Below are 57,671 nucleotides of genomic sequence, written 5' to 3'. Positions count from 1 at the left end.
CTGTACGTAGCCGCTTGGTTGAAAAGGAAAGTGGTAAGCGAATCTTACCTGTAATTCAAAGTGATGATTATGTTATTTTGATGCCTAAAGAGGTAAAGACTATCCTTTTTGAGTTTGAGGATTCGAGGCAGTATAATCACACTACTGTACAGGCCAGAGTAAAGCAATTTGGTTATAAAGAAGAAGTAGTAGAATAGGAAAATAAAAAGCATATTGATATGGAAAAAATATTAAGAAATATGATTAAAAGTATAGGATTGGCACTTGTTGCTATGTCAATAATTTGTTGCGGTGAGCATGAATTCGGACAGTTTACTTCTGTAGTTGATGAAACGAATGAAAACTTTCCGGGGACAATTGTTTGTCATTATAAGAAATCGTCCAGAATTTATCCAAGCTCACCTAGTATTTGTATCTTGCCAAATGGGGATTATTTGATCTCGTGTGAAGAGGGCGGTCCAAATTGTCCGGTTCCAAAAGTTACTCATATATTTAAATCAACTGATAAGGGAGATACATGGGACAAGATAACATCTATAACTAATGGACAAGCTTGGTCGAACCTGTTTCTTTATGAAGGTGCAGTATATATCATGGGAGTTGATGCGCCATCAGGAAATGTGGTTATAAGAAAATCAGCAGATAATGGAACAACGTGGACAAGTAGTGTCTCATCGGATAATGGGCTAATCTTTACGGGTAAGTACCATACAGCTCCGGTTCCTGTAGTTGTACATAATAATAGGGTTTGGAGGGCAATGGAATGTTATAGTTCTGTTATATCAGGATGGCCGAAAGAGTTTTGCGCCATGATAATGTCTGCTCCGGTTGGTTCTGATTTAATGAAAGCAGCTAGTTGGAAGCAATCTAACTCATTGTCTTATAATTCGACTTATTTAAATGGATATTTTGGTGGATGGCTTGAAGGAAATGCAGTGGTCGGACCTGATGGAAAGATGAAATTAATTATGCGTGTGGAAGTTCCCGCAAGTGTGAAAGAAGAGGTTGCCATTGTTGATGTAAGTGATGATGGTACACAAATTAGTTTTAATCCAGAAACGGGATTTGTCCAAATGCCTGGTGGGGCGAAGAAGTTTACTATCAGATATGATGAAGCTACGGAAAGATATTGGACTTTGTCTAATAATGTCAGAGATGAATTCTTTACTACGGTTCCTGGCAATGTTCGTAATTCACTGGTCCTGTGCAGTTCTAAAAATCTAAGGGAGTGGGAAATACATGAAGAAGTACTATTCCATGAAGATGTAAAATATCATGCGTTCCAGTATATTGACTGGCATGTGGACGAAAATGATATTGTCTTTGTTTCCAGAACTTCTTACGATGATAGATATGGAGGGGCGGATTCATATCATAATGCTAATTATTGTACATTTCATAGAGTAGAGAATTTCAGGAAATACATTTCTCAATAATAGATTGAATAATCCAGTTCTTTTCTATTAGTCTTAAATAGCTAGTGCGTATGAAAATGAAGTATATTTATTTATTGCTCATCTTGACGTTTTCCATAAATGCTTTGAGGGCACAACCGGTTGATTCTCCCCCCGGGGTTGTTATCAACCATATTCCGGCTAATTTAGACCGTTTTATAGGTTCACCGAGTATCTGTATTTTACCCGATGGTAATTATATAGTTTCTCATGATGAGTTTGGTCCTACTTCTACAGAATTTAAGTCGGCTATTACTAGAATATATGTATCTGTAGATAAAGGTAAGTCATGGAAAAGAATTTCACAAATTGATGGCCAATTTTGGTCTAGTTTATTTTACTTGAATGGAGCATTATATATCATAGGTACAAATAAACATCATGGCAATTTAGTGTTACGTAGGTCGGATGATTATGGGAAAACATGGACGATTCCTTATGATGGAAAGAATGGACTTTTATTAGAAGGGGAGTATCATACGGCTCCTACTCCTGTTCTTTTTCATAAAGGACGTATTTGGCGTGCTGTAGAGTATGCTACGGCGCAAACTACGAAATGGGGAGAACGTTATAGTGCGATGGTTGTTTCTGCTCCTTTGAATTCAGACTTGATGAATGCTGGAAACTGGACGAGAACTAATCATTTGTATTATAACCCAGATTATTTGAATGGTAGTTTTCAGGCTTGGCTTGAAGGGAATGTGGTTGTAACCCCTTCGGGGGAAGTTGTTGACGTATTACGTGTGCAAGTACCCAAAGGACATAAAGAAGTTATGGCATTGGTTAAGGTGGGTTTATCTGGTGATTCTGTCTCGTTTAATGCTTCTGATTTTTATGATATGCCTGGGGCTGCAAAGAAGTTCACGATTCGCTATGATACTGTTACTCAACGTTATTGGAGTTTGGTTAATGAAGTCCCGGATTCCTTGCAGAAGATGCCTCCTAATTCTGTTCGTAATATGATTACATTAGTTTCATCTTTAGACCTTAAAAAATGGAAAAGGCATAAAGCGGTATTGTTTCATCCGGATCATTTACGACATGGATTCCAATATGTTGATTGGTTGTTTGAAAAGAATGATATTATATTTGTATCTCGTACAGCTTATGATGATAATACAGGAGGAGCTAAAAATAACCATGATGCGAATTTTATCACTTTTCATAGAATTGAAAATTTTCGTATGTTGAATATTGATTGATTCTTACATTATATTATTCACATTTATGTGTTAGCATGATGTGTGTAATAATTTGTGGTTTAACCAATGGGGAACTTTATCGGTTTCATCTATCACTGCATAGAATTATTCGATTGGACATTTTTTGCAAGGCGGGACTTCTGCTTTTATCTTTGCATCAGAAACAAGAAACAAAACGAGGTTTCTGATGTTATAAGTCAAATCAATTAATAATAATAAAAAGCAAAAAGATTATGGAACCAATCTTAAATTCTCAACTTCCTGAATTCAGCGTTCAGGCTTTTCACAACGGAGCTTTCAAGACTGTAACCAACAATGACCTGAAAGGTAAATGGGCGATTCTTTTCTTCTATCCTGCTGACTTTACTTTCGTATGTCCTACTGAATTGGTGGATATGGCTGAAAAGTACGATCAGTTCAAGGCGATGGGTGTAGAAATCTATTCGGTAAGTACTGACTCTCATTTCGTGCACAAAGCTTGGCATGATGCTTCTGAAAGCATTCGCAAGATTCAATACCCGATGTTGGCAGACCCGACTGGCACTTTGAGCCGTGCATTGGGGGTATATATCGAAGAAGAGGGTATGGCTTATCGCGGTACATTCGTTGTCAATCCGGAAGGAAAGATTAAAGTGGTGGAACTGAATGATAACAATATTGGCCGTGATGCAAGTGAATTGCTTCGTAAAGTGGAAGCTGCACAGTTTGTAGCCAGCCATGACGGAGAAGTTTGCCCGGCTAAATGGAAGAAGGGTGAGTCTACCCTGAAACCAAGCATCGACCTGGTAGGTAAGATTTAGCCCCCAAAAGATATGTTAGAATCTGCATTAAAAGAACAATTAAAGGGTATTTTTGCTGGGCTGGAGGCAAACTTTACTTTTGATATATCCGTATCATCCAGCCACGAAAACAAAACAGAATTATTGGAGCTGCTAGGAGATGTAGCGGATTGTTCCGATCATATCACTTGTGTAGTGAATGAGGGAGAAGCATTGAAGTTTACTTTACTGAAGAATGGCGACCGCACCGGAATTACATTCCGGGGTATTCCTAACGGACATGAGTTCACTTCACTGTTACTGGCTATCCTGAACTTGGATGGTAAAGGAAAGAATTTTCCCGATGAGGCCGTTTGCAACCGTGTGAAAGCACTGAAAGGTCCGATACATCTGACCACTTATGTTTCGTTGACTTGTACGAACTGCCCTGACGTAGTGCAGGCTCTGAATGCAATGACTACTTTGAATCCGGCTATTACGCATGAAATGGTAGACGGTGCGCTTTATCAGGATGAAGTAGATGCACTGAAGATACAAGGAGTACCCTCTGTCTTTGCAGACGGAAAATTACTTCATGTAGGCCGTGGTGAATTTGGCGAATTGCTTGCCAAGTTGGAAGAACAATATGGTATTGACGAAACCAAAGCGAATGCAGAGGTGAAAGAATATGATGTGATTGTAGCTGGTGGCGGACCTGCAGGAGTATCGGCGGCTATTTATTCTGCCCGTAAAGGACTCCGTGTAGCTATCGTGGCCGAGCGTATTGGCGGACAGGTGAAAGAAACGGTGGGTATTGAGAATTTAATCTCTGTTCCGGAAACGACAGGAAATGAACTTGCCGATAATCTGAAAACACATCTCTTACGCTATCCGGTGGATTTACTGGAGCATCGTAAAGTAGAAAAAGTAGAAGTGGTTGGAAAACAGAAGCAGATCACTACCTCTGTTGGTGAGAAATTCCTGGCTCCGGCACTGATTATTGCAACTGGTGCAAGCTGGCGTAAACTGAATGTTTCGGGAGAAGCCGAATATATAGGTCGTGGTGTCGCTTTCTGTCCTCATTGCGATGGTCCGTTTTATAAAGGAAAGCATGTAGCAGTAGTAGGTGGAGGAAATTCAGGTATTGAGGCAGCCATTGACTTGGCCGGTATCTGCTCCAAAGTGACTGTTTTTGAATTTATGGATGAGTTGAAAGCAGACAGTGTACTTCAAGAGCGACTTAAATCATTGCCGAATGTGGAAGTGTTTGTAAGTTCACAGACTACGGAAGTGATAGGGAATGGTGATAAGCTGACTGCCCTGCGCATCAAAGACCGCAAAACGGAAGAAGAACGTTTGGTGGAATTGGATGGTGTATTTGTACAGATCGGGCTTTCTGCGAATAGCAGTGTATTCCGCGACATAGTGGAAACCAACTGTCCGGGCGAAATCATGATTGATGCACATTGCCGTACGAATGTGACGGGTATCTATGCAGCCGGAGATGTTTCTACGGTTCCTTATAAGCAAATTATTATCTCTATGGGCGAAGGGGCGAAAGCTGCGCTTTCTGCATTTGACGATAGAGTGAGAGGGATTATCTGAAGCGCTTGATATAGGTTCTACAAACGCTTGTAAATGGAAGCTACAAAGGTATCAACGCATATCTTTGTGGCTTTTTGTTTTTTTACTACCTTTGGAGGCACTTAACATTAACCCCCAAAAATGAGAAACATGAAAAAGATTTTTCTACTGCTTTCGGCTCTTTGGCTTATTTCTCCGGTACAGGCACAGCATATGTTGCGGCTGATGACTTACAACATTAAAAATGCGAACGGCATGGATGATATTTGTAATTTCCAACGTGTAGCGAATGTGATAAATAATGTTTCTCCTGATGTTGTTGCTATACAAGAGGTGGATAGTATGACGAACCGGAGCAGGCAGAAGTATGTGCTAGGAGAAATTGCAGAACGTACACAAATGTATGCTTATTTTGCACCTGCCATTGATTTTGACGGTGGAAAATACGGAATCGGACTGTTGGCAAAACAAATCCCTGTGCGGGTACAAACAATAGCTTTACCGGGAAGAGAAGAAACGCGCACTTTAATTTTAGCTGAATTTGAGGATTATATTTATTGTTGTACTCATCTGTCATTAACGGAAGAAGATCGCATGAAGTCCCTGGAAATAGTGAAGTCATTTACTGCTTCCTATAAAAAGCCTCTTTTTCTGGCTGGGGACATGAATGCTGAACCGGAATCCGACTTTATAAAGGAGTTACAGAAAAACTTTCAGATACTCTCCAATCCTAAACAATCTACTTATCCGGCTCCTGATCCCAAAGAAACTATAGATTATATTACCGCATTGAAGTCAAATGCTAATGGTTTTGCTCTTATATCTTCCCAAGTGTTGAATGAACCGATGGCATCTGATCATCGTCCTATACTTGTAGAGCTGTGTACAGCAGAAATGGCAGATAAAAAATTTCGTACCAAACCTTATGACTGAATCCCATAGGCAATGGGGGTACAGTGATGTGGAAAATAAAACTTACGATTCTTTCAATTGGAGAGATACTCGTATCGTTATGCTTGATTGTGGAGAGGATAAACCAGGTTCCCATTGGGCTATTACGATTTGAATGATTTTACCTAGCTGCGAAATGAACAAGTGGACTTCTTGAAAAGGAACTTTCCGCCAAAGAATTTAGGAAAGCGAAGAAACGCGTTCTTATTCATCATATTCCGATTTATGGTAATGAAGGAGTAAATTTTTGTGCAGATGGAGAAGAAGATGAATTGAGGATTAAGGTGCAGAATGTGAGAGGAGAGGCTTTGTTGGATATAACAGTCTAAATAGAGCTGTATCAGAAAAATTAAATTTGAAGCCATAGGAATAGCAAATTTCCTATGGCTTTAATGTTGATTATTAAAGAATTATTGCCAATAATGTTTTATTTTACAAAAGAGTGAAAGTAACCTTGTACTTTATTCCAACTTCCACGAGTGAAGTCGGGTACTTCGACGGGTGCAGAATTATTCTCAATAGAAAGACGGGTGAGCTCGGCCATACAGCACCATTCTGCCAAATCATAGACATCCATATCTAATGGTAAGCCATTTTGTAAGCAGTATACTAAGCGATAGTCCATAATATAGTCCATGCCACCATGTCCACCTACCTTTCTCGCTGTTTCCTCCAATTCCCTTTGGATAGGATGTTTATATTTATCCATTAATGCTAGTTTTACATCTGTCGGCAGGGAACCGTGGGCGTTTAGATCTTCATGATTGGGCACCTTTTGAGAATCGATCTGTGAAGGACGTAGACAATACTCCTCAATAGGGTATTTACTGGCATATCCATCTGTACCTACAAGTTGATACATGCGACTGTATGGGCGGGGTGTCATTACATTATGCTGAATCAATATTGTTTTTTGGTTTTCTGTACGAATTAATGTGGAAGTTTGATCACCGTTTTGAAAATCTTTAACTTCCTTCCCCATTTGTCTTTTGATGTATGCAGGTCCGTTTACAGCCTTTGTGTCCATAGCTACCAATGTTTTCAGACGATCACCTCGATGAATATTGAGCAATTGGCAAGCTGGTCCTATACCGTGGGTAGCATATATGTCACCACGATGTTTTTGATTATAATCCATTCTCCAGTTATTCCAATATTCTCCCCAAAAATCTTCAAGATTATGGATGTATGCTCCTTCTACATGAAGTATTTCACCAAAAACTCCTTGTTGGGCCATATTTAATGTTGTGAGCTCAAAGAAATCATATACGCAGTTCTCAAGTTGGATGCAGTGTTTGCGAGTTTTCTCAGAAGTATTGACTAATTGCCATATTTCTTCCAAAGTCATGGCAGATGGAACCTCGATAGCTACATGTTTGCCTTGTTCCATGGCATAAACTCCCATTTTTGCATGATGTTTCCAATCAGTTGCAATATAAACTATATCTATATCGTCTCTTTCACAAAGTTTCTTCCAAGCGTCTTCTTCTCCGCTATAAGGCTCAGCTTTTGGCAAACCTGCTTTTTTTAATATTTCTTGTGCTTTTTCAACCCGCTCAGGAAGTAGGTCGCATAGTGCTATGATTTTTGTTCCTGGAATATGTGTCCAACGTTCTACTGCACCAGGACCACGCATTCCAAGTCCGATAAAACCTACGCGTACGGTATCTATTGGAGGGGCAGTTAATAGAATGACGTCTTCCTGCCCGGTGGAACGGACAGGTATTTCTGTTTGTATGGACGTAGTGTTATTGTTTTTTTGTGATGTACAGGCAGTCTGACAAACTAGTAAAATAAGTCCAATGACTGTAATGGTAAGTAGTTTTTTCATATTAATATTTGATTTTAATAGAAATGATAGTTTGAATTTATTCTATATTGATAATACCTATATATCCACCGCCACGACTCATACGAATTGAAAGTTTCTCAGAATCGCTGATCGTATATTGTTTGATCTGCACATCTTTGGCTTGTAGCTCTGCATTCATTCCATCATAGTGGGCTTTGATTGTTTTTCTACTTTTTCCTATAAATGACAAATCAATTTCTATTGTTCGTGGAGTTACTCCATTCAAAACTCCTATATACCATGTCTTTTGATAACGTCGTGCAATAGCGATATATTCACCGACTTCTCCTTTTAGAGGAATTGTTTCATCCCAAACAGTGGGAATTTGTTTAATAAACTCGAAACTTTGTAGATTTTCATCATATTTGGTAGGGCTGTCTGAGATCATTTGTAGAGGACTTTCATACACTACATACATTGCTAATTGATGACTTCGGGTCCCTTGACTCATCGGTTCATGCTGATTTTCATAAAATGTTTCCGGATGTGCATTAAGCATAGCTCCGGGGGTATAATCCATTGGTCCTGCCCACATACGGAGATAAGGGATAATTACATCGTGCGTGACAGTAGCTCGTTTACTCCATTTATTATATTCCAATCCAATTACACCTTCACGGGTCATAAGGTTCGGATATTTGCGTCGCATTCCTTCGTTCGGATATGAACCGTGAAAATCTATTAGAAGTTTGTGCTGGGTTGCTTTGATGGCAACTTGCTCATAGAAGTTGACCATTTTTGCATCATTGCGATCCATAAAGTCTATTTTGACACCTTTGACTCCCCATTTACTAAATTGCTCAAAAGCTGCATCCATTTGCCTCATAACGTTTACCCATTTAGCCCATAATTGGATACCTACATTTTTTTCCCTTGCATATTTACAAATATAAGGTATATCGACATTGGGGTTAAGAGTTAGTAAGTCATTCCGAGCTGACCAACCTTCATCAATTAATACATATTCTATATGATGTTTAGCGGCATAATCTATCAGATAAAGATAAGTGTCGGTATTGATTCCACTTTTAAAATTTACCTTATAGATATTGCGGTCATTCCACCAGTCCCATAAAACTTTTCCGGGCTTAATCCAAGAATAATCGGCATCTTTGGCTTTCTCCTCAGATAGAAGGTAGATCAGTTCGCTGTTCAGGATAGAAGGTGCATCATCAAAGATTCCTATCACACGCCATGGAAAAGCACGTTTACCACAATGTGGGATGATATAATCTTTTCGGGTGGAAGCATAAATCTTATTATCTCCATCGGCGGGTACTTCCTGATCGGGATATAATGCAAATATTCCTTGAAAAGCATGTCCGATTGGTTGTAGATACATACCTGCATAATTATATAGATTGGCTTCGGCTAGTAGTACTTTATACTTGCCTACTTCTACCATGACCGGTGCAACAGAAAAACTGTCACGTGGCAGTTTACTAATAGGACTTATTGTATAATTCTGCTCAAACCAATTTTGTAGCTGGTTTGTCAGCAAGGTATAACTGTTATAATCTTGGTTAAAGTAAAAGGATACGACTTCACTCTGTACAGGCTCTTTATGGTGGGATGTGCTTATAAAGCGGTAAGCTACTCCTTCATTATAGACTCTGAATTCTATTTTGTATCCTTTATAAGTTAACTGAATTTGATTGTACTCATTGGATACCTGTTTATATTTACGGGGAACAGTGAAGTTTACTCTTTCGGAAACACTATGGCTCGTAATTTTCAGGCATTTTCTGTCTGTTCCCCAAATGTTGTTGCCTACAGTTAGTGATATAGGACTGGTGTTCAATATCATTGTCCCATGACGGAAGACAGAATATGCAACTTGATTCTCTGTTTCAATAACTATCCGGGTACTACCGTCAGGCGATGTTCCCTCAATGTTTTTGCTTGATGCAGGAGATGGACAGAAAAGAAAGATAGTCAATAAAGCAATGATTGATTTTATATTCATAATTAATTTCCTCCTGATAAGACGATAAATGATAGCCCGGTGATAAATAGAATAAACATTATTCCTAATAATCTATTTGTAGCTTTAGAACTTCCTGTAAATTCTTTCCATATAAAGACTCCCCATAAGGCAGCAATCATAGGCGCACCTTGCCCAAGTGCATACGAAATAGCTGCTCCTGCTTTGCCGGCAGCAATATAGCTTAATGCAGTACCCAGTCCCCAAATACATCCGCCAAGAATACCTACCATGTGAGTCATCGATTTTCCTGCAAAATATTCTTTATAACTGACAGGTAGACCAACAAACGGGTGTTTCATAACAATCGTGTTGAATACAAAATTACTTAAGAAGATACCAACAGCGAAGATAAAGAAAGCAGTATAAGGAGTCGCCATTCCTGGAGTTGGAGATTCAAAATTGTTCAGATCCATAGCGGCAGCTACAAAGCGGTAGAAAAAAGACATTAAGATACCGGCAATTGCTGCCAAAATTATTCCTTTTCTACTGCTGTTACTTCCTGATTTTTGATTTTTACCAGCCGCCATCCCATTGCATATAATGGCAATTACAATCAGTACTACACCCGTAAATAACCAAACTGGATCTCCTTTCGGACTACTAAAATAATTGATAAATACCCCTAATACCAAGGCAAGACCTACACCCAACGGAAAAGCGACGGCCATGCCTGCTATGGATACAGAGGCTGAAAGCAGAATATTAGAAGCATTGAAGATTATTCCTCCTATCAATGCGCTGACAACATTCTCACTATTGACTTGTTGTATGTCTTCGATAAACCCTCTTCCGGCATTTCCAAAGCTCCCTAGTGTAAACACAAGAAGAAGTGCGAAAAGCAGGATTCCAATAGTGTAATCCCAATAATAGAGTTCATACCGCCAATTTTTGCTTGCCAGTTTTTGGGTATTCCCCCAGGAACCCCAGCAAATCATTGTAATTAAACAAAAAATGATTGCTAATGTATAACTATTGACTATAAACATATTTATTCTTTTTTCAGGTTATATATTTACTTATCTTTTCCAGTGACTTGACGGACAATTGCCCCTAGTGTAGTTTGAATATTCTTTTCACCTTGAATAGTCAGATATCTGTGTTTTCCATTTTCGGAAGGAGTAAAGAGGCTGTGCCCGATGCTATCAAGAGTAATTGTTCCTTGCGGAGAAAGTCCGAAATGATTAGCCATCGGTTCAATGGCATACAATACAGATGTGAGATCCCAAGTTTGCCTGTTATAAGGCATTTTATCATAAATCTTGTAGGAGACACAAAGTGGATGCTTATAACTTTCCGGAAAGTCGTTCAATATGCTTTGATGCGGATAGAGCAGTTTGTTTCCCAATTCCCATCCACTGGCTACTACTGTAGTCGGCCATTCCTTAAATACTGTTTGGGCAGCATCCAAATCTTGTATCAGATTCCATTCCGGGAAATCGAACTCATTTCCATAAAGTCCTCCCATGACAGAGAGCATTTTTACTTTTTGGGCTACTAAAGATTTTCCGTCTAATTCACTATACTCGTCAGCTTCAGATTTTAGTAAGCGTGCCAAATTGGTTTCAGGCCCTACGGCTATGAATATAACCGAGCTATCTTGCTGTGAAGCGAGCAACTTACGTAATAGTTTATATCCTTCAGGCAAGTTACTTTTGATATTTCTTTGCGGATGCAGTATTTTATTGCCTTCAATGATGGTGTCTAATGTTTGACGAAGATAACCGCCATCTTCGGGAGTGGCTCCGTTGTAAGCATAACCTAACGGTATGTTGCCTTTGCCGTTGAGACGGCAGTATCCGTCGATGTATTCAATAGAATAAGGATTTGACTTGCTGATAGTAATACCCAGCAAATCAATTTCTCCGGCTTTTTCATAATTGAATAGCATTTGCATGGCTAGCACATCATCAATATCATTACCCACATCTGTATCAAATATAACAGGTATAGGAACTTTTGTATCTTTAGGCCCTGTGTAGAGTTGTTTAATTTGATATTTTAAAGATTTATCGCTTTGGATGTCAAAGAATGAATTTGGATCCAATCGAGTGTCATCAATAGGTTCATTGATACCGATATATCCCATCGGATGATATCCACCTTCGAAATAATTTTCATTTGCAAACCGGAGTGACGGTTGCATTCCGGCGGGGTCGAGCACTGTTAGTGCCAGGATATATTTTCCTTTAGCTATTGATGCGTCTATAGGAATATTCTCCTGGACGTGATAGATCTCGGGTGCGGTCTGATATTTATTTTCATTTACTGACCAGTTATCTCCAGGCATCCATTCGGATATATTCACATCTTCCAATACCTTTCCCCAGACTTTTTGATGGTTCACCGGATCTAACAGAGCTATTTCTACAGGCCAATTATAATAGAATGGAGATGAGCCGGTATTTACAACACTGAAAGATATTGAAAGACTCTCTTGTTCTTTTATTTCTTTCGGATATGTAAACTCGTTTATGACAAACCGATATCCCATTGCCTTTTGCAATATCTCTGCGTTCTTTTGGAAGTTAGGATCGTTGAAATCAGCCCAGGTAATGCCGCCTAAATGGTTACAATGTAAATTGCGAATCTGCTCCATTACATATTCTCTGGTATCTTTATCGGCTACCACCTCTTCAAAAGACTTGAAGCGTGCCAAGTCCCCCCAATTCCAGGTTATTTCGCCTCCTATTGGTTGGGTTTTCCAACGATCACCCAGCTTTTTCATTTCTTCATATCCTCTGACGACTTCCTGCGGTTGCGACCAGGAATCCCAGTAAATTCCAAATTCGTAGTCTTTAAACTCATAGGCATAGCGTACCATTACTTTCTTGTTTTTAAAAGCTTTGGCGAAGGCGTCACCCAGGATTTTCTCCATGCCTGGAATCCAGGTGCGGTTTACTACATGGTCAGGTTCGTCATGAGGTGCCCAGTAAGTGGACAAGTCCGGGTCATGATGTTCACCCCATTCACCAATGATTCCCATCTCTACATAAGCTACTCTTGGATCATTGTCCCATGCTTGCCCGAGTTTTTCGACTAGCTTCTCCACACGTTCGGGAAATGAAGGGTCAAAGTATCCCCCAATGATGGGGGTATTTTTGTCTTTCTCTTCCACGTAGGCTGCTACTGAGTTCGGCCTTTGTTTGTATGGACTTTTCTCTTGTGTTATCCCTTTAGGCCAGTGCCACCCGACTAAATCATCAGGATTATTTGGATTTTTAGGCTTTCCACCATGCCAAGGTTCTAGCCACACAAGAAAGACTCGGGGGATTACTTTGACATTGATATCTTCTACTCCTTTCCAGCGATGGTTGCTGTAAGCGATGATTTTATCCACTCCATCGTTGGGATCATCTTCTATCATATTCCATTGCATGTATTCTTTGGTCATAGAACCATAAGGATAAGGGTATTCTTCTCTCACACGGTCAATGCCGGGAGCAAAGAATTCTCTGAATCCTTTCATTGGATTTCTGAATGCATTTGGATACTCTTGATAGGAAACGGTCACGTTTTTTTCGCCACAAGCAGTAATACTTCCGAATAACAATAAGAACGATATGTTTCTGATGATTGATTTCATTAGAATGATCTATTATTGAAGTTTGTATTTTAAAGTTTTATCTTGTCTCATATCACTGAAATTGCTGACAGGAATCTCGAAGTATATAGGCTCGGTGTTAATTCCAACATGTCCCATCGGATGACGCCCGCCTTCGAAATAGTTCTGAATGGCAAACCTTAATGAAGGCAGCATACCGGCAGGGTCTAACACTGCAATAGAAATGATATAGTCACCTGTATCTATTTTCTTATCTAAAGTCAGTTCTTCCTCAATATGGTTAATGGCGGCTGGCTGGGTATATACTTTCTGAGAGTTATCCCAATTGTCTCCCGGCATCCATTGTGAGGTCTTGGGGGTTTGCAGTGTTTTACTCCATACTACTTCTTGAGTCTGGGCATTCAGTAATGCTATTTCGACAGGCCAGTCATAGTAAAATGGTGAAGAGCCGGTGTTGACTACATCAAATGAGATTTTGAACGGTTCATTTTGTTTGATATTTGTTGGATAGCTGAAGTTTGACAGAACAAACCGATATCCCATCGTTTTTTGTAATAATTCTGCGTTAGGTTCAAAAGTCGGATCATTAAAATCTGCCCATGTGATGCCGCCCAAATGATTACAATGTAGATCACGGATTTGTTGGACAACTAAATCCCGGGTCTTTTCATCGGCCACTACTTCTTCGAAAGAATCGAATTTATAGAGACTTCCCCAGTTCCAGGTAATTTCTCCTCCTATCGGTTGGGTCTTCCAACGGTCACCTAGTTTCTTCATTTCTTCGTATCCTCGTACCTTTTCTTCATCAATAGCCCATGAGTCCCAATAGATACCAAACTCGTAGTCCTTGAATTCATAAGCATAGCGAACCATTACTTTTTTATTCTTGAAAGCAGATGTAAAGGCATCTCCTAATACTTTTTCGATTCCTGGTAACCAAGTACGATTCTCTACATGGTTGGGTTGATCGTGGGGGGCCCATACGGTAGTGATATCCGGATCATGATGCTCTCCGAATTCACCGATAATTCCCATTTCTACATAAGCTACACGTGGATCGTTGTCCCATGCCAGTCCAGCCTTTTCTACAAGTTTCTTTACTCTTTCCTGAAAAGTCGGATGGCAATATCCCCCTATTATAGGGGCATTGAGATCATCCTCATCATAGGTTTCTCCCGGAATGTCGCTGGGCCAATGCCATCCATTGAGGTCATCCGGATTATTTGTATAAGTGTTCTTGGCATATCCACCGTGCCAAGGTTCCATCCATACAATGTAAATACGCGGGATCACCTTGACGTTAATGTCTTCCACTCCTTTCCATCTATGGTTACTATAGGCTATTATCTTATCAATCCCATCATTCGCATTATCTTCGAGCATATTCCATTGCATATACTCTTTGATAATAGAACCGTAAGGGTAAGGATATTCGTCTCTTACTTTATCATATCCCGGACCGAAAAATTCTCGAAGCCCTTTCATGGGGTTACGCAGAGCATATAAACATTCCGCTGGATTTACCGTAACCCTACCGTCCTTAACTTCTATAGTGCCTCCTCCTTCAATAGGAGGAAGTATGCCATGATCTTCTTCTTTGCATGAGTACAGGAAAACACTAATTATGAGTCCTGCGATAAAGATAAATGTTTTCATATAATTAATGATTTATGTTAATATCCTTCGTTGTTTTCGGTAATTGCATCGTTTGCATCAATAGCAGCTTGTGGAATTGGATACAATACATGATAAGGTTGGATAGTGACTCCAGCGTGGTTTTTCATGTATTCTGCAAGTTTGCCGAATCGAATTAAATCCCAACGACGCATATGTTCACAACAAAATTCATGAAGTCTTTCTTCTAATAAAACATCGGCAAACTGTTCTTTACTTAAGTTATCGGCTGCAGTAATAGAGGTAAGTCCGGCTCTGGAACGAACAGCTTTCAATGCTTCATATTTTTCGTTACTAGTGTCGTTAATCTCGTTTAATGCTTCTGCCTTCATTAGAAGTACATCCGCATAACGAATGAGAATAAAATTCAGGTTGTCGTCTTCGATTACATTGCCTGTTTCCGGATCCCAAAATTTACCGCAAGAAGGTGGATCTTGTGTTACACCTGCATATTCTGTAATAAAAAAAGCTTTTTTACGTTTATCTGCATTGTCATAAGAATCATATAAATATTGAGTCGGTCCGAATCCGCCCCATCCTCCAAAGTTTGTAGGTCCACCTACATTACGAGGGCCCCAGTAGGAGTGTTGTATACTTCCTTCCAATCCCCAAGAACCGGAATGCTTGAATTGAATCTCAAAAATATTCTCATATTCTTGATTTTTATTGGCTGGGTTAAAAATGTCTTTGAGATTATCATATAACTGGAATTTACCTTCTAGCATACGACAGTATTTTAAAGCTTCGGTAGGTTTGCCCCATTGTAGATAGATGCGTGCTAACAATGCTTGTGCTGCATAAGACGTAGCACGGCCTTTATCTTTGGCATCTGGCCAAGTAGACGGCAGACCGAGAGCTGCTTCCATGTCTTGAGTAATAAGAGTATATACTTCATCTACTGATGCGCGAGGTTTCATAATTTCGCTTCTGTCGATGGAAGATTTAGTCCATAGAGGTACTCCACCATACATCTTTACTAAATCAAAATAGTAGATAGCTCTTAAAAAACGTGCTTGCATAATCATAGAAGTATAAAGGTCGGAACTTACTGCATCTGATGGCATATCAATAACGGCGTTACAGCGTTTGATTCCTTCATAACATAGTCTGTAATGATTGTCTAAGAACTCATGAGAAGCGGAGAAGGTATAATAATGCAATTGTGAATAAGCTGCCCATCCCATGTCGAATGGAATCACTTCATCCGTTCCAAATTCACCAAGAGTAATGGTATATTTGCCGACGAATACCTCTTGAAGAGAACCATAAGCGGCATATAATGTTTGTTGCCAATCATCAGGTTTGGTATATGCATTGTCGGGGGTTAGAACACTTTGAGGAGCTAAATCCAGAAAGTTCTCGCAGCTGCATAGTGTAAAGCAGCTGAATATTAATATGGAAATGTATTTTTTCATCATCGTATTGTTTTAAAAGTTTAGAGAAATTCCACCGATAAAACTGCGTGCGTTGGGGTATGGATTTGTGTTATCGCTTGATTCTACATCAAATCCAGTAAACTCGGTTGCAGTAAATAGATTCTGTACAGAGAAATAAACTCTGAGGTTTGAGGCTTTGATACTCTTGATGATCTTTTTGGGAAGATTATAACCCAATTCAAGATTACGCAACCGGAGATAATCTCCTTTCTGAAGATTAGCATCGGTGCCGTCGCCGTTAGCATATGCGCTACCTACACGGGGAGCAGGATATTTATTATTAGGTTTGTCCTGTCTCCAATAGTATTTGTAGTAGTTTTCACTCATATTGCCCCAAACATTAAATGAGTTGAGGTAACGGTTCAATGTATTGTTGATTTTATGTCCACCGGCAAAGGTGAAAAATGCTGTGAGGTCAAATCCTTTGTAAGAGAAAGTATTAGTGAAGCTTCCGTAATATTTGGGAGTCGATACTCCGCAGAATACGCGGTCTTCTCCATTAATAACATAATCTTTTTTTTCGTCTCTAATTTTACGGTCACCTGGTTGGGCATTATATTTGGCAGCTTCAGCAGCTTCATTTATTTGCCAGATGCCTTCGGATTTCAGGAGGTAATATTGGCTGATGGGACGGTCGACGAATAATGATTTGTTCACATCTTGTTTTCCGTCATAAAGCTCTTTTATTTTATTGTCATTATAAGAAATCATAAAAGAAGTAGTCCATAAGAAATCTTTAGTACTGATATTAACGGTGTTTAATGTAAACTCAATACCTTTATTGTCAATTTTGCCAATGTTGGTTAAAGAGCTTCCAAAACCGGATTCCAATGGAAGGGGAACTTGCCATAGAAGATCTGTTGTACGTTTATAGTAAGTTTCAATGGTACCCGCAATTCTATTGTTGAAAAGTCCGAAATCAATACCTAAATCTATTTGGTTAGCTTTTTCCCAAGTTAATTCAGGGTTGGATATGGATGTTTGTACAGAACCACTTACCAAATTATTTCCTAATACATAATTAGCGGAAGCTCCCCCTAAAGCTATGATGGAAGAATAGGCAAAGTCTCCGATATTTTGATTGCCAAGTTTACCTGCGCTAAGCCTTAGTTTAAGATTACTGATGGCGGGTGCATTTTCTTTAATAAAACTTTCCTCTGAAGCTCTCCATGCCAAAGCAAGTGACGGGAAAAATCCCCATCTATGGCCAGGTGCAAAACGTGAAGAGCCATCTCCTCGCATTGTTAATGTTGCTAAATAACGATTATTGAAATTATAGTTGAACCGCCCGTAAAAAGAAACTAAAGAAGAAGGAACCGCATATGAAGAGTTTGGTCCGTGTTCTTCAGCTCCTTGCAAATTATAATATTTGAGGATAGATGAAAGTTTCTTAGAGTCTGCAGTAACTTCTTCATAATCTGTTCGTGATGCAGAAAAACCTGCCATTGCTGAGAATTGATGTATTTTATTAATATCAAATGAATAAGTTGCTGTATTTTCAGTTTGCCAATATCTCTTTTTATTTGACATAACATTAGCATGACCACCAGCAGTGTAGTGTTGTCCCATGCGTTCGTCTTCGTATGTGTTCACTTTAAAGAATACGAGTTCTCCACCATTATCAGAACGTAACTTTAGATTTTTTATAGGTTCTATCTCAATATAAGCCGAACCGACAAATCTGGATTTAAGTGTTGCTTTGTCAAGTAAGTCTACAATTGCTACCGGATTTGCTCTCGTATTAAGAAATCCGTCGAAATATTCTCCATCCTCTGTGTAGATAGGAGCTGTAGGTTGCGAACTAATAGCACTGAACATAGTTCCATAGCCGGAATCGGCCTCTTCGTTGATATTCATGAGTTTAGACTCAATGACGTTGAAACGCACACCATACCGTAGCCATTTGTTTAGTTTGGCATCCATATTATACCGTACAGTCAATTTGTTAAAAGATGAGTTCTTTATAGTACCTTTCTGGTCATACCAGTCTACACCCAGAAAATGTTGCATATCGTTCTTTCCACCTGAAATAGAAAAATTATAGTTTTGGTATTGCCCATTTTGGGTAACTGCATCTTGCCAGTCAGTAGATTCTCCACGACTTAATAAGCGTAATTCTTCTGATGTCCATTTATAATTCGGCTGTGCAATGGAGACCAATTCATAATATTGCTGGGCATTCATCAGGTCTTGTTTATTGAGCATTTTTTGTGTTCCAAAAGATGCGTTTAAAGAGATTTTAGCTTTACCGCTTGTCCCTTTTTTGGTAGTGACGAGTACTACACCATTAGAACCTCTTGAGCCATAGATAGAAGCTGACGAAGCATCTTTTAAAATTTCAATAGACTCAATATCACCAGAAGATAGATCTTGTAAACCTCCCTGAACAGGAATGCCATCAACGATATATAATGGTTCACTACCTGCGCGAAGTGAACCGACTCCTCGGATGACAACTGAAGCATCGCCGCCAGGCTTAACAGAACCGGTTGTGACCTGTACACCGGCAGCGAGTCCTTGTAGGGCGGTGGTTACTGTTCCTACTTTGGAATTAGTAAGGTGCTCTGACTTAATAGAAGCGACAGCTCCTGTCAAATCACTTTTCTTGGCAATACCATATCCGATAGCTACCACTTCATCCAGATTGATGGCGTCTGCCGCCATTTGTATATTGATGACATTTTGTTTCCCTATTGTGACGGATTGTTTCACCATACCGACAAATGAGAATTCCAGAATATTACCTTTTTGTACTTTGATGGTATAGTTTCCATTTATATCACTTACTGTTCCTGTTTGTGTCCCTTTTATAGTTATGGATACACCAGGTAGTGTTTCATTATTGGTATCAGTAATAGTCCCTTTAATGCTGATTACTTGTGCATGCAATATGCTTGCAAAGAAAACGACTATAAATAATATAATGTGTTTTTTCATAACGTTTATTTTATTGAGTTATTATTTAATAGGCGCGGATAGGAAGAACGCCAATTGTCCATCCGCTTTTAGAGCATAGCTCAGAAATTATATTGGTCTCTTCGTAGAAATTTACATAATAGGCAGCCCAGCCTGTATTTCCATCAGCTTCGCTTGAAGTCCAATAATTATTAGCCGGAATATTGACCCCCTTTTCAGCTAGCATACTTTTTACTTTGAATACTTCTATAAGTTCTTCTCTAGAAGGAAGAAACCAATCCGTATATGCAAAATCTCCGTCGTTCACTCTGTTATCCAGACAAAGTTGGGCTGCTATCTTGACTCCCTGCCATTCGGGCCAATTGTTTGCACTTTGTAACGTATTGAACTTTTTGACAATGTTCTGAGTGTTTGCATATCCACTTCCTATACTTTGGCTTGTACCTGCTGCATCTGAAGGATCCACTTCCGGCCCGAACTTCTCTGTAGGTGTACCTACATTGCTCATATTTACGATATATCCGTGTGCTTTTGCGGCATCTACCCAAAATACGACACCGCCGCCTAACTTATCTCCTACGTTTGTTTCAATGGTGATTGTTCCGATGTTACTTTTTCGCTCTCCTCTGATTATCATGATAGAATTGACGCCATACAATCCTTCAGGCAGTATAAATTCTGCTCCTTCATCATTTAAGGCTAACGGAATGTTATATTCAACACCTTCCGGATAAAAAGAGGCATATAATGTAGCGATGTCTCCATCCTCAAATCCTTTTCCTCGAATTTCAACTTTCCCTTTTGCCGGTATATTATTCGAGGGAAGTACTACATCGATGATTGGTACTACAAAGGGTACTTTAAAAGTTCCATTTAAAATTGTTTGTTTCCCAGCTCGTTCAATTATTACGCTGTAATTACCTCCGGCTTCTAATGGAACTATAAACTTGAGATAGCTGTCTGTGACTTCTGTCACTTCTACTTTTTCTTTTTTGTTTGTTTCGTCATTTAAATAGAGTACATCTTCTTTAGCAAACCCGAGTCCATTGATTTGTGCAACTTGTCCGGGAGTAATGTCATTTTCAGATGGAAACTTAATTTCCTTTAGGATAGGGGCTATGGGGATAGCGGTATGTTCATTATCACTATCACAACTGTAGAAATTACATGCTATCAATCCCGATAATAGTGGAATGAATAGTTTTTTTAGAGAAGTTTTCATAATTCATCAAATTTAAGAGTTGAATGATAAGACTGATTCTTTTTCAAGTATGAAGCATTTCACTTCGTCGAGAGTCGGAATAGAAGGTTGGGCACCGGAGCGTGTTACTGCGATTGCTGCCGCTGCATTTGCAAAACCGAGCGCTTCTTGATCTATTTCTCTTTGAGCACAGCTGACAGCTAGTGCTCCACAGAATGTATCACCGGCAGCAATTGTGTCAATTGCATTCACTTTGTAGCCAGGGAGATAAACTGTCTTCTGATTATTTTTCATGTATACTCCTTGACTTCCTAATGTAATAACAACATTTTGTGCACCTGCCTCTATTAATGCTTGAGCGATTTTTTCATGATTATTTCCTGTGTAGTCAATGCCGGAAATAAATGCGGCTTCTACCTCGTTGACAACCAAAATGTCAATCGCTTTCATCAGCTCCTCATCGAGCAGACAAGCAGGTGCAGGATTAAACAGTACTTTTTTACCTTTTTGTTTTGCTAGCAAAGCTATTTTCTTGTTTGTTTCATAGGGAATCTCAGCTTGCATGATAATAATGTCTGCTACATCAATTACTTCAGAAAAGCGTGAGATGGAGCCGGGTAATAAAGAATAGTTAGCTCCGGGAGCTACTGCAATACAGTTTTCACCACTGTTGGCCACAAAAATGAGTGCAGTTCCTGTGGGGTGATTGATATCATCAATGATATAATCAGTAGTGATACCTTCTTTCTTAAAGTGTTTTTTTAGAATATCTGCATACATGTCATTCCCTAAAGAAGTGACAAATGTGACTGAACCTCCGAGCCTGGCTGCCGCTACGGCTTGGTTTGCTCCTTTGCCACCGAGAGACTGTATGAAATTGGCATCTCCGACTGTTTCGCCGGGAGCCGGAAGATGATTGACTTGTGCAACCATGTCGATGTTTGAGCTTCCAATAACTACTATTTTCATGTGAATCGGATTTATGTGATTAACCTAGGTTTCTCTTTAATTTTATAGAACTATTTCTCTTTTGTATGGAATAGCACTTTGTGCACCAATACGGGTAACGGCAAGAGCGGCTGCTGCATTGGCAAATGTGACAGACTCTGCCAATGAATGTCCTTCGGACAAATAAACACTGAATGCCCCACAAAATACGTCTCCGGCACCAGTCGTGTCGATTGTCTCTACTTCTTTTGCAGGGATTATGGTGTATTGGTCTTTTTCTTTCACGTATGCTCCATCTTTTCCTAATGTGATGACAACATTCTCTATACCTTTCTCTCCAATAGCTTCTGCTGCACGGTGGGCACTATCAATGTCCATCACCTTAATGCCTGACAGCATTTCTGCTTCAATCCGGTTAGGAAGTATAGTATGTACGTTATTTAAAAAAGAATTGTTTAGCGTAGAGGCAGGTGCAGGATTGAGTATCACTTTTTTTCCATATTTATTGGCCATACTAGCTGCATATTCTACCGTTTCTATCGGAACTTCAAGCTGCATTAAGATAATATCAGCTTTCTTGATTTTTTCTTCGGCTTTATTGATATCTTCTATTGAAAGAGAGCGGCTTGCGCCAGGTGCAACAATAATACTGTTCTCCCCGAAAGAATCTACAGAGATAAGGGCTACTCCTGACGGATTTTTTTGATCGGTGAAAATGAAATCAGTATTAATCCTTTCTGACTTATATATTTCTAGTGCTTGTAATCCGAATAGGTCGTATCCAATTTTAGAAATAAAGGTTACCTCAGCTCCTAATCGAGATGCTGCAATAGCTTGATTGGCTCCTTTACCTCCTGGGTTCATATAGAAAGTTCCTCCTAATATGGTCTCGCCGGGTACTGGTAGTCTGTTGGCTTTTACTACCATGTCTGTATTGCAACTTCCAATGACTACAATTCTGGGTTTATGAATAGATGTAATTTCCATAGTATTTTAAATTATGATGATACAAATGTAGAAAATAGTAATGTTTGATTATTGACATTAATATTTAATTTATATAATCTCAAAATGATATAATAAGATAAAAGAACCTTTAATAATAAGGAATGATAATGTCATTATATACTATTCATTTATATAATTACAAAGGAAAAATGTGGGTTTAAAAAAAGTCTCTTTTTATTGTAGTAAGAGTTCCGGATGGCTATTTCTCTTAGCCTTTTTTAGCATTTGTGCGTCTTTCCAATACTTCGGATAGCTTTTCTTTCCGGATTTTCGATTCCATCCATGCTGTGAAGTCAAAAATGCGAAGAAGTTGGTTTTCATATTTATCATTGTACAATTCTTGTATTTCCGAAGATAGTTTTTTCCAAAAGGTTTCCCGGTCTTTATGTAGGATGGGGAGATTTCTTTTATTCAGAAACCATAGGATTATTCGTTCTGTTTTAAATGTATGTTCTTTCGGTGAAGAGAGACCTCGAATGATGGAACGTGACTCATACCGAATCAGGTCGTACTCTTGTGTTTCGTAATAGGCAATGAGGCGAACCAAGCGAATGGTTCTCATCAATGGGAGGTACTTGATATTGTGGTCAATGATAGCGTTACTTATATATTTCTTAGCTGTTTTATAGTTTTGATTACCGATATGTACAAGGGTTGTATAAAGCAATAGTTCACTTTTACGTATAGGGCTTAGCCATGCTTCTTTGTTATATAGTGATTCTTGATAACAGTCAATGAGCTTGGTACAATTAAAAAACTCTCCTTTATCTAAGTGGGGGAATAATTCGTATTGAAAGAGCAGGCAGATGGCATTTACTTTAAACTCAAGTGACGAATCTTCAGCTATCAGTCTTTTTAGTTTTTCTAGAAAGTATGGCATTTCATCGTAGTTACCTACTGTACGTAGACTTCCGAGTACTCCTTCAAGCACAGATAAATAGTAAATGGGTGGATTCGACCAGAACTGTTGATTTTGTTCAAATAACAAATTAAGCTCTTTGTATGAATTTAGGGCAGCTTTATAATCTCCTGCCCCCATCAAGTAGTTGGCCTGAAAAAGTTTGTGGTTGCGTGTCAATTCAAAGTTTCCTTCTGCATCTGAAGAAGCGGCTATATAAAGTTCATTGACCATTAGATCGTTCATATCCTGTTTTTGTTTTGAAGTTCGTATGGCTCCGATATGGGATAGACGATATTTTAGTAAATTATGGAGAGAGGATTGTTCTGTTATTTTTCGAATTTTTTTTAAAGATTCATTTTGAATAAAATGTTTATGAAAAAGTTCTTGCTCTGTCATGTTGGGAAAATTCAGCCGTAACAGATATTCCAGTTCCAGTTTCAGTGCAATCGTCAAAATTTCATTGTTTTCGTAAAATTGCGCTTGTTCTATTGTATTGGATAAGATCTCAAAGCATTCTTCAAATAAGGAACGTTCATAAAGCATACGAGCTTTGCACAGATCGTTCAATAGGTCATAATAGATGTCTTTTCTCTTTCTTAGCGTGAGTAGCGTGTCTACCAGTTTTTCATATAGATATTGGATGGATACTTCAAAAGAACCGTTAGGTCTCCGTTGATAGAACTCTTCTTTAACAGTATTTCCATTAGGCTGTTTGCTTTTCGTGATGATATCATAAATCACTAGATAGTCTTTTTCTTCTTTGTCCTTGACGACTTGCGAGGAAAAGTGCTTTTTTTCTGATTTCGAGAGTGAGTATATCAGGGAAATAACAGAATCGACTCTTTTCATGAATCCTTTTCGATTAATATTAGAGTGCAATATTCGGGAATTTCTGTGGAAAAAGCAAATCTTAGAGATATTTAAAAGATCTGGTTTGAATGATGTCAGACTGGATTCATTTAGATATCAAGGGATAAGAGACCGGAGTTTTTGTCTCGAATCTTTGCTATTGTTGTGTCAAATTACTTATGTAATTGTCATATCTTGCTTTTGTTTACAGATGATTTAACCGGCATGATAATCGTTCCACTCTAGTGAACGGTTTTGTGTACTTCAGTGAACAGTACTGTGCACTAGAGTAGACGGATCTGTTCACTATAGTGGAACGGTTGTGATGGCTTATTGAAAATGTGATGTTTATAGTTAATAAACAGATAGTTAATAGGTACTCTGTGCATAAAACGTAGTAGTTTGGTCTGTAAAATACGGTTGGTTGTTTTTTTAAATGCAAATTGCTATGAGAGATATATTGAGGAAAGTATGAGAGATGATGGGAAAAGTATGAGAGATACAGGCTGGTAGGAGCATTTCTCATTTGCTATTCTATTGATAGTGTATGTGTTAACTGTAATTTATGAGAGATATGAGAGATGAAAATAAAAAAACGTTCTAGCTATGCCGGGATTTTTGTTTTCTTACTATGAATGTTTAAAGTTTGCTACTCTTATGAAAATAGCAATTCCTTTCAATGGTTTTTCGTGAGAAAAGCTATACCTTCGAGGCACTTTTAATATAGATATTGGAATGTTAGATTTAAAGCAACTTACAGCAGATGTGTGCCGTATTGCAACTGAAGCTGGACATTTTTTGAAAGAAGAGCGTAAGAATTTCCGTCGTGAACGTGTTGAAGAGAAACATGCGCATGATTATGTCTCTTATGTAGATAAGGAGTCGGAAGTACGTGTAGTGAAAGCTCTTTCCGCTTTATTACCCGAAGCTGGATTTATAACGGAAGAAGGGTCGGTCACTTATCAGGATGAACCTTATTTTTGGGTGATTGACCCGTTGGACGGCACTACGAATTATATCCATGATGAGGCTCCTTATTGTGTATGTATCGCTTTGCGCAATCGTACCGAGCTTTTATTGGGGGTCGTTTATGAAGTTTGTCGGGATGAATGTTTTTATGCGTGGAAAGGTGGAAAGGCCTTTATGAATGGTAAGGAAATCCATGTATCGGATATTCGGGATGTAAAAGATGCGTTCGTCATTACCGAGTTGCCTTATAACCATCTGCAATATAAACAAACGGCTCTCCATTTGATAGATCGGCTTTATGGGGTAGTAGGTGGTATTCGAATGAATGGTTCGGCCGCCGCAGCCATTTGTTATGTGGCTATGGGGCGTTTTGATGCTTGGGCGGAAGCTTTTATTGGAAAGTGGGATTATTCGGCGGCAGCTTTGATTGTGCAGGAAGCAGGAGGAAAAGTTACTAATTTCTATGGTGAGGACCACTTTATAGAAGGACATCATATCATTGCAACGAACGGATACCTTCATCCTCTATTTCAGAAACTATTGGCGGAGGTCCCTCCGTTAGATATGTAGGAGAAACGGCCTGCTTATTAAATCCTTGCTACTATTATGAAACACACATTTTTTATAAAAGACTGGCTCAATTCATTCTTATCTTTATTGTTTCCCCATTGTTGCGTAGTTTGCGGCAGACCGCTGGCAAAAGGTGAAGAATGTCTTTGTACCATGTGCAATATCAATCTCCCGCGTACGAACTATCATCTCCGGAAGGATAATCCGGTAGAGCGACTTTTCTGGGGACAAATTCCTCTAGAACGAGCCACTTCTTTTTTCTTCTACCGAAAAGGGAGCGATTTCCGACAGATTCTTCATCAGTTGAAGTATGGGGGAAAGAAAGAGGTTGGAATAATCATGGGAAGATATATGGCTGCCGAGCTATTGGACTCGGGTTTCTTCGAAGGAGTTGACGTGATAATTCCCATACCGTTGCATAAAAAGAAGCAACAGATTCGTGGCTATAATCAAAGCGAATGTATAGCACGGGGTATTGCGGCCGTGACGGGTATTGCCGTATGTGTAGAATCGGTGGTTCGCCGAAAGAATACGGAGACACAGACACGCAAATCCGTATTCGAACGTTGGGAGAATGTAGATGGAATTTTTGAACTGAATCATGCGGATTCTCTGACCGGAAAGCATATTTTGATTGTGGACGATGTATTGACTACAGGGGCCACGACTATCGCGTGTGCTTCACAGCTGGCGGAGGTCGAAGGAATACGGATTAGTGTGTTGACCTTGGCGATGGCGGATTGATTACTCCTGATCGGGAAAAATACTTAAATTCCACCTGTCTTTCCACTCGATACTTATGTCTTTATTATGAAACTTAATGGGTAGCCATATATAAAGTCCTTCAATTGGCATTTCCGGTTTCCATATATCAAACATGGCAATATAGGAATCTTTCTTTCCTTGTACAGGAATAATGAAAGATGATTGTCCCCCAAAAGTTTTTTCAGGACCAAGTCCATTATATGAATTGACGCCATGACAGGGATTTGATTTTTTCGTATAGTCACCCGTTATTGATTTTGATGTGAATAGGCGCGCGGCATTGGGCTTCCAACCGCTGGAGCCTGATCCCAGCAAATAGTAGGTACCTTTATGTTTGAAGATGGCAGGTGCTTCTGTTTCGTTGGTGATTCCCGTGACTACCTTGTACTTTCCCTGTGGGTAAGTATATTCCTTATTTAATTCACCTGCCACAAAAGCTTTATCAGGCTTACGTACTGTGAAATGATATACTTTGTCATCATCATCTTTGTAGATACAAAAATCTCCTGAACCGTATGGAGAATCTGCTCCTAAGAACTTGTGACTGTATGTAAAAGGGCCTGTAGGAGAAATTGCCGTAGCGACTCCGAGATAACCGTATTTATAATCCTGTCCTTTGGGATAGAGTTTGAAATACATCATATATTTAGAAGTTGCCTCGTTGTATATTACTTTAGGGCGCTCGAGAATACAGCCGTCAGCAATATCACTTTTTTCATTCTTGTAGTCGACGGATAATACTACTCCTTTGTCTTCCCAATGATACAAATCAGTGGACGAATAACAATGTACACCACCATCTGCTTTTTCTTTCTCAGATTTATTGGGAAGTTTGTGCTCACCATACCAATAATAGATGCCATCTACATATATAATGCCACCACCGTGTGCATTAATAGGACTTCCATTGTTATCGGTCCACACAGTTCCGGGTTTGAAGCTTTTCTTGTTCTGTGCCTGTATAGTATTGGATATGATGCAAATACTTATCAGTGTGATAAGAATATAGTTACTTTTCATAATTTTCAATCTTTAGATATTATTGGTTTGGGCTTTCTTGTCATTAGTAATCCGAGCAGAGCAAAAACAACGCCAGTTGTGATGATAAGTTTTTGTCCGTTATCTGCCATACCACCCAATATCGCAATGCCAGTTCCGGAAGCGAAGATGCCATAACCGATTACCCGTTTGCTGAAATTATTGCCCGCTTTCTCTGCCGATTCATTTTCTTCGATTTCTTTCAATTTCTGGGCATTGTTTTCTTTATTCCATATTAGGTAAGATTGATACTTTTCCGATTCCTTGTTCTTTGCTTTATAATATATCTCAAAAATGACCAGGCATAGGATTGGGAAAGTAACTCCAAGAATCATTTCCTCGGCACGATTGAGGGAGAAACCCATCAGTGGAGTGATGAATTTGAATAAACCATTGACTGCCAAGCTTAATAAAGTGGTCGTGATATTAGAAGTCGCAGTCTGTCTTTTAGAGAATAGTGTCCAAATGATAGGCAGATATAAAGGAACGCCTGTCAATGCCGCCAAGCTGATAACAACGTTTACAACTCCCCCCATTTTAGGAATAAGCATGGCTATCAATATGCTGAATACTCCGAAGAGAATAGTCGAGATTCTTGCGACGTACATAAGGGTACGGTCAGAACTTTTTGGCCTTAGATTTTTGAATATATCATTGGTGATGACTCCTGAAGCAATATTCAGCTTTGAATTCAGTGCACTGGTCGTCGCGAAAATCATGCCACCGATCATTAAGCCTAAAAGCCCGTTAGGAAGTACTTCCTTGCACATCATCAGATATGCGCCTTCTGCATCAAGTAATGAGAGCGAAGGGTCATATACTCTGTAAACCATTGGTGGAAGCATCCATAGCACTGGACTGATTATGTATAGGGCTCCAAACAAATAACCTACTTTTTGGGAATCTTTTTGTGTTTTGACGCAGGTATATCGCTGCACATATGCCCAGTTTCCACCCAGGAATATAGTATTATAGATTCCAAAAGCTACCAGGAAACCAAAAGTATATTCATCGTTCAGAAGATTATAGAATGTGTCGGGTACCTGCTCTATTAGTGCGGTAACTCCGTTAATCTTATCGAAAGATAAAGGAACCACGATGATAACCGCTGCTGTCAGAATAACGAATTGAAGTACGTCTGTGGAAATTACTGCCCATAATCCTCCTGCAGACACATACAAAATACATAACCCTCCTAATAATAAAATGCAAGTATTTAAAGGCAGCCCGGTGGAAACCTCTAATATTTTGGCTACCGGATATAAGAAAGATGCTGTAAGAAATACAGAGATAAATAAGAACAGGTAGGTATATATCTTCTGTGTGGATTTGCCTAATCTCTTATGTATATATTCTGCTGCTGTGAGTGCCCCCGTTTTATGCCATTTGGGCGCGATGAGTAATCCCACAATGAAACCGGCGATTGCCATTGTCCATTGGATAGTGATTGAAACCCAGCCCATGGAATAGGCTATAGAACCCCATACTACGAATGTGCCGGCAGAGAAAAATCCCATAAACAGTGAGAGGCCGCTCATGTACCACGGCATGGTTCCGTTGGCGGCAAAGAAAGATTGCATACTTTTACCTTTTTGGGAGAAAGCCAATCCGACTAAAACAACTCCAAGGGAGAATAGTATGATAGTAATGATGTCGAGAGTAGTCATATCAAATGATTTAGTTAACAAAATAGGTTTGAAAAACATCTAAGCTGGCAGCAAATATATTTTTGATTCTACAGATAAACAAGTAATTCGGAATATAAATCATCGGGAACGTTACCGCAAACGTTCCCGAAATTAAACTCTTGGAGTTTTAACATTCCAATTGCCGGAATTTCATTATATTCGGGAAATTTTTTAGAGTGAGCGATAGTTTATGAGTAAACCAAGAGTGACCATCAAGGATTTAGCCAAGGAACTGAAGATTTCGACTTCTACAGTTTCCAGAGCCTTGTGTGATAAATGGGACGTTAATCCGGAAACACGCAAAGCTGTTCTGGAACTTGCAGAAAAATGGAATTATAAGCCAAATCCGATTTCTTTGAGTCTGAAACAAAGCCAGTCCATGTTTATCGGAGTGATTGTACCTGAATTTGTCAATTCTTTCTTTTCTGAAGTGATTATGGGTATTCAGAGTGTGCTGAATCCTGAAGGATATCATGTGCTGATAATGCAATCTAATGAATCGCATGAGAATGAATTGCGGAATATGAAGGCGTTGGAAGCGCAGATGGTGGATGGCTTTCTGATCTCGGTGACCCAGGAATCGGAAAATACCAGTTATTTTTCTGACTTGATTAGGAATAATTTTCCTGTGGTTTTCTTCAATCGGATTTGTGCAGAGTTGAGTGCTCCTTATGTGGTTATTGATGATTATAAGTGGGCTTTTGCTGCAGTTGAACATTTGATACAGCAAGGGTGTAGACGGATTGTTCATTTGGCAGGTTCTGAAGATTTGCTTATCGCACAGAAACGCAAAAAAGGATATATGGATGCCTTGCGAAAGTATGGTTTGCCGGTTGAAGAGTCTTTGATCATCGATTGCGGAATAATGATGGAGAAAGGAATCATGGCGGCTTATCAGATTCTTGAAATGGAAAAAATGCCGGATGGAATCTTTGCAGTGAACGATCCGGTGGCAATAGGAGCGATGAAAACTCTTCAGAAAAACAAGATTAGAATTCCGGAGGATATGGCAGTAGTTGGTTTTTCCGAATCTAAGGAAGCATTTATTGTGGAACCTAATCTGACTAGTGTGGAGCAACCTACTTTTGAAATGGGGCGGAATGCTGCACAATTATTATTGGAGCAAATCAAGCATAATGTCAATAATGAGGATAAAATGCTGTCGAAGTCGGTTATTCTGGATGCAAAATTAAATATCAGGGAATCTTCTCTTAGGAAGATGAGTTGAAATCGCGTTTTCTCGGACCAAATTATTTGCGGGACACAGCCTTTTTATATTAAAGAGGTATGTCCCGTTTTTCTTTTTTTGTTTCTGAAAAATAAAAAAAATGCACTTTCCTTTGTTTATGGGCTTTTTAGGGAGCTTTGAAGGAATGATTATGCTTTTTTCTTTAAATTTATTTGGAGTTTAATAAATAATCACTATGTTTGCAAAATCTAACAGACCAGAGTAGACCAGTTGCTAAGGTTGAAAACTTAGATATACCATTTAAATTGTTAACGAGAAATAAAGTATTGCACCATGAAGAACGCAGTTATTTCAAAAGCGAAGTGGTACATTAGATGCTGTAGTCTTATGTACTTATTTATTTCCTTTTCTTCTGTAGTACATTCGGCAGAAGATGTCTCAAAAATGAACAGTATGGAGATTGCCCAACAGGCAAAAACGCGAACGGTAGTTGGCTCGGTGATTGATTTTGAAACAGGAGAACCTATTATTGGGGCTTCTGTGGCAGTTGCTGGGAAAAGTGTGGGTACTATCAGTGATTTGGATGGGAATTTTTCTATCCGGATAGATGGAGATAATACAAAATTAGAGATTTCTTTTATTGGGTACGAAAAACAGGCAGTGACGGTAGAGGATGGAAAGAAGCTGACTATTCGCTTGCGTGCCGTTTCAGAATTGTTAGATGAAGTGGTGATTACTGCGTATGGTTCCGGACTTCGTAAGGATTTGACAGGAGCTATTGCAAAGGCGAATGTGCAAGATATGCGTAAAGCGCCGGTTTTTAATTTTGAAGAAAGTCTTGCAGGTCGTGTGGCAGGTGTACAGGTGACTTCCTCCGACGGACAGCCGGGTAGTGACTTGCAGATTGTTATCCGTGGTAATAACTCGGTAACTCAGGATAATTCCCCATTATATGTAGTGGATGGCTTTCCGCTGGAAATGGCAGTGGGGAATATGCTGAACCCCGAAGAAATCGAGTCTATTGAAATATTGAAAGATGCGTCGGCTACGGCTATCTATGGTGCGAGAGGTGCGAACGGGGTAATTTTGGTAACTACAAAGAAAGGAAAAGTTAGTTCGCCTACCGTGACATATAGTGGCTGGGTAGGTGTACAACAGATTATCAAGAAGCAGGAAATGCTTGATCCTTATGAATTTGTGCGTTATCAGTTGGAAGCAGACTACAACGTTTACAGTAAGCGCTACTTGGCTGGCGAAAGGACATTGGAAGATTATCGGAATATCGAAGGTATTAACTGGCAGGACAAGGTGTATAGGGATGCTTTGGTGCATAGCCACAATATAGCTGTCAGGGGTGGAACTGAAAAGACGAGATACTCAGTTTCCGGTTCATTGGTGAATCAGCAAGGTATCATGTTGAACAGCGGTTATAAAAAGTATCAAGGTCGTTTTGTATTGGATCAGACAATCACCAAGAAAATAAAAGTAGGTATTAATGCCAATTATACATATTCGAAGAAATATGGTACCATTGTATCTGAATCGCAGACCAGCCCTACAGCGAGTTTGATGTATGCATTGTGGGGATACCGTCCGGTAGCAGGTGTCAATGATAGTGACTTGTTGAACGATTTGTATGATGAATCAACCGATCCGACTACCGATCTTCGAATCAATCCTCTGATGGCAGCTGAAAATGAGTATAACCCATTGTTTACTTACAATTTCATCGGTAACGCTTATTTTGAGTATAAAATTTTAAAGAACCTGACTCTCAAGATTACCGGTGGATATAATAAGATACATCAACGGAAAGAAGTCTTTTTCAACTCTAACTCTCGGGGGGGACATCGTTATACTAATAATAAGGTGAATGGTTGGATAACCAACACGGAGCGAACTAGCCTGTTGAACGAAAATACGTTGACATATGATGTTCCCTTGAAGAAGGGACATCGTCTGAAAGTGCTGGGCGGTTTCACTGTGCAGGATAATAGTACATTTATTGATGAAATCAGAGCGATAAATGTCCCTAATGAGGCGTTGGGGATCGCCGGACTGGATGAGGGTGAACTGGCGTCCGCCACTATCAGCAAGACAGCCAACGGCTTGGTCTCTTATTTAGGAAGAGCGGATTATAATTATAAGTCCAAATATCTGTTGACCGTTTCATTCCGTGCCGACGGTTCGTCGAAGTTCCCAAAAGATAACCGTTGGGCTTATTTCCCGTCTGCCTCCGCTGCTTGGGGATTTGGTGAAGAGAAATTCGTGAAAAATGTAAAATGGATTAGTAGTGGTAAACTGAGGGCAGGTATCGGTACGACAGGTAACAACCGTGTGACGGACTATGCTGCACTGACAGCCTTACAGATAACGGCAGACTCCGGGTACAGTACAGGTAATACACCGGGCAAAGGGGTAGTGCCGAAAACGTTGGGAAATCCCAAACTAAAATGGGAGACTACCGTACAGACTAATATTGGATTGGATATGTCGTTTTTGGATAATCGGATTTCGTTGACGGCAGATTATTACTATAAGAAAACGAAAGACCTGTTGTTGAATGCTACATTGGCACCTAGTATGGGATTTTTGTCTGCTTATAGAAATGTTGGATCGGTTTCCAATTCGGGACTTGAGTTGACCATTGACACTAAAAATATACAAACGAAAGAGTTCTCCTGGACTTCCAGCTTCAATATATCATTCAATCGCAACAAAGTCTTGTCATTGAACGATGATGAACCGAGTTTGGCAAGCCGTGTGAACTGGGGTAATTTCAACAATGCTTATCCTTATATTGCCATTCCGGGACATCCGATTGCTATGTTCTACGGACATATTTTTGATGGAGTTTATCAGTATACAGATTTCGATAAGGTAGGGGAATCTTATATATTGAAAGACGGTGTTCCCAATAATGGAAATGCGCGTGAGAAAATTCAGCCGGGAGATATCAAATTCAAGGACATTAATCGCGATGGAGTGGTGAATGACTATGACCTGACTATTATCGGTAATCCGAATCCAAAGCATATCGGCGGATTTGGTAATAACTTTCAGTATAAGAATTTTGATTTGAACGTATTCTTCCAATGGAGTTATGGCGGCGATGTGCTGAATGCTAACCGTATTGAGTTTGAAGGTGGTGATCCGAATGCCCGTACCTCACTCAATATGTTTGCTTCGTTTGCCAACCGTTGGACTCCCGAGAACCAGACAAACGAGCTCTACCGGATAGGTGGGCAAGGACCAGCTGTTTATTCGTCGCGTACTATTGAAGACGGTTCTTTCTTGCGTTTGAAAACGGTATCATTAGGATATAGATTGCCGAACGCATGGCTGAAAAAGATAAATATTAAGTCATTGAGAGTGTATGCTTCTGCGCAGAACTTGATTACATGGACTAAATATTCAGGACCGGACCCGGAAGTTTCTACTCGCCCTACAGCGTTGACGCCCTCTTTCGATTGGTCTCCTTATCCAAGGCCGAGAACTTTAACATTAGGAGTTGATATTTCTTTTTAAACCTTTAAAATCAAATCGTATATATGAAGCATAATATATTGTTATGGATGACCGTATGTCTGTTAGCAACTTCTTGCTCGAACATACTTGATAAGGAACCTGATTTTGTTTCTCCTGATTATTATTATAATACGGAAAGCGAACTGTTACAGGCGTTGAACGGAGTGTATAATCGTCTGATTGACACAAACGGAAGAATGTACAGTAAGGGACTTTTCAGCTTATTTGTACTGAGTGACGAGTCTTTTTATACTAATAATTTTAATAATACTAATATTCGTGCAGGCGTAATGGACGCCGCTGATCTGGATGTTGGACGTTTCTGGGAAGTGTTGTATGAAGGAGTGAACAGAGCCAATCTTCTGTTATATAGCGTTGAAGGTAAAGAATTGGATACCGATATGATGAAAGCTGCAAAGGGAGAGGCTCTTTTCTTGAGAGGATATTACTATTATTTGCTGACCTCTTTCTTTGGTGAAGTACCTTTGAAACTTGCTCCGACAATGTCTGCCAATGATAACTATTTGGCGAAATCGCCATTGGTGGATATTTACAAACAGATTGTAAAGGATATGCAAGAGGCGGAAAAGCTGGTGTTGGATATTGATGCACTTGGTTATAACGAACGAATTACCAAAACGGGGGTTCAGGCTATTTTGGCAAGGGTATTCCTTAAAATGGCGGGTGAACCGCTGAAAGACGAGACACGCTATGCGGATGCTTTGGAATATGCCAACAAGGTGATTGCTTCTACGAAGCATGAGTTGAACTTTGATTATAAACAAATCTTTATTAATCATTCGCAAGATATTAATGAAAGCAAGGAGTGTATTTGGGAAATAGGCATGTATGGTAACAAAATTGGTACGGTAGATTTGGCGGGATCCGTAGGAGTGGAGAATGGCATTTTGTGTCGTGATGAATCAATAGGCTACTCGGGAGGCCCGATGAAGGCTTCTAAAAGACTTTATGATTCGTATGGAGAAGGTGATTTGCGTAAGGACTGGAATGTAGCTCCTTATTACTATAATGTAGTGGAAGAAACAAAGGTCAATGAGGAAACACAGGAGGTAGAAGTGGTTCAGGTAACTAAGAAAGTAATGTTCTCGGCTACTCAGATATATAATCGTAACCCAGGTAAATGGAGAAGAGAGTACGAAATAGGACAAAAAGCACGTCTCTTTAATTCCACAAATTTTCCTGTAATCCGCTACAGTGATGTCCTGCTGATGAAAGCTGAGGCAGAGAATGAAGTTAACGGTCCTACCGATGAAGCGTACGACGCAATCAACCAAGTGAGAAGAAGAGCTTATGGGAAGCCGATTCATACTGTTGATGCGACAGTGGACCTTCCCGCAGATCTGGCTAAGACGGATTTCTTGGAAGAAGTAAAAAAAGAACGGTTTAGGGAACTTTGCTTTGAGGGGATGCGTAAACTCGATCTGCTTCGTTGGGGAGAATATGTGGCTACTATGAAGGCTTTTGGTACGGAAATTTCAACGACAGCTCCATCGGAATTCAAATATGCAAGTAGAGTAGGACAGAATATAACAGACCGTAATGTTCTCTTTCCGATTCCGAATACGGAGATTACCGTCAACAAGCTGATGACGCAGAATGAGGGTTGGTAATTGATTTTTTATCTTTTTAAAATAGTCGAACATGAAAAATATAATAAGATATTGCGGTTTGTTACTTGTGGGGTTGGTTTCCTGCATGGAAGATGAGGCTCCAAGTGTGGAACTGAATGTGGCGCTGGATAAACAGGTTTATCAGGTGGGCGAACCTGTGACTTTCAAGTTGAACGGAACCCCTGATAATATAGTGTTCTATTCGGGAGAGGTAGGACATAATTATGCTTATAAAGAAAGATATCATGCGGATGGTGACCTGTTGGTCAAATTCAATTCTTGGGTGCGTTATGGAGATATTTATCATAATCTGAAATTCTTGGTCTCTTCTGATTTTAGTGGAATCTATGACAAAGAGAATGTGGAAGCAGCTACATGGATTGATTTGTCTGATAAGTTCCGCTTTTCAGTAGGGGATGATCAGACTCCTTCCGGAGAGGTGAATTTGAAAGAGTATGTCGGTGCGGAAGAGGATGCAAAGTTATTTGTTGCATTCCGTTATGAAGATGAACAGAAAGCACGGCAGAATAACTGGATTATTCGTTCCATCACACTTGACTGCGTTTCTGCCGAAGGGGTACGAAGCAATTTGGCTACGATGCCTACTATGGGCTGGAAGGTGGTTGATTTTGAAAATCCAGCAGTGACATGGAATGTTGCCTCTACCAGCCAGATATTAATTGATGGTGGGGCTAATCAGCCGAAGAATGTAGACTGGGTTATTTCGCAGCCTTTTGATGTCCGAAAAACAACTCCGGATACGGGCGTTGCGTTGAAGAACATCAGTACCACGATGGATGAGTATAAGTACGTATATACTAAACCGGGAATCTATGAGGTTGTATTCGAAACCACATCCGACTGGTATAATGGCAGTGAACATGCATTGACGAAACTAACTGTGGAGGTGCAAGGTAAAGTAGAAGAAGAGATTCCTGCTTCGCTGAGTGTCTTGCCGGATAAAGTGGAATGTAAGGTGGGAGAGCCTATAACGTTTAGTTTGACTGGTAATAATGCCAACAATGTAGTTTTCTATTCCGGAGAAAGTGGACATAACTTTGATTTCAGAGAAAGGTTCTATGCGGATAATGACATCTTGGTGAATTTTTCGACATGGGTGCGTTATGATGTGGATCAACTTTTAAAGTTTAAAATATCAACAGATTTTGATGGTGTGTACGAAAAGGAACATGTAGAAGCTGCTACGTGGGTTGATTTGTCAGATAAATTTGCTTTCTCGACAGGAGCAGATAAAACGCCTTCAGGTGAAGTTAGTTTGAAAGAAGCTGCTGGTGATGATCCTAATGCCCGGATATTTGTGGCTTTTCATCATAAAGATGAAGAGGAAGCTGTAGAGAAACGGAATGATTGGATTGTCAGAACGTTCGAAATGGACTTGATTTCTCCGGAAGGTTTTAGGAGTAATTTAGCGAAGATGTCTACGAAAGATTGGTGGACAGCTGTTGACTGTTTAAATCCGAACCGAAATTGGAATGTAACTCTTCAACAGTTAGTGTTAATAGGAGGTACTAATAAGCCAACTAATGACGATTGGGTTATCTCCAAACCTGTTTATATCAGAAAAGGTACCCCCGATAAAGGAGTCTCTTTAAATAGTGTTACTTCCAAAGATTATACATACACTTACAATACTCCCGGTGTCTATAAGGTTGTATTTGACTGGTATGATGGAAGTAATTATTTGCAAGTGAAATTAAATATTGAAGTGAAAGAATAACTGATAAAAATGAAAGGGATGCCAAAGAATTTCATTAGCTATTTTTCTGTAGTCGTAGCTTTAAGCTTATCTGTCGCTTTATCAGCCCAGGAACTGTCCGTTGTGCGATTGGCTAATGACCAACTTGAACTTGGATGGAAAAAGGGTGTTGATGGATATACATTAGAAACGTTGAAAGTGAAGGGAACGAACGGTTGGGAGATAATGGAAATAGCTAAGTATCAGCATAATGTTTTATATGCTTCCTCTAAACCGGAAACGGCACCACAGAAACTATATGATAATACCGGAAAAGAGATTCTTTTCCCAGCTCCGCAATATCGCTATATTATACCTTCATGGCAACAGAATACAAATGCTGTTGCCATGAATAAAGCAGGAGAGAATATGGTTTTTCATCCTTCGGCAGTGAAGCGTGTTTCTGATACGGAAATTTGTTTCCGGTACGAAAATGAGACGATGCGGATTACAGAAAAATGGTGTCTGGATTCGCTTCATCAGAATGATGTAAAAGTTGATTTTATATTGCATTCCAAGAAGACAGGTTACTATTCTTTGGCAACCCCTTCACTGGTTTCAATAGATAAATATAATTTCCAATGGGCTACCGTTCCCGGAATATTTCAGGGGAATGCTATAAATACAGATTTTGTACAAGCGTATGGCTATGGTCAGGGAATCCCCGACATACCGGTAGTGGCAAGAGAACGTACTGCTTCTACATTATCCTCACTGATTACGGACAGAAAGGGTGTGACCGTTGCTGTAACAGCCGAACCTGGCACTGGCAGAGACCCTTGGCCGAAGGATAAAAAGATGCATGCGGAATGGCAACTCGGATTGTCGGTTATGAACCGGGAGGGGGAATTCTCACCTACACTTTATCATCCTGTGTTGGGAGAGAAGAATTCATTGATGAATGTAGGGGACAGTCTTTCTTTCTCTTTCCGTTATACTATTCAGAAAGCAGATTGGTATGCTGTATTGAAACATACGATTAATGATATTTATCGTTTCACTGATTTTCTAAGGTTGAAACAGACAAAATATTCATTGACACAAAGACTTTATGATATGCACGCATATCTTACTAATGACAGCACTTCCAAATGGCATAATCTTGTATATAAGGGAGTGACGATTGGAGCGCAAGACTATCTGGGTGGTGTATATGATTCAGAAAAGGATGCTATGAAAAACTCCGATTATGGAGCTATGTGGATGTTGGCAAAGTTGACGGATGATCCTCGCTTGACACAGAAAAGACTGCCGAATGCGTTGAACTTTAAATTGATGCAGCAACATGCGGAGGAAGATTTCCTCTATGGTTCCTCTGCCGGACAGTATTATTTGTATAAAAGCAAACGGTTTACCGAAGAGTGGGGACCTTATACGGAACCCATTGCAACCACTTATTATATGTTGATGGATATGGGTAATATTCTGCTTTTTGAACCGCAGCAGAAGGAATTAAAACAGCATGTCAAACTGGCTGCCGACCGTTTGTTGGAATGGATGAAGCCCAACGGACAATGGGAAGTAGCTTATGAGAATAAGACATTAAAGCCTACTTTTACTGATATTGCAGATTTACGACCAACGTTTTATGGATTATTGATTGCTTACGAGATATTGAAAGATAAGAAATATCTGCAGGCAGCTATACAAGGAGCGGATTGGTATGTGGAGAACGCTGTAAAGAAAGGACATTTCCTAGGCGTTTGCGGTGATACTCGTTTCGTTCCGGATTTCGCTACAGCCCAAAGTGTACAAGCCTTATTGGAACTGTATAACGTGACGGGAAACGAAAAGTATAAGGAAGCTGCTATATCAGCTGCTAAGATTTATACGGCATCGGTTTATACGCATCCTATACCGACGTCAGTAGTAAAACAAGTGAAAGGAGTGGAACGGAAAGATTGGGAGATCAGTCAGGTGGGATTGAGTTTCGAGCATGGTGGAGTAGCCGGTTCTGCCAATCATCGCGGACCAATATTATTGGCTAGCCATGCCGGAATGTTCGTACGGATGTATAGGCTGACAAAAGATTCATTATTTTTGAATATGGCACGTGCGGCTGCCATAGGACGAGATGCATTTGTGGATTTTAAAACGGGAGTCGCTTCCTATTATTGGGACTCGATGAATAATGGAGCAGGACCTTATCCACATCATGCTTGGTGGCAGGTGGGATGGATTACCGACTATTTATTGTCTGAAATATCTCTCCGTTCAAATGGCGGGATAACTTATCCGGGTGGATTCATTACTCCTAAGGTGGGCCCCCATCTAACTTATGGTTTTACGTCTGGTACGGTATTTGGTACGAAAGCCGATTTGATAATGCGTCCGGGACTATTTAAACTGGATAATCCTTATATAGAATATATGGCTGCTTTGAACAAGAAGGAGAAAACAGTTTTCCTTATCTTGTTGAATAATGATGATGAAAAGCAGACTTCTCTGATTGAAATGGATACGAAATGTTTGTTCTCCGGAAAGAAAATCCGGGTGAAGAACGTTGCTAGCTTGAATAATCAAGGTCATTCCACACTTGTAGATGGGGTGGAGAATTGGAATGTGACGATTGATGCATATGGCTTGACGGTTTTAAAGATTAAATATAAATAGGATATGAGCATAAATCACTGGATAGTAAAGAATCTTGTTTGCACCCTTCTTCTTGCGGTTGGAGGACTGAATATGTATGCGCAGAAAGATAAATATTTGATTGAAGCTGAGGCTTTCCAGTTCAAAGGAAAATGGTCAACAGATAGATCGGCTGATTGCATGGGGAGTGCCATGCTCCGTTTGAACGGTGGCGGAAGTCTTGATGAACAGTTTGATGCGCTTACAGTCGTCAATATAATGGAAGAAGGAGACTATAATGTATGGGTGAGGTCAGCGGATTATGATAAACTGCCGGGGACACGCTTATTCCGTTTAAGTGTGGATGAGAAACCAATGAAAGAATCTGGAAAACATGGAAAAGTCGGATTCTATTGGGAAAATGCAGGCTGTGTGCAGTTGGCAAAAAAACAGGTATTATTGCGATTGCATGATACGAAGAGGAATTTTGGCCGATGTGACGCAATCCTATTAGTAAAAGATCACTCTATCAACCCCAATGAGATGGATAGGAAAGAAGTGGGCAAATGGAGAAAAAATCCCGTTAAAATAGAGACGAAAGGTTCAGGTTTTGATAATGTGTCTACTCCGCTTTTATTATCGCCCGATGCAGAGGTGGTGGCTAATATCGAGAACCCGAATATTCGGGTGAGTTTTGTAAAAGCTGGAGCAAACAACCAGGCGATTGCTTGCCGGACAGAAATTAAGGTGAAAGGAATCTGGCGTCGTTTCTTGTCTACTATGGAAGATCATAAGGTATTTCTTATCACTGCGGAGCAAAGTCCGGTAGATAATGATAAATTCTTTCCTTCCTGGAAGAATGCAGTGTCAAAAAGTTCATTTACTGTTGGTGGAAAAGAATACACGGTACAGTCTGACGAGGATTATTTGAATCCTTATGTAGCAGGAGTGCTCAGTGAAGCTATTCCGGTGAAAGCAGTGAACAAGGATAATAAGAGCATTGAAGTACAATATATTACGAAGAATGGATCTTCTATCACTGGTTACTGGACGCTGCCTGCCGAAGGCAATCATGTTGAGGTGAGATTATTTTGTCATCCGGCTACTGATGGAATGTATAGTATGGGGCTTTCAGCTTTTCAGCCTGTGCCCCAACCGAATGTGAACAATATACTTCTTCCGCCGATGTTTCAGTATAAGCGAATTTCTTCACATCCGGTGATGATGCTTTCTTCAATGATGCAACAGCCGTTAGCTATTGCAGAATCTGCTACTCCTTTGGGTGGAGTAATGTCATCGTTTATATGTGGGGATGATAGTACTTTCCCGCAAGAATGGGGAAGTGTGGATTTTTCTCCGATGGGGTTTTCCGTCAAGAATGAGCAGAATGTGGTTCAGCCGGTAGCTTTTGCTCCTGTTATGGGGATGAAGGACTCTCATGTGAAAGCAGGACAGGTGATTGAACGTAAGTTTGTGGTAGGCATACTTCCGGCAGGTTGGAATGAGGTGGTAGAATATATTTCGGATCAAGTATATAAGGTAAAAGATTACAGGAAGCAAAAAGAGGTATCACTGACTGAGGCAATGTTTAATATTCTGGATTTGATGCGTAATGAAGAGTATGGCGGATGGGATGCCCGTCTTAAAGGATTCTATGACATTGAAGGAGATCCGGAAACGGCTCCGACGGTAGTACATGCTGCTCCTTTGGCTATTATCGCAGCGTCTGTCTTCTCGGAAGATGAAGAATTTTATCTGTCACGCTCTTTACCAACAATAGAATATACATTGTCTCGGAGTGGATACAGATGGGCTACAGACCTGGTTCCAAGCGGATACAACAAAACGCTTGAGACGCTTCGGCTCAATCCTTTTAATTCGCAGTTCAATACTTCTTATTATGAAGGCTTACATCGTCTTTTAGGAGGATTGAATCCGTGGCTGGCTTCAATTGCTTTGCCGGGGGATACATTGAGAAAAACAAAGGGATATTCTACACAAGTTCTTTCTTGGGTGCAGGCCATCTCCGCTTATAATTTGACAGGAGACGAGAAATGGAAACGGTTTGCTACTTCTACAGCCGACCGGTATATAGATTTGCAGATATATAAGAACTCATCCCAACCGGTGGGATTGATGTCTTTTTATAATACGAATGTGTATGCTCCGTGGTGGGACTTGATTGACTTGTATGAGCTGACAAAAGAAGAGAAATATTTGAAAGCGGCCCAATATGGAGCTTCTAATACCATTGCGGGAATCAGATCTTTCCCTGCCGTTACAGAGGATTTACAAACGATTCATCCGGGAAACCGTTTTGATGGGAATACAAACCTGTGGTGGAAAGGAAAAGAGAAATATCGTCTGGGATTCCCCCGCGTGGCGAACGATGCACAAGAGAAGCAAGTGCCGGAATGGCTTGTTTCACCGGTCGGACTAGGTTTTGAACAGCCTTCCACTTATTTCCTGCGGACAAAGGGAAAGCAAGTGCGTCCGGTCTTTATGAGCAACTGGGCTCCTCATCTGCTTCGCCTCTATCAATATACTCATAAGCCTATTTACGAGACTTATGCCCGGAATGGAGTGATTGGGCGGTTTACAAATTATCCGGGATATTATGCTACAGGATATACAGATATTACTCTGTCACCGGACTTTCCTTATAAGGGTCCGGATGTAAGCTCGATCTATTATCACCATATTCCGCCCCATTTGGCATTTACGTGGGATTACCTGGTGTCTGAAGCTATAGAACGTTCTAATGGGAATATTAACTTTCCATCCTGCAAGCAGGAAGGCTTTGTATGGTTTACGAACCGTATCTACGGGAATGAGAAGGGGAAAATATTTGGAGACAGCAAGGCAAAGCTTTGGATAAAGAAAGGGTTGATTCAGATAGATAATCCGACAGTAAACTATCTGACTGCGGTTTCCGATAAGTATTTTTGGGTGATTTTATCCGGTGAATCTAAACAAGAAGAATCACTTACTATTCGCTTGGAAAAGGTTGCCGAATTGGTTGGTCAAGGTGATATTGTACAATATACGGAGAAAGGGAAGACAGTAAAAGTAAACCGGGTTGGAAATGCAGTTAAGGTATCTGTTCCGGGGAAAGGTTTCAGGGCTTTGGCGTTTCCTTTGGCTGAGACTCGTAAGGAGAATCGTTACCCTGTATTGAAAAATGGAATAAAAGTGGTTGATATGGGGGAACCTTTCGGTAAGGTGTTCTTATTCCGTATTCGTTCTCCATTCGGATGGGATTCGGTATATGGGTTTGCTGAAACTGCGCCGGCTAAGGAAAAAGAAATGTCCGTATCGGTGGAATGTAATGGACAATCTTGTACTGTTTCTTCTTATCCCTTTGAATGGAGTTTCTATAAATTGGGAATGGACGAGAAAGCCGTTGTCAAAGTAACGGTGAGTTCGAAAGGACAGGTAGATAAAACGGAAGAAATCATACTTAATTCAAAATGAAAATGATACAGATACGACAATTAGGGACTATTATTACAGGGATGGTATTAATGACAGTATTTCCCTGCGTTTATGGACAAAGTCGCGCTGATTTGGATAAGATTGCAGCTTCGCAGGCAGGGGCCTCTCCTTTGGTGTATACAACGGCAGATAAGGAAATTCCCTTGATACAACTCGGAAATTATTATGATGAGAAAGAATGCGCGGTAAGAAAGGGGCTTCCTAACTTTTACTCAAAAATAAAGAAAGAGCAGGAAATTACGGTTGCTTTTATTGGTGGTAGCATAACGCAAGGAGATTACTGCTATCGTTTGCAAACTACCCGATACATGGAAAATACTTTTTCTAATACCCGTTTTAAATGGATTAATGCCGGAGTGTCCGGTACGGGTACGGATTTGGGTGCTTTCCGGATTCGGGAACAAGTATTGCAGTACAAACCGGATCTTATTTTTATTGAATTTGCTGTAAATGGTGGTTATCCTGACGGAATGGAAGGAATGATCCGAAAGATTATAAAAGAGAATCCTCATACGGATATTTGCTTGATTTATACGATTTATACGAATCAGACTACTGCCTATCAGAAAGGGGATGTTCCACAAGTGATTAAAAGATTGGAAGATATTGCAACACATTACCAACTCCCTTCTATTCATTTAGGCATGGAGGCGGCAGCACTTGAAAAGGCAGGTAAGCTACTTTGGAAAGGAACCAAAGAGGTTGCTGTCGGGAGATTTTTATTTTCTAATGACGGGGTACACCCTATCATAGATGGAGGAAACTTATATGCTTCCGCGATTGCACGAGGGCTGGAGAAAATACGAAAAGAAAATAGTGCTTCGCAGGTACATATGCTTCCTGAACCGCTTTTCGGTTCGGAGTGGGAAGAAGCTGAAATGTATATCCCTTCACAGATTGCCTCTTTTGATAAGTCATGGAAAGAGATTAATACATCAGTGACCCCTTCTTTAAAGAAGTTTTCCAGTTGGTTTGATACAGTGATGACCAGTAGTAAGGAAGGGGCATCATTTTCTTTTGGCTTTGAAGGAGATATGATAGGTCTGTTTGATATTGGCGGTCCAGAAGTAGGACAAGTGGAAGTTCTGATTGATGGAAAATTTGTTCGATTGAAAGAGGTTAGTACTAAAGGTTTTCATCTATATGAAGCGAATGACCGTATCGGGAATTATACTTTGAATCGTTTTAATTTCTGGTGTAACAATCGTTATCGGGGGCAGTATGATGTGATAAAGTTGGAAAAAGGTATTCATCAAGTAACTATTCGAGTCTCCTCTGAGAAAGCTGACAAGAAAAAAATACTCGGTAATAAACAATGGGAGGATATAACAGCACATCCTGAAAAGTATGATCAGTCTGCAATTTATTTGGGAAGGATACTCTTACGTGGAAAACCGATTCCATGCGAACGCATAAAGGGAGTGCCTAAACTGGCACAGCAACTGAAGTGGGAACAGAAAATGAAGCGTTATGAAAAGGCGGATTCCATCAATCCTCCGGCAAAAGATTTGATTCTTTTTGTGGGTAGTTCGACGATGGAGAATTGGAAAACTTTGGCAGATGATTTTCCCGGGAAGCCGGTTCTTAACCGGGGAGTTTCCGGTACGAAAACAATAGATTTGATTAATTACAAAGATCGCTTGATAAGCCCTTATCATCCTAGGCAGATTTTTGTTTACGAAGGAGATAATGATATTGGTTACCAATGGACTCCGGATGAAATATTGGAGCAGATGAAGAGATTGTTCTTTATTCTCCGGAAAGAAAAGCCGGAAGCGGAAATTATCTTTATTTCTATCAAACCGTCTGTGCGGAGATTGAAAGACAAAGAGAGGATCGAACAGACAAATGCGTTGATAAAAGAGTTTGTAGAGCAACAAACGAATACTGCTTACGCAGATGTATATAATCCGATGTTTACAGCAAAAGGGGAATTATTCCCGGAACATTATCGGGAGGATGGTTTACATCTGACGGCTGAAGGTTATGCAGTATGGAAAGAAGTTATCTCCAAGTATATTAAATAACAAATAGTAGAATAGAATGATGAAGCATTTAGTGATCGTTGGGATTTTGAGTTGTTTTTCTATGGGCGGCTTTGCGCAGATATATAAAGATAAGACAGCTCCTGTGGAGGACAGGACGAATGATTTGCTCCACCGCATGACATTGGAAGAAAAATTAGATTATATTGGAGGATATAAAGGCTTTTATATAAGGGGAATCGAACGTCTGGGTGTGCCCGAGATAAAGTTGACGGATGGTCCTGTCGGTACGCATAAAGATGGTAAATCGACAGCTTATCCGGCAGGGGTACTGACTGCTTCGACCTGGAACAGAGAGCTGGTGTATGAATTGGGAAAGCAATTGGGGAGAGATTCCAAAGCACGTGGTGTACATATATTATTGGGACCGGGCGTGAATATCGTGCGTTCTCCTTTGTGCGGAAGAAATTTTGAGTATTTCACGGAAGATCCATATTTGAACTCTCAGGTAGCCATAGGCTATGTAAAAGGATTGCAGGATCAGAAAGTAGTGGCAACTCTGAAACATTACGCTGCGAACAATCAGGAGTGGGACAGGAACAATGTAAGCAGTGATATTGATGAACGGGTGTTACATGAAATTTATCTGCCTGTCTATAAAGCCGCCATTCAGAAAGCGGGGGCAGGTGCTGTTATGGACAGTTATAATCCGGTAAATGGAGTGCATGCCACGCAGAATGATTATCTGAACAATCAGGTGTTGAGAAAACAATGGGGATTTGACGGGATTGTAATGAGTGACTGGTCGGCTACTTATGACGCTGTGGGGGCGGTTAATGGTGGCTTGGACTTGGAAATGCCGCGTGCCAAGTGGATGAATAAGGAGAATCTGATTCCTGCGATAAAAGCTGGGAAAGTGAAGGAAGCGACTATTGATGAGAAAGTGAAGAGAATTCTGAGAATAATGTTCCGGTTCGGTTTTTTTGATAATGAACAGTTGGATAGTTCTATTCCATACAATAACCCGGAAGCGGCAAAAGTGGCATTGGAGTTGGCTAGAGAAGGTATTGTATTATTGAAGAATGAGAATGGCCTACTTCCATTGAATCCTTCAAAAGTGAAGTCTGTTGCTGTGATTGGTCCTAATGCAAACTCTTATATATCGGGAGGTGGAAGTTCTTATACATTTCCGTTTCATTCTGTTTCAGTATTGGATGGGTTAAAGAATGTCGGACAGGATCTTCAGATTGTGTATGCACCCGGAGTACCTACCTTGACAGAAACAGTGGTTAATGCTACTTTCTTTACAGAAGTGGGAAGTCGGATTAAAGGACTTAAAGCTGAATACTTTGATAATATCCGTTTAAAGGGAGCGCCGGCAAGAACTGTGATAGATACGATTGTTAATATAGGTAACGGCTGGCATATTGCTGCCGAAAATAAAGGCATTCCGTATGACCACTGTTCCATGCGATGGAGTGGAGTCGTACGTCCGGAGAAGACTGCTAATTACCGGTTCATAGTCAGAGGGTTCGATGGGTTCCGTTTGAAGATTGGTACGGAAATGGTGATTAATGAGTGGAGAGACCAAGGAATAACGACTCGTGAGACTGTATTGGCGTTGGAGGCCGGGAAGGAATATCCTATTGTCCTTGAATATTTTGCTAATGTACATCCTGTTGATATTTCTTTTGGATGGAGAGAGGATAGATTGCTTTTTGATGAGGCTGTAGAGATTGCCAGGAAATCTGATGTGGCTATTGTGAACATTGGATTTAATGAAAGTAGTGAACGTGAAAGTAATGATCGTCCTTTCGAGTTGCCCGAATATCAGGACAGTTTAGTGCAGTGTATAACGGCTGCCAATCCCAATACGGTTGTGCTGCTGAATGCGGGTGGAAATGTGGATATGTCAAAATGGATAGATAAAGTTCCTTCTTTGTTGCATTTGTGGTATGCCGGTCAGGAGGGTGGAACGGCTGTTGCTGAAATTCTGTTTGGGAAGGTAAACCCCAGTGGGAAACTACCTATCTCTTTTGAAAAGAAATGGGAAGATAATCCGGCCTATCCATATTATTACGATAGGGATGGTGATAAGCGGGTAGAATATAAAGAGGGACTTTTTATGGGGTATAGACATTACGATGTCAGTGAAACGAAACCCCAATTTGCCTTCGGCTATGGAATGTCTTATACCACGTTTAAATACTCTGACTTACGTATAGACAGGGAAAAAGGCAGAGACTTGGCGGTTAAGGTCCGGTTTACTGTAAAAAATACAGGGAAGCATGACGGAGCAGAAACAGCACAGGTATATATTCGGCCTATAAACCCGAAGGTTGAAAGACCTTATAAGGAGCTTAAAGGGTTTGCCAAGCATTTTATTAGGAAAAATGCCGTACAAGAAATAGAAATACCGTTGGATAAGGATGCTTTCTCTTATTATAAGACGGAATTGAAAGATTTTGATTATGATGCGGGAAGTTACGAAGTGCTTGTAGGAAGTGCGTCCGACGACATCCGGTTGCGTAAGGTGATACAGATAGAAAAGTAGGTTTAGAGCTAAAATAGAAGTAAAATTAATTAGATACGAGAAGATGGTACTTGATAAGTTTAATAGTGTGAGAATGTTTAACACGGATGCCCTTCAGGCTGATTTTGTAATAGTAGGCGGAGGTATTTCAGGGGTTTGTGCTGCTATAACTGCGGCTCGTCAAGGTCTGAAAGTAGTGCTTATACAAGATCGTCCGGTATTGGGGGGGAATGGTTCCAGCGAAATAAGGTTGTGGATGCTCGGAGCAACTTCTCATATGGGAAATAATAATCGCTGGGCGCGTGAAGGCGGTGTGATAGATGAAATTATGGTGGAAAATACGTTCCGCAATCCGGAGGGAAATCCGATCATTTTTGATTCTGTCATGCTTGACAAGGTGGTAAGCGAACCAAATATAACTTTATTGCTGAATACCTGCGTGTATGAGGTAAAAAAGAGTGCTGGTCATAAAATAGAAAGTGTCAGAGGGTTTTGTAGCCAGAACAGTACTATGTACGAAATAACTGCTCCTTTGTTTTGTGATGCTTCTGGTGATGGTGTTGTCGGTTTTCTTTCCGGGGCTCCTTATCGTATGGGGGCTGAAAGCCGAGAGGAGTTTGGCGAAAAGTTTGCACCGGATGAGGATTATGGTGAGCTTTTGGGACACAGTTTATATTTCTACACAAAAGATACTGGCAAATCGGTTAAATATGTAGCTCCTTCTTATGCGATGGATGTCACGAAGACTGTTCCCCGATTTCGTAGTTTCAATGCGAAAGAACATGGTTGTAAATTATGGTGGGTTGAATATGGCGGCGACTTGGATACGGTACATGATACGGAACAAATTAAATGGGAACTGTGGAAGGTTATTTATGGAGCCTGGGATTATATCAAGAACTCGGGCAAATATCCGGAAGCGGAGACAATGACGCTGGAATGGGTAGGCTGTATTCCCGGAAAACGGGAGAGCAGAAGGTTTGAAGGCGATTATATGCTGATTCAGCAAGATGTCATAGAACAAAGACATCATGAAGATGCGGTCTCTTATGGCGGATGGAGTATTGATTTACATCCGGCAGCCGGCGTGTTCGGTGAGGAATCTGCTTGTAATCAGTGGCATTCGAAAGGGGTATATCAGATTCCTTACCGTTGTCTTTATAGCAGGGGAATTGAGAATCTATTTCTTGCAGGAAGAATTATTAGTGTATCGCATGTTGCTTTCGGTTCAACCCGTGTAATGGCTACTTCTGCACACAGTGCTCAGGCTGTTGCGATGGCTGCGACGATGTGTCTGAAAGAAAACATCTCTCCGAGAGAAGTATATTCTTTAGGGAAAGTATCTGAATTGCAAAAGAAATTATCAAGAATGGGGCAGTATATCCCTGATATGATAATCAGGGACGAAGAGAATTTGGTAACGAAAGCGACTTTGACTGCATCCAGTGAGTACCATTTTAAGGGGTTTCCGGCGGATGGGGAGATGCAGGTGCTGGATGAGTCTGTAGCTCAAATGATTCCTTTACAAAAAGGGGATGTATTGGGAAAAGTGCAAGTTGATCTTTGCGCTTCTGAAGAAACAGCTTTGGAAGTGGAACTTCGTATTAGCAGTAAAGCATTCAATCATACTCCGGATGTGGTTCTGGAAACTAAAATACTAGCTTTGCATCAAGGTAAACAACAGTTAGAGTTAGTTTTTGGAACAGTGATGCCGGAGGAGCAATATGTTTTTCTTGTTTTCAAGAAAAATCCTTTGGTGCAGTTGCAATATACTCAAGAAAGGATTACTGGAATTTTGTCTGTATTTAATACGGTGAATGAAGCTGTTTCCAACTTTGGAAAACAAACTCCCCGAGAAGATATTGGAATAGAGGAATTTGAGTTCTGGTGTCCGAAGCGGAGACCAGAGGGATATAATATCGCTATTCGAACAGAAAAAGACTGTTATGCTTTTTCTGTTTCGAATATTAATAATGGTATTGACCGTCCGGTTCAATCACCAAATGCTTGGGTGGCAGAATTGAAAGATCCGAATCCGACTTTGACAATTAAATGGGATGCTGCTATTTCTGTCGGGAAGCTCTCTCTCTTTTTTGATACAGATTATGATCAGCCTATGGAAACAGTTCAAATGACACATCCGGAAAATAAAATGCCGTTCTGTGTAGAGAAATATAGAATATATGATGGCGCAAATCAATTGATTTATGAGAAGAATGATAATCATCAATCGATAAATGAGATCATATTTCCAGAGAAGTTGGTTACGGATGAGATCAGAATCGTTCTGGAACATCCTTCCGGCCTGATCCCAGCAGCTTTATTTGCAGTAAAGTGTTATGAATAACTCAATATATTTTGAATAAAAGATTGTTCTTGTGAGAGTGTGGAGAAGGTATAAGATTTTGTCTGTCTAATAGTTTGCTTTATCATGGTATTTAAGTATATTTGCTAAAATTTTATTTAATCTTGGTCGTAATGCAAAACGAGAATCTTGATATAACGGAACAGAAGAAACCTGCTTCACGAATGAAGTATCTTCAGTTAGTGGATTATATTAATTCACTAATTGAAGATGGAACACTTCAGATAGGCGATCAAATACCTTCACTAAACCAGCTACAAACACAATTGCGCATGAGTAAGGAGACTCTGCTGAAAGGGTTGAATTACTTATTGGAGATGGGGGTAATTGAAGCGATTTATAGAAAAGGGTATTTTGTAAAGAAGGTCTCTATAAACCATTCTTGTCATGTATTTCTATTATTGGATAAGATGAATGTGATGCGTGAACAGATCTATCGTTCTATCTTCAAATCTTTGAAGGATGTGGGAGATATTGACATTTACTTTCATCATCATAACTATAAAGTTTTTGAGAAACTCATTAAAGAAAACTTGGGCAATTATACGCATTATATTATAGCTACTTTTTTGAAGGAAGAGGTGACAGATGTTTTAAACCTGATTCCGGCTGAAAAAAGAATAATCATAGATTATAACCAACAAGGATTGAGTGGTAACTATAGTTGTATTTATCAAGATTATGGCTATGATATCTATTGTAGTCTTTTACAGTTGCAGGATCGGTTGAAAAAATATGAAAAACTGATTCTGATAGCGCGTCCGGAAGCAATTCATGCACAACAAGTAATTGATGGTTTTCTGCACTATTGTGTAAAAAGCGAACTGCCATATTCTATAGAATCGAATGTAGAAGAGAAAAATTTTCGTAAAGGGAATGCTTATATTACTTTTAGTAGATATGACACGGATGATGTATCCTTGATTAAACTGGCAAAGAAGAAAGGATATGAGTTAGGTAAGGAAATAGGTTTGATTTCTTATAATGACACAGCTGTAAAAGAAATATTGGAAGGAGGCATTACTGTCATTTCTACAGATTTTGAGATGATGGGGAAGGCTGCGGCTTCTGTTATTTTGAATAAAAATGTAATATATAAGCGTAACCCGACGAAAGTGATTATACGTAACTCTCTTTAAAAGAAAGTTCTATTAATGATATTAAATAAGAAAGCCACCCATTCAGGCGGCTTCTTTTTTGCTCTTCCTCTTGGACTTGAACCAAGGACCCTCTGATTAACAGTCAGATGCTCTAACCGACTGAGCTAAGGAAGAATGTTTGCGATCAAGATTTTCAACTTTGCTCTTCCTCTTGGACTTGAACCAAGGACCCTCTGATTAACAGTCAGATGCTCTAACCGACTGAGCTAAGGAAGAATGTTTTTCTCAATTGCGATGCAAAAGTACTAGGTTTTTTTGAAATATGCAATATCTTTGCAAAAAAAATATTAGAAATGGATAAAATAATAGGATTGGGCAACGCCCTAGTCGACGTACTTGCAACCCTAAAGGATGATACGCTTTTGGATGAAATGGGGCTGCCCAAAGGAAGCATGCAACTTATTGATGATGCTAAGCTACAGCAGATTAACGCAAAATTCTCGCAGATGAAAACGCATCTGGCAACAGGCGGATCGGCAGGAAATACTATACTTGGACTGGCTTGTCTGGGAGCTGGAACTGGTTTTATCGGAAAAGTAGGAAATGATCATTATGGAGATTTTTTTCGTGAAAATCTTCGGAAAAACAATATTGAGGATAAAGTATTGGTGTCTGAACAGTTGCCTTCCGGTGTTGCATCCACTTTTATTTCACCGGATGGAGAACGTACCTTCGGGACTTATTTGGGAGCTGCCGCTTCATTGAAAGCTGAAGAGTTATCTCTCGATATGTTTAAAGGATATGCATACTTGTTTATAGAGGGATACCTGGTGCAGGACCATGAAATGATTCTTCATGCCATTGAGTTGGCGAAAGAGGCGGGTTTGCAAATCTGTCTTGATATGGCAAGTTATAATATAGTTGCCGGTGATATGGACTTTTTCTCCTTATTAATAAATAAGTATGTAGATATTGTCTTTGCAAATGAGGAAGAGGCGAAAGCGTTTACGGGTAAGGAACCGGAGGAGGCTTTGGAAATCATTGCGAAGAAATGCAGTATTGCCATCGTAAAAGTGGGGGCAAATGGTTCTTATATTCGCAAAGGGACAGAAGAAATTAAAGTCTCCGCTATTCCGGTAAAGAAAGTGATGGATACGACCGGAGCCGGTGATTATTTTGCTGCAGGTTTTCTATATGGTCTGACGTGTGGATATTCATTGGAGAAGTGTGCTAAAATAGGTTCTATTCTATCGGGAAATGTTATCCAGACAATCGGTACGACAATATCAGGAGAACGCTGGGATGAAATTAAGTTAAATATTAACAGGATTCTGGCTGAATAACCAAGTATTGAGTTACTTTTACGATTCATTTATATGAAAAGAGGTATGAAAAAATTGCTGAATGGGCGGATAGCTGTTGTTGCGGTAGCGGTTACGGCTATCGTAGCTTTCTTTAGTTTCAAGAGTGGTGACGACCGCAATTTCCAGATCGCCAAGAACCTGGATATATTTAATGCGATTGTGAAAGAATTGGATATGTTCTATGTCGATACGATTGATCCGAATAAGACGATCAGAGAGGGGATCGATAATATGCTTTTCACGTTGGACCCTTATACGGAGTATTTTCCGGAGGAAGACCAGAGTGAGTTGGAGCAGATGATAAAAGGATCTTTCGGTGGTATCGGTTCTTACATTACTTATAATACGAAATTGAAACGCTCTATGATTTCCGAACCTTTCGAGGGCACACCGGCGGCTAAGGCTGGATTAAAAGCCGGAGATATTTTGATGGAAATTGATGGAAAAGACCTTGCAGGCAAGAACAATGCAGAAGTCAGCCAGATGTTACGCGGACAGGCGGGAACTAGTTTTAAGTTGAAAGTGGAACGCCCGAATGTAAAGGGGGGACGTACACCGATGGAGTTCACCATTGTACGTGAATCTATTCAGAATCCGGCCATTCCATACGCTGCAGTGCTTGATAATCATATCGGATATATTAATCTGAGTACTTTTTCCGGCAATCCTTCGAAGGAGTTCAAGAAAGCATTCTTGGATTTGAAGAAGCAAGGAGCTTCCTCGTTGGTTATCGATCTTCGTGGGAATGGGGGTGGCTTGTTGGACGAGGCTGTAGAGATAGCAAATTATTTCTTGCCGCGTGGAAAGGTGATTGTAACGACTAAGGGAAAAATCAAACAAGCCAGCAATACTTATAAAACATTACGTGAACCATTGGATTTGGATATTCCGGTAGCGGTTCTGGTAAATAGCGGAACTGCTTCTGCTTCTGAGATTTTATCGGGTTCCTTACAGGACCTCGATCGCGCGGTTGTTGTCGGTAACCGTACTTTTGGAAAGGGATTGGTTCAGGTTCCGCGTTCTTTGCCTTATGGGGGAACAATGAAAGTGACCACTTCCAAATACTATATTCCAAGCGGACGTTGTGTGCAGGCTATTGACTACAAGCATCGTAATGAAGATGGAAGTGTTGGAACCATTCCGGATAGTTTGACTAAGGTGTTTCATACCGCTGCAGGGCGTGAGGTCCGCGACGGGGGTGGTGTAATGCCGGATATTGTTATCAAGCAAGAGAAGTTGCCGAATATTTTGTTCTATCTGGTACGTGATAATTTAATTTTCGATTATGCTACCCAATATTGTTTAAAGCATCCTACCATTGTTGCTCCGGAGAAGTTTGAAGTAACCGACGCTGATTATAATGACTTTAAGGCATTGGTGAAGAAAGCTGATTTCAAGTATGACCAGCAAAGCGAAAAGATTCTGAAAACCTTGAAAGAGGCAGCCGAGTTTGAAGGATATATGGCGGATGCTTCGGAAGAGTTCAAGGCGCTTGAGAAGAAGTTGAATCACGATCTTGACCGTGATTTGGATTACTTTTCCGGTGATATAAAGAAGATGATCGCTTCGGAAATTATTAAGCGTTATTACTATCAGCGTGGTAATATTATCCAGCAGCTGAAAGACGACGACGGCTTGAAAGAAGCGGTGAAGATATTGAATGATCCGGTGAAATATAAGGAAATGCTGAGTGCACCGGTTGCTAAGAAATAATAATATATTAAATGATTTACAATATGTCTACAGAATTATTCTCTACTCTGCCTTATAAAGTGGCAGATATTACGCTTGCTGACTTCGGACGCAAGGAAATCGATTTGGCAGAAAAAGAAATGCCCGGCCTGATGGCTCTTCGCGAAAAGTATGGAGAATCCAAACCGTTGAAAGGCGCCCGTATTATGGGATCGTTACACATGACTATTCAGACAGCCGTGTTGATTGAAACATTGGTGGCTTTAGGGGCTGAAGTACGTTGGTGTTCTTGTAATATATACTCGACGCAAGATCATGCTGCTGCTGCCATTGCAGCTTCAGGTGTGCCCGTATTTGCTTGGAAAGGCGAGACCTTGGCTGATTACTGGTGGTGTACATTGCAGGCTTTGAGCTTTGCTGGTGGCAAAGGTCCGAATGTGATTGTGGATGATGGTGGTGATGCGACAATGATGATTCATGTGGGATATGATGCGGAGAACAATGCGGCTGTGCTGGAGAAAGAAGTACACGCTGAAGACGAAATAGAATTGAATGCTATTCTGAAGCGGGTTTTAGCGGAAGATAAAACGCGTTGGCATCGGGTTGCAGAGGAGGTACGTGGTGTATCGGAAGAGACGACGACCGGTGTACACCGTCTGTATCAGATGCAGGAAGAAGGCAAATTGCTGTTCCCGGCGTTTAATGTCAACGATTCGGTAACGAAATCTAAGTTTGATAATCTGTACGGTTGCCGTGAATCATTGGCTGACGGTATCAAACGTGCGACGGATGTAATGATTGCCGGGAAAGTTGTGGTAGTATGTGGCTATGGCGATGTGGGTAAAGGGTGCTCTCATTCTATGCGTTCCTATGGAGCACGGGTGCTTGTGACCGAAGTAGATCCGATCTGTGCTTTACAGGCCGCCATGGAAGGTTTTGAAGTCGTAACTATGGAAGAGGCTTGTACGGAAGGTAATATTTTTGTGACTACCACAGGAAATATCGATATTATTCGTATTGACCACATGGAGAAAATGAAAGATCAGGCTATCGTTTGCAATATCGGTCACTTTGATAATGAGATCCAGGTAGATGCTTTGAAACATTATCCGGGTATTAAATGTGTGAATATCAAGCCGCAGGTGGACCGTTATTATTTCCCGGATGGGCATAGTATTATTCTGTTGGCCGATGGACGTCTTGTCAATCTGGGTTGTGCAACCGGACATCCGTCGTTTGTTATGAGCAATTCATTTACGAACCAGACTTTGGCTCAGATTGAGCTGTTTAATAATAAATATGATATCAATGTATATCGTTTGCCGAAACATCTGGATGAAGAAGTAGCTCGTCTGCATCTTGAAAAGATCGGTGTAAAGCTGACGAAACTTACTCCGGAGCAAGCTGCCTATATCGGTGTATCGGTAGACGGACCTTACAAGGCTGATCATTATAGATATTGATTTAAGTTGAAAAGTATATGAAGAAACTCCTTCCTGACATAATTGCTATATTGGCTTTTGTTGTTATTTCTTTTGTCTACTTCTTTCCGGCAGATATTGAAGGGCGCATTCTGTTTCAGCATGACTCTGCTGCCGGTGCCGGAGCCGGACGGGATGCTCAAGAGTATTTTGAACGTACCGGTGAACGTAGCCGCTGGACAAACTCGATTTTCGGTGGTATGCCTACCTACCAGATGGCTCCGAGTTATGACTCGACAAAATCTTTGTCTTGGGTGGAGAAGACTTATCAACTTTACCTTCCGGATTATGTAGTACTGACTTTTATCATGATGTTGGGATTCTATATTCTTTTACGGGCATTTGGAATTTCGGCTTGGTTGGCGGGGTTTGGCGGTATAATATGGGCTTTCTCGTCTTACTTCTTTATTCTGATACCGGCAGGGCATATCTGGAAGTTTGTGACATTGGCTTACATTCCGCCTACGATTGCAGGAATCGTCCTGGCTTATCGAAGGAAGTATCTGTTGGGAGGAATAATTACGGCTTTGTTTATAGCTCTTCAGATTCGTTCCAATCACATACAGATGAGTTATTATTTCATGTTTGTGATTCTGTTTATTATAGGAGCTTACTTCGAAGATGCTTATAAGAAGAAAGAATTGCCGCATTTCTTCAAGGCTAGTGCAATTCTGGCTTTGGCTGCCATGGTAGGCGTTTGCATTAATCTTTCTAACTTGTACCATACGTATGAGTATAGTAAGGAGACTATGCGTGGAAAGAGTGAGTTAAAGCAGGAAGGGAATGCTGCCAATCAGACCAGCAGCGGATTGGACCGTGACTACATTACGAACTGGAGCTACGGAATTGGGGAGACCCTGACTTTATTGGTACCTAATGTAAAAGGAGGAGCTTCGTCGGATAATTTGTCACGGAGTGAAGCTGCTATGGAAAAGGCAAATCCAATGTATAGTAGTATCTATTCGCAATTTCCGCAATATTTTGGTGATCAGCCGTGGACTGCCGGTCCGGTGTATGTAGGGGCATTTGTTATGTTCTTGTTCGTCCTTGGGTGTTTCATCGTAAAAGGTCCGCTTAAATGGGCATTATTGGGAGCTACTATTTTTTCCGTTTTACTCTCGTGGGGAAAGAATTTCATGGGGCTGACGGATTTCTTTATAGATTATGTTCCGATGTATAATAAGTTCCGTGCTGTATCGTCTATTTTGGTTATTGCTGAATTTACTATTCCGTTATTGGCTATTTTTGCATTGAAGGAAATATTGGGCAGACCGGAAATTTTGAAATTGAAAGAGAACCGTACAGGCGTGATCGTATCGCTTGTGCTGACAGCTGGTGTCTCATTGGTCCTGGCTGTTGCTCCCGGTGTTTTCTTTTCTAGTTTCGTAACGGCGCAGGAGATGGCGGCTTTGCAACAAGGTCTTCCGGCGGAACACCTTACTCCGGTTGTGACAAATCTGACGGAGATGCGCAAAGCGATCATTGCTTCGGATGCATGGCGCAGTTTCTTTATTATAGCTGTAGGATGTTTCTTACTGTTCTTATTCTTGCAGAAGAGGTTGAAAGCTTCTTTCACGTTGGTCGGTATTGTACTTTTGTGTTTGGCGGATATGTGGTGTGTCAATAAACGCTATTTGTATGATGAGCAGTTTGTCCCGAAATCAAAAC

General features: G+C 40.2%; 33 protein-coding genes, 2 tRNA genes and 3 pseudogenes (2 of these 38 only partly in view). 23 read left to right on the top strand and 15 right to left on the bottom strand.

Annotation, left to right across the window (positions count from 1 at the left end; genetic code table 11):
• The 7 genes and pseudogenes from GD630_RS13790 to GD630_RS21665 all read left to right on the top strand — a co-directional run.
• On the top strand, nucleotides 1–197 hold the final stretch of the coding sequence (locus GD630_RS13790) for a glycoside hydrolase family 2 protein (protein ID WP_229098922.1). 2,350 nt of this gene lie to the left of the window's left edge; the window shows 197 of its 2,547 coding nt (coding positions 2,351–2,547); its start codon lies off the left edge, out of view; it ends in the stop codon at nucleotides 195–197.
• A gap of 21 nt (nucleotides 198–218) precedes the next feature.
• On the top strand, nucleotides 219–1,436 hold the full coding sequence (locus GD630_RS13785) for a sialidase family protein (protein ID WP_143868196.1): 1,218 nt from the start codon (nucleotides 219–221) through the stop codon (nucleotides 1,434–1,436).
• 50 nt (nucleotides 1,437–1,486) lie between these two features.
• Complete coding sequence (locus tag GD630_RS13780) at nucleotides 1,487–2,656, top strand: beta propeller repeat protein (protein WP_229098921.1); 1,170 nt, start codon at nucleotides 1,487–1,489, stop codon at nucleotides 2,654–2,656.
• Nucleotides 2,657–2,889: 233 nt separating this feature from the next.
• Nucleotides 2,890–3,456, top strand: a complete 567-nt coding sequence (gene ahpC / locus GD630_RS13775) for an alkyl hydroperoxide reductase subunit C (protein ID WP_117936995.1) — start codon at nucleotides 2,890–2,892, stop codon at nucleotides 3,454–3,456.
• A 12-nt stretch (nucleotides 3,457–3,468) separates the two neighbouring features.
• Nucleotides 3,469–5,019 carry an alkyl hydroperoxide reductase subunit F gene (gene ahpF / locus GD630_RS13770; protein WP_143868195.1) on the top strand — a complete coding sequence of 517 codons (1,551 nt, stop codon included), beginning with the start codon at nucleotides 3,469–3,471 and terminating at the stop codon, nucleotides 5,017–5,019.
• A 120-nt stretch (nucleotides 5,020–5,139) separates the two neighbouring features.
• Nucleotides 5,140–5,963, top strand: a pseudogene (locus GD630_RS13765) (endonuclease/exonuclease/phosphatase family protein); the annotation flags it as partial.
• 2 nt (nucleotides 5,964–5,965) lie between these two features.
• Nucleotides 5,966–6,278 (top strand): annotated as a pseudogene (locus GD630_RS21665) (endonuclease/exonuclease/phosphatase family protein); the annotation flags it as partial.
• Between the two features lie 98 nt (nucleotides 6,279–6,376).
• Here the strand turns inward: GD630_RS21665 and GD630_RS13755 are convergent.
• The 11 genes from GD630_RS13755 to GD630_RS13705 form a co-directional block, all read right to left on the bottom strand.
• A complete protein-coding gene (locus GD630_RS13755) occupies nucleotides 6,377–7,780 on the bottom strand; it encodes a Gfo/Idh/MocA family protein (RefSeq protein ID WP_143868192.1) in 1,404 nt (467 codons plus the stop codon).
• Nucleotides 7,781–7,817: 37 nt separating this feature from the next.
• Nucleotides 7,818–9,767 carry a glycoside hydrolase family 97 protein gene (locus tag GD630_RS13750; RefSeq protein WP_143868191.1) on the bottom strand — a complete coding sequence of 650 codons (1,950 nt, stop codon included), beginning with the start codon at nucleotides 9,765–9,767 and terminating at the stop codon, nucleotides 7,818–7,820.
• A gap of 2 nt (nucleotides 9,768–9,769) precedes the next feature.
• On the bottom strand, nucleotides 9,770–10,774 hold the full coding sequence (locus tag GD630_RS13745; RefSeq protein ID WP_143868189.1) for a GRP family sugar transporter: 1,005 nt from the start codon (nucleotides 10,772–10,774) through the stop codon (nucleotides 9,770–9,772).
• A gap of 26 nt (nucleotides 10,775–10,800) precedes the next feature.
• Nucleotides 10,801–13,371 carry a nucleoside hydrolase gene (locus GD630_RS13740; protein ID WP_143868188.1) on the bottom strand — a complete coding sequence of 857 codons (2,571 nt, stop codon included), beginning with the start codon at nucleotides 13,369–13,371 and terminating at the stop codon, nucleotides 10,801–10,803.
• A gap of 12 nt (nucleotides 13,372–13,383) precedes the next feature.
• Nucleotides 13,384–15,006: a DUF4832 domain-containing protein gene (locus GD630_RS13735; protein WP_143868187.1), complete on the bottom strand. Its 1,623-nt coding sequence runs from the start codon at nucleotides 15,004–15,006 to the stop codon at nucleotides 13,384–13,386.
• Between the two features lie 17 nt (nucleotides 15,007–15,023).
• Complete coding sequence (locus GD630_RS13730) at nucleotides 15,024–16,442, bottom strand: RagB/SusD family nutrient uptake outer membrane protein (RefSeq protein WP_238482917.1); 1,419 nt, start codon at nucleotides 16,440–16,442, stop codon at nucleotides 15,024–15,026.
• Between the two features lie 9 nt (nucleotides 16,443–16,451).
• The gene (locus GD630_RS13725; protein WP_143868184.1) at nucleotides 16,452–19,397 is read right to left on the bottom strand and encodes a SusC/RagA family TonB-linked outer membrane protein; all 2,946 of its coding nucleotides are present in this window, start codon (nucleotides 19,395–19,397) and stop codon (nucleotides 16,452–16,454) included.
• A gap of 25 nt (nucleotides 19,398–19,422) precedes the next feature.
• A complete protein-coding gene (locus GD630_RS13720; protein ID WP_143868183.1) occupies nucleotides 19,423–20,598 on the bottom strand; it encodes a DUF1566 domain-containing protein in 1,176 nt (391 codons plus the stop codon).
• Nucleotides 20,599–20,610: 12 nt separating this feature from the next.
• Complete coding sequence (rbsK, locus tag GD630_RS13715; RefSeq protein ID WP_143868181.1) at nucleotides 20,611–21,546, bottom strand: ribokinase; 936 nt, start codon at nucleotides 21,544–21,546, stop codon at nucleotides 20,611–20,613.
• Nucleotides 21,547–21,588: 42 nt separating this feature from the next.
• Nucleotides 21,589–22,512, bottom strand: a complete 924-nt coding sequence (gene rbsK / locus GD630_RS13710) for a ribokinase (protein ID WP_143868180.1) — start codon at nucleotides 22,510–22,512, stop codon at nucleotides 21,589–21,591.
• A gap of 229 nt (nucleotides 22,513–22,741) precedes the next feature.
• Nucleotides 22,742–24,283 (bottom strand): hypothetical protein, encoded by a 1,542-nt coding sequence (locus tag GD630_RS13705; RefSeq protein ID WP_143868179.1) that lies wholly within the window; start codon nucleotides 24,281–24,283, stop codon nucleotides 22,742–22,744.
• Nucleotides 24,284–25,018: 735 nt separating this feature from the next.
• Between GD630_RS13705 and GD630_RS13700 the strand changes: the two genes are divergently transcribed.
• Both GD630_RS13700 and GD630_RS13695 read left to right on the top strand, forming a co-directional pair.
• Nucleotides 25,019–25,822 carry an inositol monophosphatase family protein gene (locus GD630_RS13700; protein WP_007761985.1) on the top strand — a complete coding sequence of 268 codons (804 nt, stop codon included), beginning with the start codon at nucleotides 25,019–25,021 and terminating at the stop codon, nucleotides 25,820–25,822.
• Between the two features lie 36 nt (nucleotides 25,823–25,858).
• The gene (locus GD630_RS13695; RefSeq protein ID WP_143868178.1) at nucleotides 25,859–26,566 is read left to right on the top strand and encodes a ComF family protein; all 708 of its coding nucleotides are present in this window, start codon (nucleotides 25,859–25,861) and stop codon (nucleotides 26,564–26,566) included.
• Nucleotides 26,567–26,869: 303 nt separating this feature from the next.
• On the opposite strand, the pseudogene GD630_RS13690 reads toward GD630_RS13695, so the two are convergent.
• Nucleotides 26,870–27,607 (bottom strand): annotated as a pseudogene (locus tag GD630_RS13690) (family 43 glycosylhydrolase); the annotation flags it as partial.
• A 5-nt stretch (nucleotides 27,608–27,612) separates the two neighbouring features.
• Complete coding sequence (locus tag GD630_RS13685) at nucleotides 27,613–29,292, bottom strand: sodium:solute symporter family protein (RefSeq protein ID WP_143868175.1); 1,680 nt, start codon at nucleotides 29,290–29,292, stop codon at nucleotides 27,613–27,615.
• A 211-nt stretch (nucleotides 29,293–29,503) separates the two neighbouring features.
• Here GD630_RS13685 and GD630_RS13680 point away from each other — a divergent pair, with 211 nt between their 5' ends.
• From GD630_RS13680 to GD630_RS13635, 10 genes are all read left to right on the top strand, one after another.
• Nucleotides 29,504–30,541, top strand: a complete 1,038-nt coding sequence (locus GD630_RS13680; protein ID WP_143868173.1) for a LacI family DNA-binding transcriptional regulator — start codon at nucleotides 29,504–29,506, stop codon at nucleotides 30,539–30,541.
• A gap of 348 nt (nucleotides 30,542–30,889) precedes the next feature.
• Nucleotides 30,890–34,030, top strand: coding sequence for a SusC/RagA family TonB-linked outer membrane protein (locus GD630_RS13675; protein ID WP_238482916.1), 3,141 nt, complete (start codon nucleotides 30,890–30,892; stop codon nucleotides 34,028–34,030).
• Nucleotides 34,031–34,053: 23 nt separating this feature from the next.
• Complete coding sequence (locus GD630_RS13670) at nucleotides 34,054–35,661, top strand: RagB/SusD family nutrient uptake outer membrane protein (RefSeq protein WP_143868170.1); 1,608 nt, start codon at nucleotides 34,054–34,056, stop codon at nucleotides 35,659–35,661.
• Between the two features lie 31 nt (nucleotides 35,662–35,692).
• Nucleotides 35,693–37,399, top strand: coding sequence for a DUF5017 domain-containing protein (locus tag GD630_RS13665; RefSeq protein ID WP_143868169.1), 1,707 nt, complete (start codon nucleotides 35,693–35,695; stop codon nucleotides 37,397–37,399).
• Between the two features lie 18 nt (nucleotides 37,400–37,417).
• Nucleotides 37,418–40,030, top strand: a complete 2,613-nt coding sequence (locus GD630_RS13660; RefSeq protein ID WP_143868167.1) for a glycoside hydrolase family protein — start codon at nucleotides 37,418–37,420, stop codon at nucleotides 40,028–40,030.
• 3 nt (nucleotides 40,031–40,033) lie between these two features.
• Nucleotides 40,034–43,462: a glycoside hydrolase family 88 protein gene (locus GD630_RS13655; RefSeq protein WP_143868166.1), complete on the top strand. Its 3,429-nt coding sequence runs from the start codon at nucleotides 40,034–40,036 to the stop codon at nucleotides 43,460–43,462.
• 2 nt (nucleotides 43,463–43,464) lie between these two features.
• Nucleotides 43,465–45,510: an SGNH/GDSL hydrolase family protein gene (locus GD630_RS13650; protein WP_211200537.1), complete on the top strand. Its 2,046-nt coding sequence runs from the start codon at nucleotides 43,465–43,467 to the stop codon at nucleotides 45,508–45,510.
• 16 nt (nucleotides 45,511–45,526) lie between these two features.
• Entirely contained in the window at nucleotides 45,527–48,022 is a 2,496-nt protein-coding gene (locus tag GD630_RS13645; protein ID WP_238482915.1) for a beta-glucosidase, read from the top strand.
• Between the two features lie 73 nt (nucleotides 48,023–48,095).
• Nucleotides 48,096–50,348 carry an FAD-dependent oxidoreductase gene (locus tag GD630_RS13640; protein ID WP_238482995.1) on the top strand — a complete coding sequence of 751 codons (2,253 nt, stop codon included), beginning with the start codon at nucleotides 48,096–48,098 and terminating at the stop codon, nucleotides 50,346–50,348.
• Nucleotides 50,349–50,479: 131 nt separating this feature from the next.
• Nucleotides 50,480–51,505: a GntR family transcriptional regulator gene (locus GD630_RS13635; protein ID WP_143868163.1), complete on the top strand. Its 1,026-nt coding sequence runs from the start codon at nucleotides 50,480–50,482 to the stop codon at nucleotides 51,503–51,505.
• A 61-nt stretch (nucleotides 51,506–51,566) separates the two neighbouring features.
• Here the strand turns inward: GD630_RS13635 and GD630_RS13630 are convergent.
• Nucleotides 51,567–51,640: transfer RNA gene (locus tag GD630_RS13630), tRNA-Asn, on the bottom strand.
• Between the two features lie 28 nt (nucleotides 51,641–51,668).
• A tRNA-Asn gene (locus tag GD630_RS13625) sits at nucleotides 51,669–51,742 on the bottom strand.
• Nucleotides 51,743–51,819: 77 nt separating this feature from the next.
• Here GD630_RS13625 and GD630_RS13620 point away from each other — a divergent pair.
• The 4 genes in view from GD630_RS13620 to GD630_RS13605 are tightly spaced (at most 45 nt apart) and all read left to right on the top strand, a layout consistent with a single transcriptional unit that may run on beyond the window.
• A complete protein-coding gene (locus tag GD630_RS13620) occupies nucleotides 51,820–52,809 on the top strand; it encodes an adenosine kinase (RefSeq protein WP_022275432.1) in 990 nt (329 codons plus the stop codon).
• 45 nt (nucleotides 52,810–52,854) lie between these two features.
• Nucleotides 52,855–54,543 (top strand): S41 family peptidase, encoded by a 1,689-nt coding sequence (locus GD630_RS13615; protein WP_143868161.1) that lies wholly within the window; start codon nucleotides 52,855–52,857, stop codon nucleotides 54,541–54,543.
• 23 nt (nucleotides 54,544–54,566) lie between these two features.
• The gene (ahcY, locus tag GD630_RS13610; RefSeq protein WP_182505617.1) at nucleotides 54,567–55,985 is read left to right on the top strand and encodes an adenosylhomocysteinase; all 1,419 of its coding nucleotides are present in this window, start codon (nucleotides 54,567–54,569) and stop codon (nucleotides 55,983–55,985) included.
• Between the two features lie 17 nt (nucleotides 55,986–56,002).
• On the top strand, nucleotides 56,003–57,671 hold the 5' portion of the coding sequence (locus GD630_RS13605; RefSeq protein ID WP_143868159.1) for a YfhO family protein. It continues 854 nt past the right edge of the window; 1,669 of the gene's 2,523 nt are visible here — the first part of the coding sequence; its start codon is at nucleotides 56,003–56,005; its stop codon lies off the right edge, out of view.

Source organism: Bacteroides zhangwenhongii (genome assembly GCF_009193325.2).
GTDB classification, from domain to species: domain Bacteria; phylum Bacteroidota; class Bacteroidia; order Bacteroidales; family Bacteroidaceae; genus Bacteroides; species Bacteroides zhangwenhongii.
This window is presented reverse-complemented; position numbering and strand designations above follow the sequence as displayed.

What these genes read in the sequence shown, in the direction of transcription:
- GD630_RS13780 (WP_229098921.1), top strand. Translation starts at nt 1,487, where the DNA reads ATGAAAATGAAGTATATTTATTTATTGCTCATCTTGACGTTTTCCATA.
- GD630_RS13635 (WP_143868163.1), top strand. Translation starts at nt 50,480, where the DNA reads ATGCAAAACGAGAATCTTGATATAACGGAACAGAAGAAACCTGCTTCA.
- GD630_RS13725 (WP_143868184.1), bottom strand. Translation starts at nt 19,397, where the DNA reads ATGAAAAAACACATTATATTATTTATAGTCGTTTTCTTTGCAAGCATA.
- GD630_RS13660 (WP_143868167.1), top strand. Translation starts at nt 37,418, where the DNA reads ATGCCAAAGAATTTCATTAGCTATTTTTCTGTAGTCGTAGCTTTAAGC.
- GD630_RS13665 (WP_143868169.1), top strand. Translation starts at nt 35,693, where the DNA reads ATGAAAAATATAATAAGATATTGCGGTTTGTTACTTGTGGGGTTGGTT.
- GD630_RS13670 (WP_143868170.1), top strand. Translation starts at nt 34,054, where the DNA reads ATGAAGCATAATATATTGTTATGGATGACCGTATGTCTGTTAGCAACT.
- GD630_RS13620 (WP_022275432.1), top strand. Translation starts at nt 51,820, where the DNA reads ATGGATAAAATAATAGGATTGGGCAACGCCCTAGTCGACGTACTTGCA.
- GD630_RS13645 (WP_238482915.1), top strand. Translation starts at nt 45,527, where the DNA reads ATGATGAAGCATTTAGTGATCGTTGGGATTTTGAGTTGTTTTTCTATG.
- GD630_RS13650 (WP_211200537.1), top strand. Translation starts at nt 43,465, where the DNA reads ATGATACAGATACGACAATTAGGGACTATTATTACAGGGATGGTATTA.
- rbsK (WP_143868181.1), bottom strand. Translation starts at nt 21,546, where the DNA reads ATGAAAATAGTAGTTATTGGAAGCTCAAACATCGACATGGTTGCACAA.
- GD630_RS13685 (WP_143868175.1), bottom strand. Translation starts at nt 29,292, where the DNA reads ATGACTACTCTCGACATCATTACTATCATACTATTCTCCCTTGGAGTT.
- GD630_RS13700 (WP_007761985.1), top strand. Translation starts at nt 25,019, where the DNA reads ATGTTAGATTTAAAGCAACTTACAGCAGATGTGTGCCGTATTGCAACT.
- GD630_RS13680 (WP_143868173.1), top strand. Translation starts at nt 29,504, where the DNA reads ATGAGTAAACCAAGAGTGACCATCAAGGATTTAGCCAAGGAACTGAAG.
- rbsK (WP_143868180.1), bottom strand. Translation starts at nt 22,512, where the DNA reads ATGGAAATTACATCTATTCATAAACCCAGAATTGTAGTCATTGGAAGT.
- GD630_RS13750 (WP_143868191.1), bottom strand. Translation starts at nt 9,767, where the DNA reads ATGAATATAAAATCAATCATTGCTTTATTGACTATCTTTCTTTTCTGT.
- GD630_RS13655 (WP_143868166.1), top strand. Translation starts at nt 40,034, where the DNA reads ATGAGCATAAATCACTGGATAGTAAAGAATCTTGTTTGCACCCTTCTT.
- GD630_RS13675 (WP_238482916.1), top strand. Translation starts at nt 30,890, where the DNA reads ATGTACTTATTTATTTCCTTTTCTTCTGTAGTACATTCGGCAGAAGAT.
- ahpF (WP_143868195.1), top strand. Translation starts at nt 3,469, where the DNA reads ATGTTAGAATCTGCATTAAAAGAACAATTAAAGGGTATTTTTGCTGGG.
- GD630_RS13745 (WP_143868189.1), bottom strand. Translation starts at nt 10,774, where the DNA reads ATGTTTATAGTCAATAGTTATACATTAGCAATCATTTTTTGTTTAATT.
- GD630_RS13615 (WP_143868161.1), top strand. Translation starts at nt 52,855, where the DNA reads ATGAAAAAATTGCTGAATGGGCGGATAGCTGTTGTTGCGGTAGCGGTT.
- GD630_RS13640 (WP_238482995.1), top strand. Translation starts at nt 48,096, where the DNA reads ATGTTTAACACGGATGCCCTTCAGGCTGATTTTGTAATAGTAGGCGGA.
- ahpC (WP_117936995.1), top strand. Translation starts at nt 2,890, where the DNA reads ATGGAACCAATCTTAAATTCTCAACTTCCTGAATTCAGCGTTCAGGCT.
- GD630_RS13740 (WP_143868188.1), bottom strand. Translation starts at nt 13,371, where the DNA reads ATGAAATCAATCATCAGAAACATATCGTTCTTATTGTTATTCGGAAGT.
- GD630_RS13735 (WP_143868187.1), bottom strand. Translation starts at nt 15,006, where the DNA reads ATGAAAACATTTATCTTTATCGCAGGACTCATAATTAGTGTTTTCCTG.
- GD630_RS13730 (WP_238482917.1), bottom strand. Translation starts at nt 16,442, where the DNA reads ATGATGAAAAAATACATTTCCATATTAATATTCAGCTGCTTTACACTA.
- ahcY (WP_182505617.1), top strand. Translation starts at nt 54,567, where the DNA reads ATGTCTACAGAATTATTCTCTACTCTGCCTTATAAAGTGGCAGATATT.
- GD630_RS13720 (WP_143868183.1), bottom strand. Translation starts at nt 20,598, where the DNA reads ATGAAAACTTCTCTAAAAAAACTATTCATTCCACTATTATCGGGATTG.
- GD630_RS13705 (WP_143868179.1), bottom strand. Translation starts at nt 24,283, where the DNA reads ATGAAAAGAGTCGATTCTGTTATTTCCCTGATATACTCACTCTCGAAA.
- GD630_RS13785 (WP_143868196.1), top strand. Translation starts at nt 219, where the DNA reads ATGGAAAAAATATTAAGAAATATGATTAAAAGTATAGGATTGGCACTT.
- GD630_RS13755 (WP_143868192.1), bottom strand. Translation starts at nt 7,780, where the DNA reads ATGAAAAAACTACTTACCATTACAGTCATTGGACTTATTTTACTAGTT.
- GD630_RS13695 (WP_143868178.1), top strand. Translation starts at nt 25,859, where the DNA reads ATGAAACACACATTTTTTATAAAAGACTGGCTCAATTCATTCTTATCT.